Below are 57,671 nucleotides of genomic sequence, written 5' to 3'. Positions count from 1 at the left end.
CCATGCATTTCATCAAAGGGGATTACTTTAAAGCGCACACCCAAGTTCTCTGCCGCCCAACCGAGCAAACATTCGTAAACTTGACCCACATTCATCCGGGAGGGCACACCAAGAGGATTGAGCACGATGTCTAGCGGAGTGCCATCAGGTAGATAGGGCATATCTTCGATTGGCAAAATGCGAGAGATAATGCCTTTGTTGCCATGACGACCCGCCATCTTGTCGCCTACCTGAATCTTGCGTTTTTGAGCAACATAGACGCGAACCACCATGTTGGCACCCGGAGGCAGTTCATCTCCCTGCTCACGAGTGAATACTCGCACATCTACAACGCGACCTTTTTCACCGTTAGGAACCCTCAGGGAGTTATCACGCACATCTCTGGCTTTCTCACCAAAAATTGCCCGTAGCAGTTTTTCTTCGGGAGGCTGGTCAGATTCACCCTTGGGGGTCACTTTGCCCACTAGAATGTCGCTTTGCTGCACCCAAGCGCCAATACGAATGATTCCGGTTTCGTCTAACTGACGCAGAGCATCTTCACCCACGTTGGGAATTTCACGAGTGATCTCTTCAGGACCTAGCTTCGTTTGACGGGCTTCGATTTCATATTTCTCAATATGAATCGAGGTGTAGACATCATTGAAGACTAAGCGTTCGCTGATAAGAATTGCGTCTTCATAGTTGTAACCTTCCCATGGCATGTAAGCCACGAGGATATTCTGCCCTAACGCCAGTTCTCCTGATTCAGTGGCGGAACCGTCTGCCAAAATCTGTCCAGCAACAACGCGATCGCCGAGAAAAACAATGGGTCGCTGGTTAAGGCAAGTGTCCTGGTTAGACCGCTGATATTTTTGAACCTGGTAATCAATTTCCCGGCCTTGGGGATCGCGAACCCGAATGCGATCGGCTGAGACAAAAATAACCTCCCCATCAGTTCGGCTAACAATGACCATGCCAGAGTCTCTGGCTGCTTGAGCCTCTAAGCCTGTTCCCACTAATGGACGCTCAGGACGCAGCAAAGGTACTGCTTGCCGTTGCATGTTTGATCCCATCAGCGCTCGGTTCGCATCATCATGCTCCAAAAACGGAATCAGTGAAGTTGCGACCGAAATAATTTGCACTGGAGAAACAGCCACATAATCAATTTCGTCAGGAGTTGCTGTCGTAAATTCTTGGCGGTAACGAATCGGAACTTCGTCGCCCAAAATCAACCCAGTTTCATCCATCGGCACATCACCCGCCGCAACACGCAGGTCGTCTTCCTCGTCCGCTGTCATGTACGCCGCTGCTATATCTTGACAAACGCGTCCGTTCTCAACCTTACGGAAGGGTGTTTCGATAAACCCATAGGCATTAACTCGCGCATGGGTTGCCAAGGAGCCAATCAAGCCAGCATTGGGACCTTCAGGTGTCTCAATCGGACAAATGCGCCCATAGTGAGATGGGTGAATATCTCGAACCGCAAAACCGGCACGTTCACGGGTCAAACCACCAGGACCAAGAGCACTCAAACGACGTTTATGAGTTAACTCTGCAAGAGGGTTCGTTTGATCCATAAACTGCGAAAGTTGAGAGGATCCAAAAAACTCTTTAATTGCTGCCACTAATGGCTTTGGATTGACTAGAGATGCCGGAGTGAGTGAATCGGCATCGGAGACAGTCATGCGCTCACGAATGATCCGCTCTAAGCGGTTCAATCCAACACGCACCTGATTTTGTAGAAGTTCGCCAACGGATCGAACTCGTCGGTTGCCAAGGTGATCGATATCGTCGATAGTTCCGATATCAAATTCGAGGTTAATTAAATAGTCGATCGCCGAAAGAATATCCTGCGGTGTTAAGACTCGCATCACCTCAGGCACGTTCAAACGCAGCTTGCGATTCAGTTTGTAGCGTCCAACCTTGCCCAAGTCGTAGCGCTTGGGATCGAAAAAGCGAGAATCGAGCAATTGCTGACCACCTGAAACCGTCGGAGGCTCACCGGGGCGCAGCTTCCGATACAATTCCATCAAGGCTTCTTCTTCGCCGTACTGACCTTCCTTGTCGATCGTTTTTTGAAAGTACTCAGGATGGCGTAACGCATCAAAGATTTCGCCATCGCTAAGACCTAGAGCTTTCAGAAGTACCTGAGCAGAAAGTTTGCGGGTTTTATCAATACGAACCCACACTAGATCGTTTTTATCGGTTTCAAACTTTAGCCAAGCGCCTCGATTAGGAATTAGGCTAGCGTTATAGGTGCGTCGTCCGTTTTTGTCTGTTTCGGATTTGTAGTAGACCCCAGGACTACGCACAATTTGATTGACGATGACTCGTTCTGCACCATTGATAATGAAGGTGCCGCGATCCGTCATCAATGGCAAATCACCAATGAATACCTCTTGCTCTTTGATCTCTCCAGTTTCTTTGTTAATTAACCGGGTAGGAACATACATCTGGACGGCATAGGTGCTGTCCCGGCGCTTAGCTTCATCAACGTCGTACTTGGGTCGCTTTAGCTTATAGTCCTTGCCAACAAAGTGCAGCTCTAACTTACCGGTGTAGTCTGTAATTGGGGAAAAACTGTCTAACTCTTCAATCAAACCTTCTTCAAGAAACCAGCGGAAGCTCTCCCGCTGAATTTCAACCAAGTCCGGCAGGGTGAAAGCGGGTGTGTTGTATTCTGTCATGCGTTGTCTTTAGAAGGGGTGTGCCCAGCGCGAGTGATGGATTATAGATGATCGTTCATCAAAAAGTCAATAGCCAAACTAATGTTGACTACCTGTTTATAGATGGCTTTTTAGAGACGAAAAACTATGAAATAAAAAATACAAAAGTTGTGCAAATGTCTGAAGTACTCTGAAGATCTACAAAATTCATGTGATTGAACCGCTGACTTATAGAAACCAGCTGTTCAGTTGAATAGTTCTCTATCATCGAATGCACCTACAAATTAAATACAAATGCAAGAAAGTTAAGAGACTATGGAAGAATAACGGAGCATGACCGCCGAATGTAGAGACTGCTGCAAGATTTTCCCACTGTTTCTATATTAATATTTCTCTTCATTATGCCTCGATTTTGCAAAGAATGGGAATCACTTAGCAAAAATACGTGATGTCGTCAACCAAATAAAAAGAAAATTGGTTGAATTTCTAGTAAAGATCTTAAATTCAGTTTGTTAAAGCTGCTAGGGGTGGTAGACGGAACAGTTGGCGGGCATTGTTTGTTGTTTGGGTTGCAAGCTCATCAGTTGAAAGATTTCGCAAGATGGCAACTTGCTCGGCGACATGGCGAACATTAGCTGGCTCATTGCGTTTGCCCCGGTGAGGAATGGGCGCTAGAAAAGGACAGTCCGTTTCGACCAGCAAGCGATCGCTGGGCACCATCTGAGCAGACTCATGAATCTGAGTTGCTTTTTTGAACGTAACTGTACCGCTAAAGCTGATAAAGAATCCTAAGTCTAAAAACCATTGAGTTTCTTCTGGCGTTCCTCCCCAGCAATGCATCACACCCCGCACCGAACCGTGCCGTTCCCAAAAACTGCGAAAATAGCTAGCCATAGTTTCCGCCGCATCTCGACAGTGAATGATGACTGGCAAATCTAGTCGTTGAGCGATCGCCAACTGTTGGTCTAGCGCTTGTAGCTGCTGCTCCGAATTCTGCGCCTTGAAAAAATCTAAGCCCGTTTCACCAATTGCTACCACTCTGGGATCAGAGCTTGCTAACTGAAAAATCTCATCAGCAATTTGGTCAGTCCACTTGACTTCCACATCTAGCGGATGCAAACCAACCGCAAAAAAAACTTCAGGAAAGCGGTTCGCAATTGCCTGAATGCTCTTAAATTCTGACGGTTCTACACAAGAATGAACGAGATAAGCAACATTGGCTTCGCGCCAACGCTGGGCTACCTCGTCTAAATCTTGCTGAAATGTCTCGAAATTAATGTGAACATGAGTATCAACAAGTTGCATTTAGAGCACAGCTCAACGTGTCAAGACTAATTTCCATTTAAGTTAAGCTTAGAAAATCAACAAAATAACTCAAGCAGCTTTAACTGATGAGTTCGCTTTTGCTAAAGAAACTAGGCTTCAAGAAACCTCAGGTTGGGCTGCTTCTAAACTTTTGACTGCTCGCATCAAACGAGATTTTTTACGTGCTGCCGTGTTAGCGTGCAACGCACCTCTTTTCACTGCCTTGTCGATCTGACTGTAAGCAGAAGCTAAACTCGACTGAACTGTTTGCTCAGATTCGGGCGTTGGGCTGGCGGCATGACTGCTAACAGCAGTGAAGCATTTTTTCACAAACGTCTTTACAGCAGTCTTATAGCTTTTATTCCGAAGCCGATTGCGCTCAGTAATTCCTACGCGCTTGATGGCAGACTTGATGTTAGCCACAGTAAATCCTAAAAACTCTACTACCTATCGAAGCATTAGCGAAAAAATACGATAAATGCTTGAAAAATAACTATAACATCTCTAGTGTTCAACAGCCCAATCTCCTAAAAATCCAGGTTAAGCTAGAGTAACGAGGATGGGCGCATCTGCTTTCTGACCGAATGATGGAACTCTCAGAAATCTGTTCTCGTCAGGCAACTTTTTAAGATGGCATTCCGACATCCATGCTGCGAATTATCACTCAGCGATCCGAGGCACGATCTGAACTACGGCGTATCTGTGACCGCACTCACGACGACCAGGTAACTCACAAAGAGTCAACGGTGCGGGAAGTGCTTCAAGCAGTGAAACGCCAAGGCGATCGCGCGTTGTTGCATTACACCTTAGAATTTGATCGCCAGGATTTGAAACCTGATGATTTGAGGGTCAGCGGCTCAGAGCTAGATGCAGCTTACCAGCAAGTCTCTAAAGAATTGTTAGATGCTATTCAGCTAGCCTGTCGGCAGGTCGAAGCATTTCATCGCCAGCGGGTGCCAAAAAGCTGGGTGCATTTTGGCGAGAATGAAGTTGTGTTGGGTAAACGGTATACCCCTGTGGATCGGGCGGGTATCTATGTGCCGGGTGGACAGGCATCTTATCCCAGCACAGTGATTATGAATGCGATTCCGGCAAAGGTGGCAAAGGTGCCTCGGATTGTTATGGTCACTCCTCCAGGTACGGAGAATGGGATCAGCCCAGCCGTATTAGTGGCGGCCCAAGAAGCAGGAGTTGAAGAAATTTATCGTGTAGGTGGGGCGCAGGCGATCGCGGCACTTGCCTACGGTACTGAAACCATTCCCAAAGTCGATATCATTACTGGACCCGGCAACATTTACGTTACCTTGGCGAAAAAGCTGGTTTACGGCACTGTAGGGATCGACTCTCTTGCGGGTCCATCAGAAGTATTGATCATCGCCGATAAGAGCGCCAATCCAGTTTATGTGGCAGCGGATATGCTGGCGCAAGCAGAACACGACCAAATGGCTGCCTCTATTTTATTGACCGATGACTCAGTGCTGGCGCGAAAAGTGGTGGATGAAGTGGAACGGCAGTTGGTTGATCATCCTCGTCGCTTATTGACTGAAAAGGCGATCGCCCATTACGGCTTAGTTGTAGTGGTGGAATCATTGGATGTGGCGGCAGAACTGTCAAACGAGTTTGCCCCAGAACATTTAGAACTAGAAGTCGTTGATCCGTGGGGCTTGCTCGATAAAATTCGTCACGCTGGTGCGATTTTCTTAGGTTCTTCTACCCCAGAAGCGGTGGGAGACTATTTGGCTGGTCCCAATCACACCCTGCCGACTTCGGGTGCAGCGCGGTATGCTTCTGCTTTAACTGTGGAAACCTTCCTGAAACATTCCAGTCTGGTGCAGTATTCGCAAACCGCGCTAGAAAAAGTTGCCGGAGCGATCGATGCACTGGCAACAGCAGAAGGATTACATTCTCACGCTGAATCAGTGCGCTTGCGGATGCGTAACAACCAGGAATTGCCTTAAACGTAGCAGGCTAAGGGTTTGTCCCAAATTGAGCGGCAGCAGTGAAATTCCCTCAATCCGAGACTGTACCCAGCCTTCACCCCAATGCCACTCATGAAAGCCATCAATTCCCTGGCTCAACAGCATGCGTAGACTGTTGGATTCCACCTGTGTAACTTTGTGCTGGATAGCAACGGGACCAAGCCAGCTTGTGAAGGTTAATCCTTCAACCAACTCTTCGGGCAATCCTGTAGAAAGCCGCTGAGGAAAGAGCCATTTTTGCAAACTTGCCGTGTGGAGTAAGCCTTGCTGTAACGCTTGTTCAGTGGCGGGAACTTCGATGCGGAGGCTGCTGTGTTGAAAAGTGCCAAACATGATGAGTTTTAACGGAGGATACGTACCTTTAGTATGCCGGATACCTTTATATCTGGGGGTTGCATCTTGGCTCATTCGGTATGAAAAAGCCTGGGTTGACTTTTTGGAAAAACCTCAGAACGACCTGTAGTAAAGGATAGTCCTCTTTACTGATTTCAAAAGGTCGTCACTATGAAACCCCTTTCCGTTTTGATCGCTGCTGTTGCTGCTAGCTTCACAACCCTCGCTGTTGCTCTACCTTCGTTTGCCCGCCCCGCTACGCTAGTGGCTCAAGATGCTGGTAGCCGCATCAATGTTCGCTCTGCGCCAACGATCGCGTCTTCTCGTGCCCATTATGGGGTAGCCGGTGATCGCGTGGAAGTGGTGCGCTCAATGCGGGGAAGCGATCGCTCGATGTGGAACTATGTGCAATTTTCTTCGGGTGCCAAAGGCTGGGTGCGCGGCGATTTTGTTAGATATACAGAAGGGATGGCGGAGTATGGTGTGTTGGCAGGCAAGACAGGCGATCGCATCAACGTTCGGGCAAATCCATCGACTTCAGCCACCTCTCCTCATTACGGATTGCAAGGCGATGTGGTGCAACTGTTGGAAAACAAAAACACAAAAGACGGCTATGTTTGGCACTTTGTCCAGTTTCCCTCTGGCGCTCAAGGTTGGGTACGCAGCGACCTGATTAGCCGTATGGATGTTGGTTGTTAATTTGGCTTAGCTTTGTTTCGCAAAAAATATACTTTGAATTGTAAGGATGCAATCAAGTTTGACTGATGCATCCTTATTAACGTTTAAACCCGCGCTTTAAAGGTGGACTCTTATCTACCAAGTTATTCAACGCTACAGTACAAACAAAAAACAGTGGGTGTTGAGAACGTTTTTATTGTTATCAGCATGACTAAAAAGAGAAATTTTATTAACGCTTTGGCAAAACTTTAATCCTGGACTGGTTTATAAAGATTAAACTTTTGCTCCTGGTGACTGCCGGAAATTGTGGGAACTCTAACGAAAGATTGAAAAGATTAAGCACTTAACTTTGTTTATAGCCCTAAATGGTAGCGAAAAATATTAGCGACATAGGAGTGCATATGCCTCAAACAATCCTGAACAAGTTATTGCAGGATGAAATTGCCTTACTTGCAAAAACTCACGGAATAAGTGCAGATGTACTTGAGAAATTTGCAGACTTTACTATTGTAAATTTCAAAAAGAAAGATCCTAAGCCAAAACCTCTTACTGGCAAACAACTTAAAGAAGCTGTCTGTAAACACTTCGATGTAAAAGACATAAAAGAACTTAAAAAATCGAGTGGTTTTCAATTGGCTACATCCAGCATGGGCAAACTTGATTTAAGCAAGAACGCAGGTTGGGAAATGTTATATCGCAAGTTTATTGATGTTCTACCCAACGAAGCCAATGAAAAGGGACATGGCTGCATTAATGGAATCAACATCTTTAAATACGACATGCCTTGGCGAACTTTTGGATTAGATCCAAAAACTTCTAGCACTGAGGATATCAAGTCTGCCTATCACCAACTGAGTAAAATTTACCACCCAGATACTTCATCTACAGGGGATGCAGAAGTATTCGATCGCTTGACTGTTTTCTATAAAAGTCTTACCTACAAGTTTTAACCATGGCAAAAGTTTACATTACCAGCAAAGAACTGATTAAGACACTCAACATCACAGATCAAGACTTGATTAATATTGAGACACATTTCGATGCAGATGCAGATGATGAATGGGAACTGCTTGAAGGAAAAGACTATAAAGTTGTTATTGCCTCTACTGGACTTCGCGAGTATACGGAGTCTGGAGCTTACGCCATTGCGCGTTATCTAGAGGCAACTAAAAAGCCAGGATTTTGGGATCTTCTCAGCGAATGGATTTTCCATACTAAAGAAAAAATTCGTCAGAGCTTTATTAGACGCAAAGTTTTTGAAAATTCCTCATCTCTAGTTAAGCGTAGCGACCAATTTTGGATTTCACGATCTGATGTAGTAGCAATCTTTGGAACGCGCTCTGACTATCTTAAAAAGATGGCTGAACATACTCAGAAAACCAAGTTTCCACTTACTAAAGGTCAACATTTTGAAGATTTTTTAGATGGAAGTGGTGAACGCTTTTCGTTAGAAGGGATTTACAGGCTTTCGCAATCTTTTCATGAGTGCCAAACCAAGAAAAACCGTAAGGAAGAATGTAAAGACGTTGGTGAAGTTATTAAGTCTGAAGTTGATAATATCATCGGCCAAATTAAAAAGCGCGAAGAAAAGATTGCAACTGCTAAGAATAATGCTAAAAGACGAGATAAAAAGACTTGTCAGCTTACTGGACAAAAAAGTAACAAGGTCAATCAATTAAAATTGACAGCCCATCATCTATACTCCCAAAATGAATATCCACTTTTGGCAGATATGGAGGATAACTTAATCACAATAGTCTGCGAAGTTCATGATCAATTTCACCTTAATCATATGGGCGGATGCCAAAAGCCTTGCACGATTGAGGACTTTATTGATTTCGTTCAGAAGTATTATCCTGGTCAAACCGATACGCTAAGTTGGCTGCAATATCAGCAGCAAAAACTTGGTAAGCAAGAGCCTGTTAGCAAACGCAAGCCTCATGTGCTGTATCTTCCATTTAGCAAAGTCAGTTAGTAGATCCTAGAAAAGATGATCTTGCAATTACTTTTCTAATAATCTGTTCCGGCTCATACAAGATGCAAGTTTGCTTGAGTCAGGCGGCATTGGTGGGGCTGAGGGTATGAACACCCGCACTTCCTTTTACTCTGCTGATCCCCACTTCGGCAGGTTTGAGAATTTAGAAGTTTATAGTCATCACAAGAAGTTCAATAGCGTAACTTGGATAGATAGTCTATTGAGCAATCCAGTTTAGTGATGGTTATGCGCCTTGTCCCAGTCTTTCAAGTGATTTCAGCAGTTTTCATTGGCTTAATGCCATCCGTTGGGCTAGCGCAAACCATAGCGCTCAATCGAGCCAAGCAAGGAATGGTGGTGGCGGCTCATCCCCTCGCAAGCCAAGCCGGATTGGCGATGTTGCAGCAAGGCGGCAATGCCATGGATGCAGCCGTGGCGACGACCTTTGCTATTTCTGTAGTGGAACCTTACTCAGCGGGACTGGGTGGCGGCGGTTTTTTGTTGCTGCGGGTGGGCAAAACTGGCGAGATTAAAGCACTCGATTTTCGGGAACGGGCACCCTTGGCGGCTACTGCAAAAATGTATTTAGATGCATCTGGAAAGCCGCTCCCCAAAGCCAGCACGGAAGGCTATCTGGCAGTGGGAGTTCCGGGAACGGTGGCAGGATTGGCTGAAGTGCATCGCCAGTATGGCAAGCTGCCCTGGAAAACCGTGGTGCAACCGGCGATCGCCCTCGCAACCAAGGGCTTTGTGGTAACTCCCAAGCTATCAGCCGCGATCGCCCGTTATCCAGCCTTGCAAACCAATCCAGCAACTCGGCAAATTTTTCTGCCATCAGGAAAGCCGCCTGCAATTGGTGAGACGCTGATTCAAACCGATTTAGCTAAAACGTTAGGCGCGATCGCCCAAGGGCCGGGCAGTTTTTACACAGGCAGCATTGCCAGCGCGATCGCCCAAGACATGGCAGCCAATGGCGGCATCATCACCCAACAAGATTTACAGCAGTATCGCCCAATTTGGCGGACTCCCGTTTGCGGCAATTTTCAAACAGTGCGAGTCTGCTCCATGCCGCCGCCATCTTCCGGTGGAGTGCATCTGCTGCAAATGCTGAACTTGCTCAGTGGCACTCTTGAAAGCTCTAGCGGGAACGCTATTAGCGGCGCTAATCTCAAAGCTCTAGGCTGGCATCATCCCGATGTGCTGCACTGGATGATCGAAAGTATGCGAATTGCCTATGCCGATCGCGCTCAGTACCTTGGCGATCCAGATTTTGTGAAGGTGCCCACGGCTGCCCTGATTAGCCCTGCTTATGCCGCGCAACGCCGTCTAGAAATTGACCTGAGCAAGGCACGACTATCCAGCCAAGTGAAACCTGCCGATCCAGCGTTGCTACAGCGCCTGTCGGGCAAGGAATCGGCAGACACTAGCCACTTAAGCGTAGTGGATCAAGCGGGGAATGCCGTCAGTCTGACTTTTACCGTAAACCTGGGCTTTGGCGCACGGGTGGTTGCAGCAGGTACAGGCATTGTGTTGAACAACGAAATGGATGATTTTGCGATCGCGCCCAATATACCCAACGCATTCGGATTAGTGGGTGGCACAGCAAACGCGATCGCCCCGCGGAAAACGCCTCTTTCTAGCATGACTCCCACCATCGTCACGGAAAATGGGCAGATCCGCCTGGTTGCGGGGGCACCGGGCGGCAGCACGATCATCACAACTATTTTGCAGATTGTGCTAAACGTGCTGGTATACGACATGGATGCTCGCAGTGCAGTGTCGGCTCCGCGACTGCATCACCAATGGCTACCTGACAAGCTAATGGTAGAAAAAAATGGGTTCGACACACTGACGTTGACAGAGTTGCGCCGTCGTGGGCACACAATTGAGGAGCAAGCGGGCTGGGGCAATCCGACTATCATTCTCCGCAGTAGGGATGGTTGGTTAGAAGGAGCTGCCGATCCGCGTGGAGAAGGAATAGCGGCTGGCTTCTAAATTAATCCACAACCTTGAGCAATCCCGACCGTAAGCGATCGAACAGGCGATTAATCAGTAGTTTTTCTTTAGCGTTTAAATTACTCAGTGTCAGCAGTGAATGTTGATCCACACGGGTAATTTGACGGGTCGCTAAAATCCGTTCGACAATCTCTTCTAGGGGTGTGGCAGTTAAAGTGGGGGCGTTCATGGCAGAGACTCAACTAGGGGCTTCGACACTTTTAAGTATCCTGTTATTCCAAGCTATGACAGGTGATAAATGCCCCTTCTCAGGTGTGATTGTTCCTGATTCTCCTAGTGATTCAAATCACGCTCTGTTCCATGACCTGTATCTTGCAAACCTATGATGAACTGGCTAACCGGCAACTCCACAACCTGTGTCCGCATCCGGCGTAATTGGCTATCTGTGCGGGTTATTAGACAGGGGAAGCCAGCCAAGCACTATGAAAATTCAACTGAAGTAGTGGTGCAACTCGATCGCACTGGCAAGAAAAAAGTGGTTGCAGTTGGACGAGAGGCGCGTTCCTTTTCATCTTCACAGGTTACAGATACAGCGCCGCAGAATGCATTTGATCACCCTAGGTTAGTCATTGACGACTTGGAGATTGCCGTCGCCACGCTAGTTTATTTCTTGCAACAGGCATTTAATCGTCAGTTGTTCTTTGCGCCTTCTGTGATTGTGCATTCTCTGCGAGAGTTGGAGGGAGGATTAACCTCAATTGAGCGCCAGCTATTATTGAGTCTTGCCAGTCAAGCTGGAGCTAGAGAAGTGTTCTTGTTTGAAGGGCTGCAAGAACTGAGTGATGATGAGTTGCTAACCAGCCAACCCAGTGATTTTCAAAGCAAGTGGAAGACTTAACCCTGCACCTGACATCTGCTATCAATTTAACCTTTTCGTTCTTTTTGTGGATCACTGCTGAATATGACTGCTGAGACTTTGAAGTGGCAATTTTGGATTGATCGCGGCGGCACCTTCACCGACATTGTGGCGCGGCATCCCAATGGTTCACTTTCGGTACACAAGCTGCTATCTGACAATCCACGCTATCAGGATGCCGCTATTCAGGGCATTCGCGAGATTTTGGGCATATCTGCGAATGAGCCTATTCCAACAGAGCAGATTGAGGCGATCAAAATGGGAACGACGGTGGCGACGAATGCGCTGCTGGAACGCAAGGGCGATCGCGTCCTATTTATCACGACTAAAGGCTTTCGGGATGTGTTGCAGATCGGCTACCAACATCGCCCCAACATTTTCGCTTTGCAGATCTTTCTGCCCGAAATGCTGTATGAGCAGGTGATTGAAGTGGATGAACGCTACAGCGCCCAAGGTGAGGAACTCGTTGCCATTACTGCTGAGGCAGAGACGCAGTTGATCGCATCGCTGCAAGCTGCTTATGACGGCGGCATTCGTTCTTGCGCGATCGCGTTGTTGCACGGCTACCGCTATCCCCTGCATGAGCAGCAAGTCGCAGCAATCGCCAAGGCGATCGGCTTTACCCAAATCTCTGTTTCCCATCAGGTTAGCCCCCTGATGAAGCTGGTCAGTCGCGGCGACACCACCGTCGTTGATGCTTACTTGTCGCCCATTTTACGGCGCTACGTTGAGCAAGTGGCGGCAGAGTTAGGCAAGGGGCAGGAGGTAACAGGCAAAGGGCAAGAAGCAATCTCCCCTCGCCTCTTTTTCATGCAATCCAATGGCGGCTTAACCGATGCCCAATCATTTCAAGGGAAGGACAGCATTTTGTCGGGTCCGGCTGGCGGGGTGGTGGGCGCGGTGCAAACCTGCAAACAAGCAGGGCTGGAGAAAATCATCACCTTTGATATGGGCGGCACTTCAACGGACGTGGCGCACTATGCCGGGGAGTATGAACGCACCTTTGAAACGGAAGTGGCAGGAGTGCGGCTGAGGGCACCGATGATGTCAATCCACACGGTAGCAGCGGGGGGCGGTTCCATTCTGCTGTTTGATGGGGCGCGCTACCGCGTCAGTCCCGAGTCGGCGGGGGCAAATCCGGGTCCTGCCTGCTATCGCAAGGGCGGACCGCTGACAGTCACGGATTGTAATGTGATGCTGGGGCGGGTGCAGCCAGAGTTCTTTCCAAAGATATTTGGAGTGGAAGGAAACTTGCCGCTGGATGCGGAAGTGGTGCAGCGCAAATTTGCAGAATTGACAGCGGAAATTCACCAGGCAACGGACGACCCACGATCGCCCGAACAGGTGGCGGAAGGTTTTTTGGCGATCGCCGTGGAAAAAATGGCAAATGCCATCAAAAAAATCTCGGTGCAGCGTGGCTACGACATCACAGAGTACACATTGTGCTGTTTTGGCGGCGCAGGGGGACAACATGCCTGCGCGATCGCCCAAACTTTGGGCATCCAACAAATTTTCATTCATCCCTACGCCGGAGTTTTATCTGCCTACGGCATGGGCTTAGCAAACCAAAGCGTCATCCGCGAACAGTCTATTGAAACTCCTTTGACCGAAGCGGTGCCCGATCTAGAAGCCGCGATCGCCCATCTCACCGCTACGGCAACCACCGAACTAATCCGCCAAAATTCCACCCTTGCAGCAGCCCTTCACGCGTCAGCCAAAGCCCATCTGCGCTATGAAGGTACGGATTCTGCCTTGATTGTGAAATATGGCAGTATTGCTGAAATGACGACCCGATTTGAAGCGGCTCATCGTCAGCGCTACGGCTTCATTGCCCAGAAACCTTTAATCGTCGAAGCGCTCTCCGTCGAAATGGTGGGCAGTGTGGCAGGGTTAGATGAACAGATGTCCAAACCGTCCCGCACGGAACCTTTGCAGTCGATCTCCACTCGCCCTATGTACGTTTCCGGCGGTTGGCAACCTGTGCCTCTGTATCAGCGCGATCTCCTGTGTCCCGGCGATATCATTGCTGCACCTGCTCTCATCCTGGAAGCTACTGGCACCAACGTCATAGAACCGGGCTGGCAGGCAGCAGTGACGGAGCACGGAGGATTAATCTTGACCTGCATTCAGCCAATCAAAACTCCAATCTCCAATCTCCAATCTCCCATTTCAAAGCCCGATCCAGTTCTGCTGGAAATTTTCAATCATCTGTTTATGGCGATCGCTGAGCATATGGGCGTGACGCTGCAAAATACCAGCTACTCGGTCAACATCAAAGAGCGACTTGATTTCTCCTGCGCCGTCTTTGACCAGAACGGACAACTGATCGCCAATGCGCCCCACATTCCGGTGCATCTCGGTTCCATGGGCGAAAGTGTGCAAAGCCTGATGCGCGATTCGTTCCACGATCCCAAAGGGAATCGCGGCGATGCTTTGTCCTCCGGCGATGTCTACCTATTGAATAATCCCTACAATGGCGGCACCCATTTGCCAGATGTAACGGTGATCACTCCCGTTTTTTTAGAGGGGATCGGAATGAGTCCCCAATTCTTCGTTGCTTCCCGGGGACACCATGCCGATATTGGAGGTATTACGCCAGGTTCCATGCCTCCCAATAGCGTATCGATTACCCAGGAGGGGGTACTGATTGATCATTTCAAGCTGATCGATCAAGGCAATTTCCGGGAAGCTGAGTTGATGGAACTGTTGACTGCTGGCGAGCATCCCGTTCGCAATCCAGCGCAAAACTTGGCAGACTTAAAGGCGCAGGTTGCCGCCAATGCCAAAGGCGTGCAGGAGTTGCAGGCAATGGTGCAGCATTTTGGCTTGGAGACAGTGCAGGCATACATGCAGCATGTTCAGGACAACGCTGAAGTTGCGGTGCGGCGGGTGATTGATGCCTTGGGTCAAGATGCAACGGATCGCGCTTTCACAGTCACGATGGATAATGGGTGCAAAATCCAGGTAGCGATCGCGATCGACCCAGCCTCTCGCAGCGCCAAAATCGATTTCACAGGCACCTCGCCCCAACAGCCCAATAACTTCAACGCGCCGCTAGCAGTCTGCAAAGCTGCTGTCCTCTACGTCTTTCGCACCCTGGTTGAAGATGATATTCCCTTGAATGCTGGATGCCTGAAGCCCCTGGATATCATCGTCCCCGCAGGTTGCCTGCTCAATCCTCGCTACCCTGGTGCGGTGGTTGCAGGTAATGTGGAAACCTCCCAGGTGGTCACCAATGCACTGTATGGAGCGCTGGGCGTAATGGCGGCAGCCCAAGGCACAATGAATAATTTCACCTTTGGCAATCAGCGCTACCAATACTACGAAACCATTTGTGGCGGATTGGGCGCTGGCGCAACCTTTGATGGTGCGGATGCTGTGCAAACCCACATGACCAACTCCCGCCTCACCGATCCGGAGGTTCTGGAATGGCGCTTTCCGGTGCTGCTAGAAGAATTTTCCCTTCGTCTCCACAGTGGCGGCGAGGGAAAATATCACGGCGGTGATGGCGTAGTGCGACGGCTCAAATTTCGAGAACCGATGACGGCAGCAATTCTATCAGGACATCGAGCTGTGCCCCCCTTTGGCATGAATGGAGGGGAACCAGGAGCAGTTGGACGCAATTGGATTCAGCGCCACGATGGCACGATTGAAAATTTAGGCAGCACGGCAGCAGCCCAAATGCAGGCTAACGATGTATTTGTGATTGAGACTCCTGGTGGTGGTGGTTATGGGTCTAAAAAAGATCAACGTTCTTGAGGTATAACCGATGTTTACACACTGCTCGCGCCTACTCTACCCGTTGGGTAATGAAGGATGCTTGAGCTGAAACTTCGGTACCTTTCACCACTTCAGTTTGTTCAGAATCTACTGAGGAAGCCGAGGTTTCAATCGTGCTGGTAGCTAACTCTGGTTCAGCAATGGGTTTGCGGACTTCAATCAGTTTGATTGCTCGATCAACACTTTCCGGCAAGATGACCACCAGACTGTTTAACGGAGCATTATCTAGCGCCGTTTGAATGGCGGTAACCTCGTCTAGGACTATCTCATAGAGGCAATTGGGCTTTGCTTGCTGTAATCCTCGCGCAATCCAACGGGCAGCATCGCCACGGGGTCGCCCACGGGCATCATCGTCTTCTTTAATGATGATGCGATCGAACATACCAGCCGACAGAGTGCCTAGGGTGACGAAATCTTCATCACGGCGATCGCCCGGTCCTCCCACTACGCCAATGCGTTCGCCAGGCCAATTACGCACAAACCCTCCAAGCGCCTCGTAGCTGTGGGCATTGTGAGCATAATCCACCAAGGCATGGTAGGTGCCCAGATTGAATAAGTTCATGCGACCCGGTGTTTGTTCAGCAGAGGCACGGAAGGTGAGCAGCGCCGCTCGGATGTCTTTAATGTCTACGCCTTGAGCAAATGCCGCCAAACTAGCTGCCAGCGCATTGGCAATCATGAACGGTGCCCGCCCCGCCAAAGTCAAGGGCACATTTTCAGCCGGTTCAATCCGCAGCGTCCAATCACCCTTCAAAATCGACAAGTATCCATTTTCATGAACTGCTGCCAATCCACCTTTTTGAGTGTGAGCTTTAATTAGCTCATTGTCAGGATTCATAGAGAAGTAGGCAACCTGAGCGTTGACCCGGCGGGCCATCTCTGCGACGAGTGGATCATCTGCGTTGAGTACTGCGTAGCCGTTAGGCATCACGGTTTCAGCCACAACACTCTTCACCCGCGCCATCTGCTCAATGGTGTTAATATCGCCCAGTCCTAGGTGATCAGCAGCAACATTCAATACCACGCCCACGTCGCAAGTATTAAAACCTAGACCAGAGCGCAAAATGCCACCCCGCGCACTTTCCAAAATTGCCACCTCCACTGTGGGGTCTTGCAAAATCAGTTGGGCGCTTTGCGGTCCAGTATTGTCGCCGAGTTCTGCCACGTAATCGCCGATATAGGTGCCGTCTGTCGTGGTGTAACCAACCACTTGCCCCGTTTGCCGAAAAATATGGGCAATCAAGCGCGTGGTGGTCGTTTTGCCGTTAGTTCCGGTAAGGGCAATAATGGGCACGCGGCTAGGAGTACCCGGTGGAAAGAGCATGTTTAGCACAGGTGCTGCAACGTTGCGAGGAATGCCTTCACTCGGACAAACGTGCATCCGGAAACCAGGAGCTGCATTAATTTCGACGATCACACCATCGACCTCGCGCAGGGGACGGGTAATGTCTGGGGTAACTATATCAATGCCGGCAATGTCTAGACCGATGGTTTTAGCAGCCCGTTTGGCAATCCATAGATTTTCGGGATGGATGTCATCCGTGCGATCAACCGAACTACCGCCCGTACTCAGGTTTGCAGTTGCTCGCAGGTAGAATACCTCATCTTTTTCTAAGATAGTTTCCACGGTGTAGCCCTGTTTCTCTAACAGTTGCCAACTCGTGCGATCGAGTTCGATTTTGGTCAGCACGTTATCGTGACCTTCGCCACGCCGGGGATCGCTGTTGGTTTCTTCAATCAATTCTTCAATAGAATGAACCCCATCTCCCACTACGTGAGCCGGAATCCGCTCAGCCACAGCAACAACGTTGCCGTCTACGACCAAAACACGATGATCTCGCCCTGTATAAAAACGTTCTAGAATCACCGATCGCGAGACTTCTTTCGCTACGTCGTAGGCTGCGATCGCTGCTTCCCAAGAATTAATGTCAATGGTAATACCGCGCCCATGGTTGCCATCAAGCGGTTTAATCACAATCGGGTAGCCGCCCACATACTCAATGGCTTCTTCTAGCTCATCAAAAAAGTTGACAACTGTGCCACGCGGTACGGGGATCCCTGCATTTCGCAGAACGGTTTTGGTGCCCTCTTTATCACTGGCAAGCTCTACGCCCAAAATGCTGGTGTAGTTACTCAACGTTGCCTGCATCCGCTTTTGGTGTATGCCATAACCTAGCTGAATGAGATGGCGAGCACCCAGTTCAGACCAGGGAATTCCGCGTGCCTCGGCTTCCTTGATGATCGCCTCGGTGCTGGGTCCCAAAGAAACATCCGCAGCAAGCTGACGAAGATCATTCAAATCTTTTTCTAGTTCTTCTGGAGAGTATATCCCGTTGTCAATAATTCCCTGGCAAAGACGCACAGCCGCTCGCGCCGCATATCGTCCTGCCTGCTCATGGACGTACTCGATCACCACCTGATAGGTGCCTAAGTCATCCGTTTCTCGAGTTCGCCCAAAGCCAACGATCATGCCAGCCAGCTCTTGCAACTCTAGCGCCACATGTTCCACGATGTGCCCCATCATGGTGCCTTCCTGCACACGCTTTAAGAAACCACCCCGGCATCCAGGCGAACAAAAGTGTTCCACTAGGCTAGGAAGCGTCTGGGTCAACCCTTCATAGAAACCCGAAATCAGATTAGAAGGCTTATCCGCCAATTCTTCTAGAGCGAGACGCATCACCACCAGCTTTGGGCGACGAATGCTCCAGTAGTTAGGCCCGCGCAATGTCTGGATTTTGAGTATTTTCATAGCACTATCCGGAAAAGTTCAACTCTGGTGCTGTAAATGTTGGCAGAATTCATCCAATGATGAAGGTTGCGATCACAAGCAATTATTCAGTTTCTTTCGCAGTGGGGGTCTAAACTGTTCACGTTGAACCATTTAAACCCCAAAGGCTAAGTTTAATCAGTCATTTGAGGCTTGATATTAACGACTGCTCCTTTGTTCCACACTGCATTCCTCGTTACTGTGAACTAAGCTCTATCACGCTAATGCATCCGTTTCAAGTGTTATCAGAATGAGAATGAATTGGAATGCGCTTCTGCAAATTAAAGCAATCGCCGTGAACTAAAATATGGATTCGCAAATTTCCAATGCTGAGGGGATCGGTGGCTCCAATGTTGAATAAATTCGTGTGAGTTAGTTCTTTCGGATCAATTACTGTCACTGTACCCTTTCCCATCACTTGCAGCAGTCCATCTCCTTCAAACAAGGAGCAGGTATCTTCATCGATACCAATACCAAAAAGATCGGAGTGTCCGGCGATCGCACTCATGAGGCGTGCCATCCGGTTGCGGTTATGAAAATGCTGATCAACCAGTAGTTCTGGAATAATGCCTAGTCCTGTTGTAATATCGACCAGCGATCGATTGGGCGACTCACCGCTACCCCCGCCCGCAATCATGTAATGCCCCATTACCGCAGCGCCAGCACTTGTGCCAGCCAGCGTAATTTCGCCCCGCTGCGCTCGCTGACGAACTAACTCCATCAAGGGCGTATCTGCCAACAAACCACACAACCGAAGCTGATCGCCCCCCGTCATAAATACACCTGTACAGCTTTCGGCATAACTCTGCAAAATGGGGTCTTCGCACTGAGCGCGATCTTGAATATCTAAAATTTCAATGCCTTTTGCCCCCATCTCCGTAAAAATTTCACGGTATCGCTCACCAATAACGGCAGGTTCACGAGAAGCAGAAGGAATAATCGCAATTTGGGCATCCGTTGAGCCAGAGCGAACAAAAAAACTGTGCAAAATCTCCCGCCCATGAACTTTATCCTCGGCTCCACCGATAATCATGATGGCGGTTTTTGTAGATTGGGGCATTTCCTCTCCAAGGGACTGATACTGTAGCCGAGGTGCAGCATTAATTCCCGTCATAGGATGAAATAGGCGCTCTAACAGCTTTGTAACTGCCTTAGGGACACCACTTTTACTCATCTTGTGCTCCCTGATTCTGTTGAGGGAGTACCATAATCGAGGTAATGCTGATGCTCTCATCTACACACTAATCTTGCTAATTGATCGGGCAAGTCTGACCTACTTTTGATATATCTAAGAAGCTCCGGCGGCTTTTTGCAGAAGATCTTTATAAAAGATACGCACCATGACAGATCATTAAAGCTTAGTTTAAATCAATTCAAAATGTTTCTTTGTCTCCGTTGCTTTGCCCCCGTCAAAGCTTTACTTAAAGTCAGAGCGCTTGACCGACCGCCCCTCATCATAAGCTAAGTGTGGATTCGCAGCTATGCGCTTTGATATTGTGACCCTGTTTCCTGATTTTTTTGTTTCTCCTTTAGGTTCAGGACTGTTAGGAAAAGCTCTTGCTAAGCAGATTGCTGAGGTTCATCTAACAAATCCTCGTGACTTTACAACGGATAAACATCATCGCGTGGATGACGAGCCTTATGGCGGCGGAGTAGGCATGTTAATGAAGCCAGAACCGATTTTTGCGGCGGTGGAATCGCTTCCTATTTTGCCCCAGCGACAGGTGCTAATGATGACGCCTCAAGGGGAAACCATGCATCAACGCATGTTCCAGGGTTTTGCGGCAAATTGTGATCAGTTAGTCATCATTTGTGGACATTATGAGGGTGTTGATGAACGGGTATTAAATTTAGTGACGCGGGAAGTTTCTCTAGGGGACTTTGTGCTGACCTGTGGTGAAATTCCAGCGTTGACAATGCTGAATGGCGTTATCCGGCTGTTGCCAGGAACCGTGGGCAAGGAAGAGTCGCTAAAGCTGGAAAGTTTTGAGGATGGGTTATTGGATTATCCGCAATATACTCGCCCCCCTGTGTTTCGCGAGTGGGCAGTGCCAGAGGTACTGAGATCGGGCAATCATCAGGCGATCGCCCAGTGGCGCAAAGAACAACAGCAGCAACGAACCCGCGATCGCCGCCCTGACTTGTATGAAAAGTGGGAAAGGGAAAGGAGATCAACGATTGAGGATTAGCAATTAAGGAATCATCAATAATCATTAGGTTTAGAGCGCCGTCAAATTTCGTTGTCTAAAATTAAGACAGATTGCTTGAAGTAAAGGCCAGATTTTCAACCTCAGGTATTTTATGAAGTACCGAGCTATTGTGGAGTCCCCAGGTGCCCAGGATGTTTGACCTATGAAGAGCTGGACTGAACATACAGAAATAGCTCAAATTCAGGTCAAATTTAAATAGTTATTTGAACGAGTCAGCCCTCTAAATGGGCACATTAGCTAGGTATACGGGTACATATAGGAAGGTAGAAAGGGTGTTATGGTGCAGTTAGAGGGAGCCGATGGCGCAGAGTTAACCAACGAGGTTGTGACAGTTAGCCTATTGCAGGTAGCCCTACGGTCAGATGCGCGCAGACTTCAGGTGCTATTGAATGAATGGGGCGAAACCGCAGATACCGCAACTCCAGAAGGTTTATTTTCCCTGCTACAACAAGTCGCACAAGGGCTGTTGGATTACTCCCGATATTGGAGTCATGTATTAGCAAGCTCTAAAACAGTGAATGCCTACGAAGAAGCGGAAGAGGTTTTTAATGCTTGGTCTTTGCGAGAACGCAGTAAATTCAGCACAGAAACCTTGACCAATGTTGATGGAGTCATTACCAAGCGATCACCTGTTGCCCCCAGCGTTGATGACACTCCCGCTTATATCGTAGTGACGCTCATCTTGGGCACAGAAGGCGATCTTCCCCTATTTAGCGAAATTTATTCGGCTTCTGCCCTCCGAGATGTACTTGATAATATTCGGATGATGCAGCCGCTGTATCTGATTGTTTTTGAAATGCTATGGAGTCCTCAAGATCTTGACGACAGCCTCACCGAAGCCGAACGTGTTACCGAATATGGAGACATGTCAGAGATTGCTTAAACCGTAAGTAGCAAAGAAATAAAAGGATAAGAATTCATTAATTAAGCGTGCCAGCTTAAAATAAGAACATGAGTGATAAGGACGACAGCTACAAACTTATTAGCGATAACCGCTATGCCCGCTTTCAATTCGAGATTTTGGAAACCTACGAAGCTGGAATTCAGCTAGTTGGAACCGAAGTGAAATCAATTCGGGCAGGCAAGGTCAGTCTTAAGGATGGATTTGCCCTAATTCGTGATGGGGAAGCGTTTTTAATGAACGTCCACATTTCTCCCCACGACACAACCCGGCAAACTTATAACCATGATCCCCGCCGTAACCGTAAACTGCTGCTTCACCGAGATGAACTTCGGAGTCTGACTGGCAAGGTTGAACAGCAGGGTTTGACCTTAGTTCCCTTAAAGATGTATATGAAGCGTGGCTGGGTCAAGATCGTGATTGGGCTGGCACGCGGGAAGAAACTGCACGACAAGCGAGAAGACATCAAGCGGCGCGATGATCAGCGCGATATGCAAAGAGCAATGAAAACCCAGTAAAGAGCAATGCTGGGTGATTAGATGGGTGCAGGATTGGATAAGTGGATAGATAAATTGTTTGCTTTACTGCCGATAGCCTAATACCTCCTGTGCTCTGCCCTCTTATGACTGACAGTAACCATCTTCGATTGCACCAACTTCTGCAAGAGCGGATCGAGCATCCCGAGCGGGAGGAGGAGGTTGACAGACTGATTCATCAAATCTTTGATCAAGATTGTGCCATTTTGGTGCTAGATCTATCAGGTTTTTCGCGGCTGACGATTCGCCACGGCATTATTCACTTTTTGGCGATGGTGCATCGTATGACCGCGATCGCTGATCCAATTGTCACCCACCACAAAGGACAGGTGATTAAACAAGAGGCTGATAATTTGTTTGCAGTCTTTCCAGAGGTGACAATGGCAGTGAATGCAGCCATAGATATTTTGAAAGGTTTTGCCGCCGTGAATACTGGCTTACCGGATGATAAAGATCTTCATGCCAGCATCGGGATTGGCTATGGCACCACTCTCGTCATTGGCGACAGTGACCTTTACGGCAGTGAAATGAACCTGGCAAGCAAATTGGGTGAAGACATTGCTCGCCAAAATGAAATCTTGTTGACCGAAAATTCTTATAAGCAGCTATCTAATGCTTCTGCATTAACCTGGGAACCGCTAAGCTTTTCTATTTCTGGTCTAGAATTGGTCAGTTACGCCTTACGAAATTAGGCAGGATTTCCCCTATCCTTTGGTTCGGTTCTACTCACTGTGGTACAACTAACGCACTTGTTAGAGTGTTCTGTAGAAAGATAACGCAGCTTGATTGAGGTTTTGATTGTGAATAACCAAGAACGCTTGCCAGAATTTATTACTGACGATCTTGAGAAAGGAAATTCTTTATTGCAATATGTGCAGTCGATGCCTGCCGAAACGATTGCTCAGTTATCTCGACCTGCTTCTACAGAAGTGTTTCAGGTTGTAGAGCGAAATATTATCGGTCTGCTGGGTGGGCTTCCTAGCGACGGCTTCAACGTTCAGGTTTCCACAACCCGCGAAGATTTAGGACGTTTGCTAGCCTCAGCGGTAATGAGCGGCTATTTTCTTCGGAACGCTGAACAGCGAATGGCGTTTGAAAAGTCCTTTGCGATCGCATCAGATGCGGCAGCAGAATAAGCGGGCTTCTCTCAGCCAAACCGGAGTTAGTGAATTGACATCAACGGACTCGGTAAGCGATCGCTTGCCGAGTTCTGTCATTTCAGCTCTGCGCTCCACTTTGCTGAATTGGTACAGCGAGCAAGGGCGCGATTTGCCATGGCGACGCAGCCGTGATCCCTATGCCATATGGGTGTCAGAGATTATGTTGCAACAGACTCAGGTAAAAACAGTGATTCCCTATTACGATCGCTGGCTTACCCAGTTTCCCACCCTGCAAGCTCTGGCGTCTGCCGAGCAACAGCAGGTGTTGAAAGTCTGGCAGGGCTTAGGATACTACGCCCGTGCCCGTAACCTGCATCGCGCTGCCCAAGAAATTGTCAGCAAGCACAACGGTAATTTCCCCACGGATTTGAAAGCGGTAATCAGCTTGTCTGGGGTTGGACGCACCACAGCAGGTGGCATTTTGAGTGCCGCATTTGACCAGCCAACCTCCATCTTGGATGGTAATGTGAAGCGTGTACTAGCGCGACTGGTTGCCCTTGCGATTCCAACCAAAAGAGCGATCGCTCATCTCTGGCAATTGTCCGAAGTTCTGCTCGACCCAGCGCATCCCCGCGACTTTAATCAAGCATGGATGGATCTGGGCGCAACCGTTTGCTTACCGCGCAATCCTTTGTGCGATCGCTGTCCCTGGCAGACTTACTGCCGCGCTTACATTCAAGGCATTCAAACCGAACTACCTATGACCGAAACCCGTCCCCCGATTCCCCGCAAAATGATTGGTGTCGCCGTGATCTGGAACGATGCGGGACAGATCCTCATCGATCGCCGCAAGCCTGAAGGACTGCTGGGCGGCATGTGGGAGTTTCCCGGTGGAAAAGTGGAACCGGGCGAAACTATCCCAGCCTGTATCCAGCGTGAAATTCAAGAAGAATTGGGGATTGAGATTGAAGTCGGCGATCGCTTGATCGTGGTAGACCACACCTACAGCCATTTTCACGTTACCCTCAACGTGCATCACTGCAAGCATCTCAGCGGCGAACCTCAAGCGATCGAGTGCGACGAAATCCGCTGGGTCGAACTCACCGATCTAGACAGCTATCCATTTCCCAAAGCTAATCTGCAAATTATTGAAGCGCTTAAAAGAGGGAAGGAAAGCTGAGGGTTCAAGGGGAGAAGTAGAGGGATATAAAGGGTAAAACCCAAAACTCAAAACTTAGAACTCAAAACTCAAAACTCAAAATTTTCTCTTTGTCGTTTGCCCCTTGCTAGTTCTCGGCTTCTGCCCCCTGGATCACTCTCCTAGCAAACGTTTGCTGCTAGGATGAGAGGCTTAATTCATCTACGTCGATCGCATCTCCGTTCAATCTACTTTTCAGAAGCAGGGGGCATCTATGACGCTTGAAAAAAACGGCAATGGCACGACAAAATCGAAGCATATCGTGCTGACCTCTCATCCAACTCGGTTTGGACCAAAACCCATTCCGATTCATTGGGGAGCCACTGATCCGCTGGAGCGAGGCGCAATTGTGGGCACCCTGACCAGTTCTGCCAAACGGAATGTCATCGGTTCTCATTCTGGAGCCTATGGCATCTATCGGGCGCTGGCAGTGGCTAGTGGTCAGTTACAGGCAGATCACCGCGCCGACCTAACCAATACGGCTCCGGCTGCATTGATTGGACCTCACGCCGCCTGGTTTGATCCGCAAAAAATTGTTTCGCTTGATCCCTTTGGGGCAGTAGTAGGAGAACTATACGCCTCGCTATATGAGGCTGGATATGATATTCGCCCGACGATCGCTGTGACCCAAGCCCACATCAACATGCCCGAACTGGTAGAGGCGCTCGCCAAAGGGCGCTTGCAGGTAGACGGCAAAATTATGAAGCAGGGCGGCGATCTGGTGGTAACGAAGGCGGCGATCGAACCCGTGTGGTATTTACCCGGCATCGCTCAGCGGCTCGGCGTAACAGAATCTGATCTGCGGCGAGCATTGTTTGAACAAACGGGTGGCATGTTTCCAGAGTTAGTCACCCGCCCTGATTTACATGTGTTTTTGCCACCCATTGGCGGCGCAACGGTATATGTGGTGGGTGATCCTGCTGCGATTACCGATCCCAATAAGCCCCTGGCCGTGCGGGTTCACGATGAATGCAATGGCTCAGACGTATTTGGCTCGGATATTTGCACCTGTCGCCCTTATCTAGTTCACGGTATTGAAGCCTGTGTGCAGACTGCCCAAGAGGGTGGAGCCGGGGTGATTGTCTATTGGAGGAAGGAAGGACGGGCATTAGGCGAAGTCACCAAGTTTCTGGTGTATAACGCTCGAAAGCGGCAAGAGGGAGGCGATCGCGCCGATGCTTACTTTGCCCGTACCGAATGCGTAGCTGGCGTACAGGATATGCGCTTTCAAGAACTGATGCCCGATGTGTTGCACTGGCTAGGCATTACCCGCATTGATCGCTTCATTTCCATGAGCAATATGAAATACGATGCTGTGACTCAAGCGGGCATTGAAATCGTGGAGCGCGTACCGATTCCCCAAGACCTGATTCCTTTGGATGCTCAGGTGGAGATCGAAGCGAAGAAAGCCGCTGGCTACTATACCGATGGGGCAATTCTGTCAGCTTTGGGATTAGCAGGTGTAAAAGGACGGGATTTAGCTGAATAATGCTGAATGAATCTGCCGCCATGTTGACCGATCCGTTGGCTCAGGTCGCCTATCTACGATCGCCCCACACCATTCGAGAACGTTGCACTCAGCTCTTTGAGATGGCTTTGGGCGATCGCCTATCACACTTTCAGTGTGATCCAACCCGGTTAGAACCTACTGCCGACTATGTTCTACGCGTCATGCGACAGCACTATCCCGATTTGGATATTCCCTTTCATAGCCGCTGGCGACACTTTGAAGTAGGTAATCCAAGTCGATTGGCGCATCTAGAGCAATCGCTAATCGGGTTAACACCGATTGAAAAAGCTCGTGCCCAATTTGATCTGGCAATCGTCAGCGTCTTGCTGGATGCCGGAGCCGGAGCCGCATGGCATTACACCGAAACCAGCACCAGCCAAACTTTCGGCCGCTCTGAAGGGTTGGCGATCGCCAGCTTTTGGATGATGTGCCAGGGGATCTTCTCTAGCGATCGCGCTCATCCGCTTCAAGTAAATGCTGACGCTCTGCAAAAAATCACCGCAGAGTCTCTTGCTACTGGCTTTCAGGTGACGACTAAAAATCCACTTGTGGGACTATCCGGTCGGACCCAACTGTTGCAGCAACTCGGATACACCCTGCCCCGCTATCCCCACCTATTCGGCACCCAATCTCCTCGCCCCGGACTGTTAGTGGACTACCTGCTAACGCGATCGCGCAATGGCACTCTTGCTGCTGTACAAGTCTTGAGCGCAGTCTTGGAAGGGTTCAGTGACATCTGGTCAGGACGGCTCACCCTCGCCAATATCAACCTTGGCGACGTATGGACTCATTCTGCCCTAAACACCTCTTCACCCCAAGATCCTAGCTCCCAAACCCTATTTTCTTCGCTGATTCCCTTTCACAAACTTTCTCAATGGCTCACCTATTCCCTACTCGAACCGCTACAAGCGCTTGGCTTAGAAATTATTGGTCTGGATGAGCTAACTGGCTTGCCCGAATATCGCAATGGCGGTTTGTGCATCGACTTGGAACTCCTGCAAGTGAAAGATCCAGCCCTGTTGCAACAGCCGCAGCTTGTTAGTTCTGAGGCGATCGTGGAATGGCGCGCCCTCACCGTGATTTTGCTTGATCGCATTGCTGATACGATCCGCCAAAAGCTCGGCATGACAGCCATTGACCTTCCCCTGGTCAAGATTCTGCAAGGCGGCACTTGGACAGCCGGACGGCAAATCGCCGCAGAACTGCGACCCGGAGGCACTCCCCCCCTACAAATTGAAAGCGACGGCACGGTGTTTTAGGAGCGACAAGTGGCATTCGCATAACATCTCCGCAGGAATTGTGACGAATTCAACACTCAAAACTTTCCTGTTCATCCCTCCACCCTATACCTACTATTTCCGACTCACATGACTTCTAAAGTAACGGTAATTGACCATCCTTTAATTCAGCACAAACTGACGTTGATGCGGCGAGAGGAAACGAGTACGGCAAAATTTCGATCGCTGCTCACCGAAATTAGTATGTTGTTGGCGTATGAGGTGACGCGCGATTTGCCGCTGAAATATGAGATGATTCAAACCCCACTGGCAGAGATGAAAGCGCCAGTGCTGGCACCTGAAAAAAAGCTAGTAATTGTCTCGATTATGCGGGCAGGTCAAGGCATTTTGGATGGGATGTTGCAGTTGATGCCATCGGCACGGGTGGGGCATATTGGCTTATATCGTGATCCGCATACCTTGACTCCGGTGGAGTATTATTTCAAAGTGCCCCATGACATTGAAGAGCGGGACATGATGGTGGTAGATCCGATGGTTGCGACTGGAAATTCGGCGATCGCAGCGGTAGATCGGCTCAAAGAAACTAATCCTAAAACGCTAAAGCTAGTTTGTCTGTTAGCGGCCCCAGAAGGTATTGCCAATTTTCATGACCATCATCCCGATGTGTCCATCTACACGGCGGCTATCGATGAGCGTTTAGATGAGCATGGCTACATTATTCCAGGGTTAGGCGATGCCGGCGATCGCCTATTTGGCACAAAATGAATCTGCGGAAAAAAGGTGTTTGAGCGTGAATCCATTTCCATCCCGTCCCTCTTTGCACTCCGCTTATGGAAACTTACTTGCTGCTTAAATTACGATCTCAACTCATCACCCCAGAGGCGTTTCAACCTTTTGGACAAGTGATTTTTTCTGTTCAGGACGATCAGCCTTATGGCGATCGCGATGCCCAACTCCAGCTTCAGAATGGCATACCGCGTTTCTACATCATGCGTCAGCACAATCGGGGGCTTAAGTTTAACAGCATTACCAGGCATCAACGCTGCACTCAATGCCTGGGTTCGTTAGAAGGGAAAGAGTGGTTTATGGCAGTGGCACCACCTAGGGGCACGGTTGCTCCACAATGGGAGGATCTTACCGCTTTTCGCATTCCGGGCAATTGCTTTATTAAGCTGCATCTAGGCACTTGGCACGCGGGACCTTATTTTGAGCAATCAACTATCGATTTTTATAGTTTGGAGTTGAGCGACACCAATGAGGTAGATCACGAGAGCTGCAATCTATTGGAAACCTATGGAGTGGAGTTTGAGATTGTCCCCAATTCTATTCAGGGTGTGTTTGCTGAGTAAACCGCTGTAAGCTAAACGATCAGAGAGTTTTATACAGTAAACCCATGAAAGACAAACTGCTGGACTGGCTGAATCTGGCGTTGATGGCAGATTTATTTTTTGTGTTGTTCTGTTTTGTTTGGTTGGCGATCGCGGTTGTGGGTCGAACCAGTGGCGTTCCCCTCGGCTTGGATGTTTGGTATCAGCTGTGGCAACCTGTGGTGCAACCTGCACTCGGAATTTTGATGACCGGTGCGATCGTTAGCGGCATTTCAAGTTGGGTATCGAAAAAGTTGAATCGGGCTGAGTAAAGTCGGAGGAGTTTACAGCCGACTGAAGGTTGGGAACGCAACAGCGATCGCGCCAAAGAGTAGCGTATTCTGATGACTACCGTACTTTTGATTAGGCATCTATTACGCATGGCAAACCTTACTGTTTATGGAACGCCCGTCAGCACCTACGTTCGCACGGTCCGGCTATTGTTGGAAAGCATCGGCATAGACTATACCCTCAAGTCAGTCGATATCTTTAAGGGAGAAAGCCAATCAGCAGAGTACCTTGCCAAAAACCCCTTTGGTAAAATACCCACCCTGGATATTGATGGAGAATTACTATACGAAACGCCTGCCACTACCGAATATTTGAATACGGTTTTTGCTCATCACAAATTCAGCCCAACGGAGCCTATACTGCAAGCCCGAATGCGCCAGATTATGTCGATTATTGACAGCTATCTCTATCCTTCGGCGATTACCAGCATTGTGATTCAGCGCTTGATTGTACCCAGTCAGGGTGGCACCTCTGATGAAAACAAGGTAGCGAATGCGATCGCGCCCGCACAAACCGCAGCAGCGGCGATCGAATCGCTCACCATCGGGAGTCCATACCTGCTCGGCAGCACTCCGACCATTGCTGATTTCTACCTGATTCCTATCTTTACCTACCTTTCTAAAACGGCAGAGTTTAAAGCTATTACGGCTCAAACTCCTAAATTGTTGACCTGGTGGGCCGAGGTTAGCCAGCTTGAGATCGTTAAAAAAGTGTGTGGATAAAGTCCATCCAGTTGCCCTAACGCACTATTCCTCTGCTAGCACTTCTGCTACGGCAACTTTCAAATCAGAGTATTGGTACTGAAATCCACTAGTTTGGGTGCGTTTGGGTAACACTTGTTGCCCTTCCAGAACTACTACGGCTCCGTCGCCGAGCAGTGCCTCGATCGCAAACGCTGGCACGGGCAACCAGGATGGGCGATTCATTGCCTGCCCTAACGTGTTGCAAAATTCTGCCATGCGAACGGGGTTAGGAGCGGTGGCATTGAAGACACCCTCCATGCTGGGCTGAGTCAAGGCCTGCAAAATCAGATTGACTACGTCCTCGCGATGAATCCAGGAAAACCACTGTCTGCCTGTGCCAATCGGTCCACCTGCAAACAGTTTGAATGGGGTCAACATTTTGGCGATCGCGCCGCCCATACCTAATACAATCCCAAGGCGCAAAATGACTAGCCGCACGCCTGCATCCCTTACTTTTTGTGCTTCTGCTTCCCACACTTTGCAAACTTCTGCTAAAAAGTCGTTGCCTGCTGCATTTGTTTCATCAAAGGTTGTCGTCTCGCTAGTACCATAAAACCCAATTGCCGACGCGCTGACCAACACCTGCGGCTTAGGGGTAGCTTGGGCGATCGCCTCCACCAGTTTTTGCGTTCCCAATTGCCGACTTTCCACAATGCCTTGCTTATGGGTTGCCGTCCATCGTTCCGAAATCGGTTCTCCCGCCAGATTCACCACGCCATCGCAGCCCGACACCCCTTGCTGCCACTCACCTGATTGCAGCGGAGTGTACTCTACAACCTTCACTGCCGGAAAAGCTGACGCTGGAAACATCCGCGCCGCTCGATCCAGATTTCTCGCCAACACCAACACTTGATGCCCTTCCGCTTGCAGTCGCTCAACCAGACGGCTACCCACAAACCCCGTTGCCCCTGTCACTGCCACTCTCATGAAAACCTCTAAATCAATAGTTTAGTTGTTCGCTGTTGTTGGCTCATGTCATGTGCCTCCAACTCTCCCTTTGCCTCTCTCTCGTCCCTCAGTATAATCCTTCAAGGTTTTGTGCTTAATTTCAAAGAAAGTAAACTGCAAAGCAAGAAAGCACGGGCAATGACTAGGGCGATCAATGACCACCGCACACATCTAAAATAGGCGATCTTTCCGCCTATCTACTTGATTAGAGGTGTTGTACAGACATCTGCCTATTCACCCGTTTTGAAATGTTATACGAAAACTTTCGGCCTAATTAGTTGTACTGGTGAGCACGGCGTTTCGGCATTAGTCATAATTCAACGTAATGAAATATGCAGTTGTCTTCGTCCTTTTTGGCCTCATTTGCGCTTTTTATGCTGCAACGTTACCAGTACTTGCAGTCAGGATAATTGCTGCTTCATTCGCCATCGCATTTTCAGGTGTTGGCTTAGCTTACGCTTTCATCGGTCATCGTGCTTTCTTGAAAAATCCAAATGGAGAATTGAGTTTGTTGAGTTACGTTCTATATTGGCCGTATCACTTACTGAACTGGTTTAGCCTTCTTGGGTTTCGTCGCTTCGGAAAAGAAAACGCCTTCGATAAGATTGATGAGAATGTGTATTTGGGTTGTCGGTTGGGTGCCAGTGACAAACGCGATATTGAGAAGTTGGGTATCAAAAGCGTGCTGGATTTAACGTGTGAATTCAGCGAGACACCGGCACTTCGTCGGCTTTCGTATCGCTGCATTCCAATTCTCGATACGCGCGCTCCTTCTTTGGAATCGCTGAAATCTGGAGCCGAGTGGATACAAGAAGAATCTGCCAAAGGCCCGGTTTATGTTCATTGCGCGTTGGGGCATGGACGTAGCGCACGTTCGTTGCAGCGTATCTACTTTTATCAGGTAAAGCGCATACAGCGCAGGAGGCGATCGATAAAGTCAAAGTACTTCGTCCCAGAATTAGTTTGCATCCAGAGCAAGTTGCGCTGCTCAAACAAATGAGTGCTTAATGCTGACCAACGCCAGCAGAACAAGGCACTGCACCCGACCGCCTACAGCTTCGCTCGTCGTGCTCTTCGTTACGCTTTCGGCGGCGGGTGAACTTAATCGTTAGGTGCCATCAGCAGTGGTTTCGCGACACGAGTGACGAAGAGCCAAAACATTCTTGCCCCCAGTGGTAGATTCTGCGCCAAGGTAGCCAACCATCGCAGTTGGAGGAGGCAAATGAGCTCAGTTAGTCCAGGGTACGCTGTCTTGTACCGATGGCACCTACACGAGGGATGACAGCGAATAGAAGGGTCAAGGCATGGAGCCAGAGGAATTGGGCAATTGTGACGCAACCCGGTTTAGATAAAATCTAAACCGGATAACCAGGAAGAGATCAATTCAGCACCCAGTTGACCAGAGTACGAACGCCATAACCTGTTGCACCTACACCGTTATAGCCATTTTCCTTGTCTGCCCAAACGGGACCTGCTACATCTAAATGGGCCCAAGCAGTTTCTTTGATAAACTGCTTCAAAAACAATGCCGCAGTGATGGCTCCCCCCATGCGTGGACCTGTATTTTTCATATCGGCAACCACAGACTTTAGACCATCAAAGTATTTTTCTTCCATCGGCATCCGCCAAATTTTCTCTCCCGCGCCTTCAGACGCTTGAGCTATCTCAGCAGCCAGTGCATCATGGGGACTCCATAATCCAGCAATATCGTCACCCAAAGCGACCACGCAGGCTCCGGTAAGGGTGGCAAGATCGACGATCGCGTCTACTCCCAGCTTTTCGGCAAACACCAGCGCATCTGCCAGAGTCAGGCGACCTTCCGCATCGGTGTTATTGATCTCAATCGTCTTACCGTTGGAAGCTGTGAGAATATCACCGGGATGGATGGCATGACCGCTGATCATATTTTCTGTGGCAGCGCTGATGAAGTGAACTTCCACATCGGGTTTGAGCTGAGCGATCGCTTTGGCGGCCCCTAATGTGGCACCCGCTCCGCCCATGTCAGTTTTCATCATCTCAATCCCGCTGCCTGCCCCTTTAATGTTCAGTCCACCGGAGTCAAACGTTACCCCCTTACCAATAATTGCCACTTTGCGCCGGGGAGTGCCTTCTGGCTTATAGATCAGGTGAATAAACTTGGGTGGCAAATCGGATGCCTGAGCCACGCCTAAAAACGCACCCATGCCTAATGCTTCACACTCAGCTTGCTCTAAGATATGCACTTCCAGTCCGTATTCGTGGGCGATCGCCTTGGCGGTGTCTGCCAAGGTGACTGGCGTGACGAAGTTTGCCGGAGCCGCTACCAATTCTCGTGCCAAAAATACCCCAGAGACAATCTGACGGGCGCGGGCGATCGCGGATTCTTGCCCCGCTAAACCCAACAGATCGATTCGTTCGACTTTGGTAATTTTGTCATCAGGCTCTGACTTAAATCGCGTGTCTTGATAAAGAGCAAGTTCAGCTCCTTCGGCGATCGCCTGGGCAGTCGCCTCAGCATTGGCATCGCATATCGGAAAGCTAATCCCCAAAATTTTGCATTTCTCTTTTCGAGCCAGTTTTGCTGCCGTCGCCGCCGCCCGTCGCAACCCCTCTAGTTTTAGACTATCTGGCTTGCCCAAACCGACCAAAATAATCTTACGAATGCTGCTGCCACCGCCAATCCGTGTTGATGCACTGCTGCCCTCTTTGCCCTTAAAATCCACTTCGGCAATGAGTTCTTTCATAGTGCCAGATAGCTTGTCATCCAAGGCCGCCAGGTCACCCGCCAATTCTACCTGGTCTTCAAACAACCCCACTGCTAAGGCATCGCCCGACCATTCCACACAGGAAGTATTGATTGCTCGCAGATCCATTCAAACTGTCCTCTAAATTCCGATTAACTCAACTTATTTCCAGTATCGATCATAAAGATGGGGGACGCAGAATTGAAGCGTCCTAATCTTTCGGTCACTTTTTTATAGAAGTGCTAAAGTCGCTAAAGAATTGCTCGGTTAAAATTTTCCCCATTTCTGGTATAGCCCCCATGCAGAAGCGCGGAAGGAAACAAGTGTATCGGTTGGTTGGTGCAGGTTTGAGTGTTTTGATAATTGGAAGCGCTTTTGTGAAAGCGCTCTCTACTCGCCAAACCGAAGCCACGCAGTTTATGAGATCTGGTGCGGAACTGCAAGCGGCAGCCGTTCAGGTCCAGGATATCAATGTGCTGAAAGCCTTGTCGCCAGCCAAACGGACGGAAAAGCTGACCGCGATCGTTCAAGCCAAAAAGCCAATTGAAAGCAGCCGCGCTCGTTATTTGCTGGCAACTGACCTGTTGCAGCAAGGACAGGCAAAAAAGGCACTAGACCAACTGAAGGGGTTGGATGCTGACTATCCGGTGCTGGCACCCTACGTGTTGGTCAAGCAATCTCAAGCTTTAGAGCAAACTGGAGATGCGACAAAATCTCAAGCAACCTGGCAAGAGCTGCTCAAGCGCTATCCCAAAGATCCTGCGGCGGCTGAAGCGCTGTTTGCCTTAGGCAAGACAAATCCCCGGTATTGGGATCAGGCGATCGCTCAATTTCCTGCCCATCCTCGCACGGTAGAAATCTCTCAGCAGCGTCTCCAGAAAAATCCGAATCAACTAGATTCGCTGCGGGTGATTGCCCGACATGGGCTGTATTTAGAAAAATATTCATCTTATTTGGATCATCTGGTCGAGAAATACAGCAACCAGCTAAAACCTGAAGATTGGGGCGCGATCGCCTTTGGCTATTGGGAAAAGCAACAATACGGCAAAGCGGGAACTGCCTACGCGAAAGCCTCGCTCACGGCACGCAATGCCTATCGCACAGCGAGAGGGTTGCAACTTGGCGAAACTGGCGGAGCTACTGATGCCTACATCCGCACGGTGAATACCTTTCCCACGGCTCCTGAGGCAGGACTGGCCCTGCTCCGACTGTCGAAGATTGTGCAGCCGGAACAGGCGATCGCTTACTTAGATCAGGCGATCGCTCGTTTTCCAGATCGGGCTGGCGAAGCATTGCTACAAAAGTCTAAAGTTCTAGATGAACTGAACAGCAAAGAATCTGCTGCTCAAACGCGGCAATATCTCCTCAATCAATATGGAAAATCGGATGCAGCCGCAGAATTGCGCTGGCAGCTTGCCGCCGAACAGGCAAAAGCTGGAGATACCCAAACCGCCTGGAAATGGGCAGCTCCCATCGTTACCCAAAATCCTGATAGCGAGTTTGCCCCAGAAGCAGCTTTTTGGGTAGGCAAATGGGCGACCCAATTGGGCAAATCCAAAGAAGCGAAAGAAACCTTTGAGTTCGTGCTAGCAAAATATCCTCAGTCCTACTACGCTTGGCGATCGGCTGATATGTTGGGCTGGAACGTGGGCGACTTCTCTTCGGTTCGCGATCTAAAGCCTGCGGTTGCCCGTCCCACCGCTCGTCCACCCTTGCCGATTGGTTCGGATACCTTACGGGAGCTTTACCAACTGGGGCAAGATCAAGATGCCTGGAAACTATGGCAAGTGGAATTTCAAAATGCCGCAACGCCCACCGTGGCAGAACAATTTACTGATGGCGTGATGCGGCTTGGCATTGGCGATCACCTGGATGGCATTTTTATGGTGTCCCACTTGAGCCAACGCGAAACTGCTGAAGAACTCCAGCAATACAAGGCTTTAAAGCAACAAATGGGTTATTGGTATGCACTATATCCATTTCCTTACCTGCAACCAATTGAAGCGTGGTCGCAAGACCGCCAGCTAAATCCGCTACTAGTCACTGCCCTGATTCGCCAAGAATCTCGCTTCATGTCCAATATCACCTCTTCAGCAGGTGCCAAGGGATTGATGCAGGTAATGCCCGAAACAGGAGCCTGGATTGCCAAACAAATTAAGCTCAAGGAATATCAACTGGCAGAACCGGACGACAACATTAAGCTCGGCACCTGGTATTTGGATTACACCCACGATGAGTATGCCAATAACTCAATGCTGGCAGTCGCAAGTTACAACGCAGGTCCCGGTGCTGTGGGCGGTTGGATTGCTAAAAAAGGATTGGGCGACCCCGATCAGTTTGTGGAATCTATTCCTTACGACGAAACTCGCGGCTATGTGAAGTCGGTTTTTGAAAATTACTGGAACTACTTGCGACTGTACAATCCTGAAATCGCTCAAAAGCTTGCCCAAAATCCGTCTTAGAGTTAAATGAGCAATGCTGTGAGCCTGTTAGCAGAGCGATCGCAAAAACTAAAAATTTGCTAGTTGTTGGAAATCCCTAGATCCTATAGCTCAACTATTGGGACAGCATCAACTCGCAGATTTCTTCCTTCTAAGTAACTGGCTAGAAAATTTCAGTTCGATTGGTCACGAGCCGATTATTCAGACTGAGTTGATCCCTGTTCTAGGGTTTAACTGCCAATTCTAAGCGCCTCTGATGTTTAGGGACTCTTTTCAAGAGAGATCTACTGCCTTTGGCATGGTGAAACTAGGGGTTTAAGAGGTAGCATAAGATTAGCGATGTTTACCAAAAACATCGATGTTGAGTTCTGAATTATTCATGGACAGTAGTCCATTCCCACACAGTATTATCCTCCTCTAGCCTGGTGAGTCTTAATCTCCCAGCGCGGGGGAGATTGAGGAGAACACCATGCTTACTCAGGAAGGGCGTACTTCCCTGTCGGAAACTTCCGATTGGAATCGGCTAAAGTTTGAGCTAAACCAATTACCTGCAATTGACGTAGGCGATTTCATTGTTGACCTGCCCCAAGAACGCCGCGCGATCGCCTTTCGTTTGCTCAATAAAGACCAGGCGACCGATGTTTTTGAATATTTGCCGCCTGAAGTGCGGGAAGAACTCGTTGGAGCCTTGCATGACATCCAGGTGTGCCAAATTATTGAAGCAATGCGCCCGGACGATCGCGCCGAATTGTTTGACGAACTGCCTGCTGGAGTGGTGCGGCGGCTGATTCAAAACCTTAGCCCTATAGAGCGGCAAGCAACAGCAACAATCTTGGGCTATGCCGAAGGCACCACAGGTCGGCTGATGACAACCGAGTATGTGCGTTTGCAGCAAGGGCTAAGCGTCGCAGAAGCTCTCAGCAAAATTCGGTTAGATGACCGTGACAAAGAAACGATTTACTATGCCTATGTCACCGACAAAAACCGTAAGTTAGTACAGGTGGTATCGTTGCGGCAACTGCTGTTTTCTTTACCGGACGCATTGATTGGCGATATTGCCAGCGATCGCGTGATTAAAGTTCACACCGAAACGCCCCAAGAAGAAGCAGCGCAACTGATGAAGCGCTATGACCTATTGGCGGCTCCTGTAGTAGACCGAGAAGAGCGGTTAGTAGGCATCATCACCATTGATGACATGGTGGATGTATTGGAAGAAGAAGCTACGGAAGACATGCAGAAGCTCGCGGGCGGGGGTGGCGATGAGTCTTCTTTAGCCTCTCCTTCTATCACGATTCGCAAACGCCTCCCGTGGCTGATGATTAACATTGTGCTGTATGTCTTTGCTGCCAGTGCGATCGCGCCCTTTCAACAAGTGATTTCAGTGGTTCCGGTGTTGTCAGTCGTCATGCCGATTTTGGCAAACAGTAGCGGCAATGTGGGCTTTCAAACCCTGTCTGTGACGGTTCGAGGGCTTGGGGTTGGAGAAATTACTCCCAGCGATACTCTCGCTATTCTGCGGAAAGAACTCTTAGCCGGATTAGGAACTGCCCTTGCTCTGGGAGCGATGATGATGATGATATCTCTCATCTGGACACGAAATCATGAGCAGTGGGTTTCCGTCGTAGCGGGATTGGTCATGGCAATAAACACTCTGGTTGCAGTGGCTTTAGGTGCCCTTTTGCCTATGGGCATGAAACGCATCAAGCTTGATCCGGCATTAGTCAGCGGTCCGTTAGTCACCACCACACTCGACACGATTGGCTTTATTCTCTTTTTATCTCTCATCACTTTCAGCATCAATATACTCAAATTGCCCGTGACTTGACGGATTTTCGTAGCCCGTCAAGTCACGGGCACAACTGTCCCTATTTTGTTTCAAACCTGCAGTCAACAGCATCCATCGATGACTGGTGATCTTGAGTCACTTGCGTAGCATAGGGTACAGCGAAATTGGCGATCGCGCCTTTCGCACTTTTCATCGCCAATTTCAGTAACAGCCACAAAAATCTGAAAAGCTCAATTAAAGCTGCCCAGCAGAATCAGGAGCCACAATTTCGCCCTCCACTTCCACAAGGCTTGAATCATCTTTAGTCAGATCGGTCAATTCATTAAACTGCACTCCCATGTGTTCACAAGCCTGTTTTACAGCTTGCTTGAAGCGGTTTAAATCATTCCCATACCCACATAACTCCGCAGCAGTTTCGCTTCCTTGCTTTGCATTTGCACGGGCGCAATCAACCAACTCAGTGCCTTCAAGTGGCGTTTTTGCAGACATATTTATCTCCCAAGTGCACGAATCATTCGACCAGTTTTACTCAATTTGAGCGACTAAACCAATCACTCTATAGGTAGAAAATTCGGCTTTCTGCAAGGCATGGGGACTCTGGAAAACTTAGAAATCGCTACACTGGGGAAGCGTGTCAGGGGGCAGGAATTTAGGTTTCAGGGGTCAAAGAAAACAACTCCAAACTCCGCACACCGTACTCTCAACTTCGTACCCCACATTTTTTGAAACATGGCGCAGTTCGACATTCAGGCACCATTTGAACCAGCCGGTGATCAGCCTAAAGCGATCGCCCAAATTCTTGAATCTATTAATGATGGCAACCGCTACACCACTTTGCTGGGTGCAACTGGCACCGGCAAAACCCACACAATGGCGCGGGTGATTGACACGCTGGGTAGACCAACCCTGGTTTTGGCACACAACAAAACCCTGGCAGCGCAGTTATGCAATGAGTTGCGCGAATTTTTCCCCGATAACGCCGTCGAGTATTTCATCAGCTATTACGATTATTACCAGCCTGAAGCCTATATTCCCGTTAGCGATACCTACATTGCCAAAACCTCATCGATTAACGAAGAAATCGACATGTTGCGGCACTCGGCAACGCGATCGCTGTTTGAGCGACGAGATGTGATCGTGGTTGCATCGATTAGCTGTATTTATGGCTTGGGTATTCCCTCAGAATATTTGAAGGCAGCAATTCCCCTGCGAGTTGGCGAAGAAATCAACTTGCGCGGCGCAATTCGTGACTTAATCTCTGTGCAATATACCCGCAATGATTTGGAGTTGGGACGCGGTCGGTTTCGGATCAAGGGCGACGTGCTGGAGATTGGTCCCGCTTACGAAGATCGAATCATTCGGGTCGAGTTTTTTGGCGACGAGATCGAAGCAATCCGCTATATCGATCCCGTGACGGGCACCACCTTGCAAAGCATGAAAGGGGTAAATATTTACCCCGCTCGTCACTTTGTCACCCCAGAAGATCGGCTGAAAGAAGCTTGTGATGACATTGAAAAAGAACTGCGCGATCGCCTGCTGTTTTTGGAAACCCACGGCAAACTGTTAGAGGCACAGCGGCTTGAACAGCGCACCCGCTACGACCTGGAAATTTTGCGAGAAGTGGGCTTTTGCAACGGCGTAGAAAACTATTCGCGCCACCTCGCCGGACGAGAAGCCGGAGCCGCTCCCGAATGTTTGCTCGACTATTTTCCCAAGGATTGGCTGTTAGTGATTGATGAATCCCACGTCACCATTCCTCAACTACGCGCCATGTATAACGGTGACCAATCCCGCAAAGGGGTGCTGATTGAACACGGGTTTCGCTTGCCTAGTGCCGCCGATAACCGCCCCCTCAAAGCTGAAGAATTTTGGGATAAGGTGAGCCAATGCGTGTTTGTCTCTGCCACACCGGGCGAGTGGGAACTAGAAATCTCTGAAGACCACGTTGTCGATCAAATCATTCGTCCAACCGGAGTACTCGATCCAGAAATCTTTGTGCGACCGACTCAAGGGCAGGTGGATGATCTGTTTGGCGAAATCCAGGAGCGGGTGCCCAAAAACGAGCGGGTTTTAGTGACGACCTTGACCAAGCGAATGGCGGAAGATCTCACGGAATATTTTCAAGAACGGGGCATTCGAGTGCGCTATTTGCATTCAGAAATTAACTCAATTGAGCGGATTGAAATTTTGCAAGGGCTGAGGGAAGGGGATTTTGATGTGCTGATCGGGGTGAACTTGCTCAGAGAAGGGCTTGATTTGCCGGAGGTTTCCCTAGTTGCCATTTTGGATGCCGATAAGGAAGGCTATCTGCGGGCAGAGCGATCGCTGATTCAAACCATCGGACGAGCGGCGCGTCATGTGGATGGCAAGGCAATCTTGTATGGCGACAACATGACCAAGAGCATGGAAAAAGCTATCTCTGAAACGGAACGCCGCCGTGCTGTTCAAGCCCAGTACAACGAAGATCACGGCATTACGCCTTATTCCATCATCAAACGCCAAAATAATTCCATCCTCAAGTTTTTGGATGTGTCTCGTCGCCTCAAGGCAAATGAACTGGAAGAGGTTTACACCCACGCCAGCGAGATTCCGATGGAGAATATCCCGGATATCATCGTCCAAATGGAAGCCCAGATGAAGGAATCGGCAAAAAAGCTGGAGTTTGAAAAAGCCGCCGAATTCCGCGACAAAATCAAACACTTGCGAGATAAATTGCTGGGGCGCAAGTAAGGGCGAGCGCATTCAGCAACTTACTCGACCCACTCAAACAGCGTCCGATCCAACAGCGTGAAGGTGATGGGTCATCATCTATTTTGTTGATTTTTTGCAAGTTCAGGCGATCGCCCCAGCAATCCTGTCATCAACTTGAGTGCAATTACCTTGATCGGCTGTACAGATTGTAGAACCCACAGTCCCGCTCGACGAAGGATTACTAATGGAAATAGATTGTTGGAAAACAGGCGATCGAGGACATCGGTGAAACCCAAAATCGTTAGATTTTCTAAAAACCGCCAGCGATCGTACTGACGCAGCACTGGCAACAGCCCTAGATCTTGCCCCTTTTGAGCGGCTACCTGTAACACCTGTGCCAGAGCCGCCGCATCGCGAATGCCCAGGTTTACGCCTTGCCCACCAACGGGATGGCAACAATGAGCAGCATCCCCAATCAGCGCTAAGCGGTGTAGCGTGTAGGAGCGGCTGTGCATCAAATGAACCGGAAACAAGTAACGTTGCCCCATGAGTGTAAGTTCACCCATCTGATCGCCATAGCGTTGTTTAAGTCGTGCTAAAAAATCTTGATCATTAAGCGCTAAGATTTCTTTTGCTTCTTCCTTGGGAGCCGTCCAAACAATGCGACAGAGATTGTTTGGCAAAGGCAAAATCGCGAAAGGTCCACCTTCCCAAAACCGCTCATAGGCAATGTTGTGATGAGGTTTTTCAGGTTGAATGAAGGCTACCACACAGGATTGCCAATATTGCCAGCCCTCAGCACGGATGCCTGCATGCTGACGAATGGGCGATCGTGCCCCATCTGCCGCCACTAAAAGCTGAGCCGAAAGACACCTGTTTTCGCCCTTCTGCACCAATTCCAGTTCTACCTGGTCGGTGTTGTAATGAGCTTGCACGACCTCAGCCGGGCACAGATAGGTCACGTTAGAACAGTGGTGTAAAAAATCTCGTAACGCTTCAAGCACCACAGCATGATCGGCAACATAACCCAATACGGTCGTTTTCAAATCTTCTGGCAGAAACTGCACAATAGTGGGGTGATCAGCATCCGAAAGACGGATCTGCTGAATGGGGTTTACCTGATGCTGCATCTGCGCCCATGCACCAATTCCCTCGAAAATGTGGCTAGACATCAAGTTGATGTGATAAGCCTGCCCTCGGCTCACGGCTGCTGAATCTGTCTTTGCTTCAATCACCGCTATCCGCAAACCCGATTCTTTTAGCGCACAGGCAAAAGTTAGCCCTACAATGCCGCCACCCACGATCGCCACATCATAATCCAGCTTCTTAGATTGCTCACTAGCCGTTTGATGAACTGTTTGCCCAGAATAATTTTGCTTTAAAGCAGGGAAAGTCGAATAAGAATCAAACACCATATCTAAACAAACGTATCGTTATTTGAAGATCTGTTTACACCCATTGTCACCTCTAATTCTCAGTGGATGCAAGCGATCTCCGCCAAAATTCAATCTATCAAACTGGTGAATTTCTCTAGAAGCCTGTGATCGATCAAGTTCTATCTATAGAACGATTCAACCACTTGAATAAATAAAGTAAAACTAGAGTGCCAAATTTAACGGAGATTACATTTTATGCAATTGAATCTATTAACAAAACAGTTGTCCTCGGCAGCACGTTGGATTACTACCACTGTTCTATGTGTATCCGCGATCGCCTTTATTTGGCAGGGTGCCTTTTCTTCAAATATGACTGCGATGGCCAATCCTAATACAAGTTTGATTGCAGCAATGGATGCGGGCGACAAGGTTCAGGAGAAAGCTAGCAAAGACGCTGGGCGCGCTAAGGGCTTTATTGAAGATACCAAAGATAAAGTTAAGCAAACCGCTAAGAACAACGCTGCAAAGGTTGATCGAGCAACTGACGCTAATGACAATGTTTTTGAGCGCAAGGCCAAAAAAGATGCGAGTTTCATCGAGAAAAGAGCCGAGGAAGATGCAGATCGGACTCAGAAAGCAGTAGACAACACTAAGAATGCTGTTGAGCGTACTGTTGATAGCATTAAGGATGCTTTCAACTAACGATTGATTGAGTCAACATAGCAAAATAAAAGCGATCGCTCTTGCAAAAGAGCGATCGCTTTTTAGTTATTTATTTTCAGGAGAGAAAGAATATTAAACTCCTAACTTCTTATCCCTTCTTAGTAGTCGAAGTCGCCGCCGCCCATGCCGCCGCCACCGCCAGCAGGTGCGCCATCTTTAGGTTCGGGCTTGTCAACCACGATGCATTCAGTGGTCAACACCATGCCAGCAATGGAAGCCGCGTTTTGCAGAGCAGAACGGGTTACCTTAGCAGGGTCAACAATTCCCGCCTCCAGCATGTCCACAAACTCATTGGTTGCTGCATTAAAGCCAACGTTGAAAGACTTCTCTTTCACACGTTCTGCAATCACCGCACCATTTTGACCCGCATTTTCAGCAATTCGCTTCAGAGGCGCTGCCAATGCACGAGAGACAATCAGCGCACCCGTCAGTTCTTCACCAACGAGAGTGTCGTTTGCCCAGGTTTCCAACTCAGGACTCAGGTGTGCCAGAGTGGTGCCGCCACCAGGAACGATACCTTCTTCCACAGCCGCTTTGGTTGCGTTGATAGCATCTTCTAACCGCAGTTTGCGGTCTTTCATTTCGGTTTCGGTTGCTGCGCCAACCTTGATCACCGCAACGCCACCCGCCAATTTAGCCAAGCGCTCTTGCAGCTTTTCTTTGTCGTAAGAAGAATCAGTTTCTTCCATTTGACGACGGATTTGCTCAACACGAGCCTTGACTGCACCATCATTGCCTTCTGCCACGATGGTAGTGTTGTCTTTGGTGATGGTGATGCGGCGAGCTTTACCTAAGCTATCTAGCTTCACAGCATCCAACTTCAGACCTGCATCTTCGGTAATCACTTGACCACCAGTTAGCACGGCGATGTCTTCCAACATTGATTTGCGGCGATCGCCAAAGCCAGGAGCTTTAACCGCAGCCACATTCAGCACACCGCGCAAACGGTTGACTACCAAGGTTGCAAGCGCTTCTTTCTCGATATCTTCGGCGATGATCACCAAGGGACGACCTGAACGCGCCACTTGCTCTAGCACAGGCACCAAGTCTTGCACCAAAGCAATCTTCTTGTCGGTCAACAGGATGAAAGGCTCTTCCATCACTGCTTCCATCCGTTCCATGTCGGTGGCGAAGTAAGGAGAAATATAGCCTTTGTCAAAGCGCATCCCTTCGGTAACTTCCAGTTCAGTTACCATAGATTTGCCTTCTTCCAAGGAAATCACGCCTTCTTTGCCCACTTTATCCATGGCGTTCGCAATCATGGCACCGACTTCTTCGTCGTTTCCGGCGGAGATGGCACCGACCTGTGCGATCGACTTAGAATCTTCAACTGGACGAGCGTGTTCAGCAATCTTGTCTACCAAGAAACCAGTTGCTTTATCGATCCCGCGTTTGAGGGCGATCGCGTTGGCACCTGCTGCCACGTTCCGCAGACCTTCTTTTACCATCGCGTGAGCCAAAACTGTTGCGGTTGTAGTGCCATCACCGGCTGCATCATTGGTTTTGGAAGCAGCTTGACGAATCAACGCCACGCCTGTGTTCTCAACGTGATCTTCTAACTCAATTTCCTTGGCGATGGTGACACCATCGTTAACAATTTGGGGTGCGCCAAACTTCTTCTCTAGAACGACGTTGCGACCTTTGGGACCCAAAGTAACTGCCACAGCCTCAGCCAAAATATCCATACCGCGCTCTAGAGCACGACGAGCGTTTTCGTTGTAAATAATGCGCTTAGCCATAAGTCTTTGTTGCCTTTTCTTTGGATAGTAGAAATTTTGTAGAAGGAAACAGCGGTAGAGAATAGGAGGGAAAAATTGATCCCAGTCCCAATTCCTACTTTCTAATTCCTAGTCGACGATCGCCAAAATGTCTTTCTCAGACAGCAAGACGTACTCTTCGGTACCCAACTTGATGTCAGTGCCGGCATATTTCGAGTAAAGAACCTTGTCACCGATTTTCACTTCGGGTTCTTGGCGCGAACCATCTTCACTGCGCTTACCAGGACCCACAGCCGCAATTTCGCCCACTTGTGGCTTCTCTTTCGCGGTATCTGGCAATAAGATGCCGCCAGCAGTTTTCTCTTCAGAAGGGCTGACCTTTACAAAAACGCGATCGCTCAAAGGTTTAACAGTAGAGACGCTCAACGATACAGATGCCATATGCAATGCTCCAAACTAGCGGGTTAATCAAAGAAAATTTTTCAGAAAATGTGGCTCGGTTGAATGAAATATTTCATTCTAAAAGGGCTACAGCCGAAACAAGCCACAAACAGCGCTAGATTCAGCCAATAGAGTGTTGACTGAAAACTAAACGCTACATCTGTTAACAGTCTAACGGGTTTAAGCCAAAATTAGCACTCTCGCCTCTTGAGTGCTAATTTAGCCAAACTTCAGTATCAATGCAATATTTTTATCGGTACGGAAATCCGTACCGATATGGCATTAATTGTTCTGAAGACGCATTTTTTCTATCTCGGTTCTGAAATCAGCGCATTAGCTGAGAGCATGAATGTGCTAGAGGGCACCTTATAATCACGTGGCACCTAAGTGACGCATTGGAAGCTAAAACAGCTAGTGATGTAGTCTAAATGCCAAGTACTGGTTGTCCATCAATAATGACCGAGACTCGAAATTTATTTGAAGCGGTACTCGCTAGGGTTTTACGGTCTTGTATACGGAGTTTACGGAGTAAACTCTAGCGATGCGTAAAGTCTTCTGTATATTTGCTGTTTAACTGTCTTGCGAGGTAAGGCACTTTATAGATACAACCTCGATTGTTCCACATTGATGGCAAAGACATGACAGACGTTCAAGAAATAGAAGTCATTTTCTTTTTTCAAAAAGGGCTATATCTCAACAAACAGAACAACTATAGTTCTGCGATCGCTAGCTATGATGCGGTTCTAATGCGACAGTCCGATTACCCTGATGCTTGGTATAACCGGGGAAATGCCCTTTATCGGTTGGGGCAGTATCACGCCGCTATTATGAGCTACGACAAGGCACTCGAATATGAACCCGGTTTTTCGGAAGCCTGGAATAACCGCGGCAGCGCCTTGGATGACTTACATCAGTATGAAGCCGCGATCGCTAGCTATGATAAAGCGTTGAAATATCGCCCCAACTATAGCTGGGCTTGGTACAACCGGGGCATTGCGCTGCGTAATTTAGAACGCTACGACGAAGCTATCAACAGCTATGACCGAGCAATTGAATTTAAGCCTGATTACTATTGGGCGTGGTATAATCGGGCACTAGCGTTAAAGCAGCTAGGAAAATTAAAAAGCGTTGTGGCATGCTATGACAAAGCAATCGAGTTCAAGCCTGACTTTGAGGAAGCTTGGACGCATCGTGGCAATGCCCTTTATCATCTAGGTTATTTAGAAGCTGCGATCGCCAGCTACGATAAAGCATTAACCTTAAAGCCAGACAGTCCTAATACGTTTTACAATCAAGCTTGCTGCTATGCACTTCAAAAAGAATACGATTTAGCATTTGATAGCTTACAGCGGGCAGTCGAACTCAGCCCTCAAGAATATCGAGAAATTGCTAAAACCAATTCAGATTTTGATGGATTGCGAGGAGATGAGCGGTTTGCAACCTTGATTAATGAGTAATTTCAAGAAATAAGCTTTAAAGGTGAGGAGACTTTTAGCATAGGTTTGAATGAGCATCTTTAGTAAAGCTTTCATGGCTAGTCGGCGCTGCTGGTACATTGAGTTGAGTTGAACAACTGAAAGTCTTATGAATCACAGCGAAGACTCCCAAATTTTATATAGTCATGGGCATGTCCTCCGCGAATTAGGACACCATACTAGAGCGGTGGATAAATATGATGCGGTTCTAACGAAGCAGCCGAGTGATCATAGGGCTTGGAACTGCCGCGGCTATGCTTTGGAAGCAGCGGGGCAATACGAAGAAGCCATGGTTAGCTTTGATCGAGCGATCTCACTTCAGCCTAAGTACGCTCCCGCCTGGCAGGGAAGAGGCATCGTCTTGGCAAAATTAATTCAGTATGAAGATGCCATTATCAGCTTTAACCGAGCGTTGAAGTTTCAACCAGAAGACTATCGAGCATGGCAAAATCATGGCAAGGCATTGATGGGACTATGTCGCTATAAGGATGCGATCGCCAGTTTTGAGCAAGTATTGACTCTCAAATCTGACAGCTATAAAGCTTGGTATAACAAAGCAGTTGCCCTAAGTTGCCTAAATCGCTACACTGAGGCCCTGACTAGCCTCAATAACGCGTTAATTATTAAGCCTAGCTGCCATTACGCTTGGAACTATCGTGGCATGGTGCTTTCTAAGTTAGAGCAGTTTCAAGAATCCCTTGCTAGTTTTGATAAATCCTTGCAGTCTAAGCCCAATAACGCTAACGCCTGGTACGGTAAAGCTTGCTGCTATGCTCTGCAAAACAACTCAGATCGAGCGATCGATCATCTCAAGCAAGCGATCAGCTACAGTCCTTATCTATGCCAACTGATGGCAAAAACTGACTCCAACTTTAATCGCATCCGTAGCGATCGTCGATTCCAAGCGCTGTTGCAAGACAGAATTTAAAACACTGTAGATTTAAGGTGAGGAACCTTCTGAGTAAAGGTTCCTCACCTTTATCGACTAAAATAGATTACCCCGCTGCAAACGAATGAGGTATCAGATTAAAAGTGACTTCTAATCTTATAAAGTTTTTTGTAAAGTAGAAAATATACTGACTGCATCATAGAATTCGTGCGTTTGTGGCTTACTGATATATAAGATTTATATAAAGTGAAGCGGTTATCATAGGTCTACCTAAAATAGTGTCAGGTATTCCTCAAGTCGCTTGGCAGGAGGCACCCCTTTTTCCATTAAAGGGATTCCGGCAATAAATGAGTTGCCAGAAATTCTACAGATTACCAGCGAGTTCATTCAGGAATAGGTAAGTAGCACGGCATGAAAGAAACCAGTGTAGGAAATCACAGACGACTGCTGCTAATTGATGATGACCCTAATTTAATTTTGTTAGTTAAAGACTACCTAGAGTTTCGGGGCTATGAAGTCATTACCGCAGAAAATGGTCGTGAAGCTCTAGAAGTTTTAGAGCAAGATATCCCAGACATGATTATTTGCGACGTCATGATGCCCGAAATGGATGGCTATTCTCTTGTGCGTCATGTGCGTGAAGATGCTCGCACTAGCTGGATTCCAGTTCTTTTCCTTTCAGCGAAAGGTCAAAGCCAAGACCGAGTGAAAGGGCTAAATACTGGGGCAGATGTGTATATGGTTAAGCCGTTTGAGCCAGAAGAGCTGGTTGCCCAGGTTGAATCTTCGCTGAAACAAGCAACGCGAATGTCTGAACGTCCGGGTAAAGGTAATGAATCAACACCCAAAATTCAGGTGCCTTTCGATGTAGAACTTACACCAACTGAGCTAAAGGTTGTTCAATTTGTGGCAAGAGGGATGGCAAACCGCGAAATTGCTGATCAACTTAAAGTCAGCCAACGAACAATTGAAAGTCACGTTAGCAATATGCTAGGTAAGACTGGATTACACAACCGTACAGAGCTAGCTCGTTGGGCGATCGAAAACAACATGGCATAATTAATTGTTAAGCAATAAATACTAGGCAAACACTTGATGCAGGAATACTATTATTTCTGCCCAGGCAGCGTCAGTTGCAACCGGATCAAAGCGATCGCCATCATCGCGCATAAAAGTATGGTTTGCTTCATAGAGAGAAGTTGTGTGTGAGACTCTCGTGCTTATAAGTTCCTGCATAATTCTTGTACGTCCTGCTTCAGGAATGTGAGGATCTAAGGTGCCAAACAGGATGAATAGCTCACCCTTCAACTCTGCCACACGCTCCAAAGTATCTGCTGTACCTTTGCCTAACTTGCCGTTATGAATGCCAGTAGGATAGCAGCACACCGAGGCTTTCACTGCATCGTTAAAAGCTGCTCGGAATGCTAAATGTCCACCAATGCAAAAGCCCATTGTGCCAATCTTGTCGGGCATGACCGTTTCTTCTTTTTTTAGGAAATCTAAAACTGCCTTTGTGTCAGCATCATAATCTGTGATCGCGGTTCGGCTGGCATTATCGTTTCCCCGCAGTCGCCCCAAGTCATCCGGTGAGATCGCCGATCCGATGGGTTCTAAGCGATGAAAAATTTCTGGTGCTGCCACCACATAGCCGTATCCTGCAAGGCGATCAGCGAGGCGAGTAATTGGGCTGCCTAGTTGATAAATATCGGAATAAAAGAGAATACCTGGATACTGTCCAATCGGCTTAGGTGATGACACATAGACCCTCATCAAACTGTTACCCACCGTCAAGCCAACATTACGCTTGATAATTTGCACAGATTTCAACTTTCATCGCTACTACGCTTTTATAACGTATTGTGCAGCTTAAAACTTTTAAGTCAGCTTGAAGACAAAAGGTTGATCTCCAGTATTCAGGTGATGCGATAAATCTGTGGAGCTATTTGTGGCGCTTTAAAATCAGAAAGAACGCCGACGACTTTCCGTGTTTCGTCTCGGCGTTCTTGCTGGTTCGCTCCTCACACTCCCTAAATATATAGCACCGACACACATCTGTCATCCTCTGGAAACATCAGAAAAAGTTATGCGGCTCCAGTGTTATTCCTTAAGGTAGTGCCATTCTAATCAAGGCTTTGGCATGCCTAAGTTAAATTAAGGTAAATCCCTACAGCTTGCATTGGTATCCCTTAAGTTTTAGTCTTGAAACATCAATGCGAGATTTCGCTTATTTACAGATTGCGTTTGTACAGGAGAACTCATGACCAATCGCCCAATTATCCTAGGCATCGTCGGCGACAGTGCGGCTGGCAAAACAACTCTGACACGAGGGATTGCCCAGGTATTGGGAGTTGAAAATGTCACAACGATTTGTACAGACGATTATCATCGATACGATCGCGCCCAGCGCGCAGAGATGGGAATTACAGCACTACATCCTGACTGTAACTATTTAGACATCATGCAGCAACACCTAGCACTGCTGCGAACGGGACAACCGATTCTGAAACCGATCTATAGCCACAAGACTGGAACATTTACAGCACCCGAATACATCAAACCAAATAAATTCGTCATTGTTGAAGGGTTACTTGGCTACTCAACCCGCGGTGCGCGTGACTGCTATGACGTGAAGGTTTATCTTGCGCCACCTGAATCCCTAAGAACTGAATGGAAGGTCAAGCGGGATACTCAAAAACGGGGCTACACAGCAGAACAAGTTATGGCAGAAATGCAGAAGCGAGAGCCAGATTCTGAGCAATTTATTCGTCATCAGCGGCAGTGGGCAGATATGGTCGTGACGTTTTATCCGCCAAGTGATGCGCCCAATGATAGAAATGGGCACTTAAACGTGCGGCTTGTTCTTAGACCAAATATCCCCCATCCTGATTTAACCAAGGTGGTCAGTAATGATGCTGATTATTCCAATACTGCTATTCGCCTGGGGCTAGATCGAGATATGGGTAAGCCAGTAGATGTGCTGGAAGTAGATGGGCACGCTACCGAGGAGCAGGTGATTCAACTAGAACATTTTATTTGTAGTGAAACACCGAATTTACTTTCGTTCTGCAATCGCGATATAAATCCAGGGCTGGGCAAAGTAACGGGCACAACTGGAGAAGCGCTACAGAGCTATCCGCTGGCGATTACCCAACTTTTAGTTGCGTATCATATGCTAAGAGCCACTTAACGCAAACTGGCGCATTTTGAATGGGCGCTATGGCATCTAGCAACAAAATAATAATTAAAGCTTGTAAATAAGACTGAAGGAAAATCACGATTCCTTCAGTCTTGATCATTTATGCTAACAGTGAAATCAACGGAGAGGCAGGGATTTGAACCCTGGGTTCCTTTCGGAACTCTCGATTTCAAGTCGAGTGCATTCGACCACTCTGCCACCTCTCCAAAAAGCGACCCTATTAGTTTAACCTGTTCAGAGTCAATGGGCTTCTATATCCTCAAGCGTTTATTTAGTTTGCTGCCTGTCTTATTTGGAATTACGCTGCTAGTGTTTGGATTTTTGCATTTGATTCCGGGCGATCCTGCTGTGGTTTTACTGGGAGAGCGTGCTACACCCGAACAACTTGCTGCTGTTAAAACGCAGCTTGGTTTAGATAAACCGCTATTGGTGCAATATCTGGCTTTTTTGAACAGCTTATTCCATTTTGATCTGGGCACTAGCATTATTAGCGGCATACCGATCGCAGATGAGCTAAAAGTTCGCTGCCCGGCCACGTTTGAGCTGGCGATCGCGGCAATGATGGTTGCTCTAATCATCGGCATTCCATCAGGCATCATCGCTGCCGTCCGCCGCAATAGCTGGGTTGATCATCTCACTATGACCGGATCACTACTCGGTGTTTCCCTACCGGTTTACTGGTTGGGGTTGCTGTTGATCTATCTTTTTGCCGTAAATTTGCAATGGCTGCCACCCAGCGGTCGAATTAGCGTCGATGCTGGCTTTACCTTTCAGCCGATTACGGGATTTTATATTTTAGATGCGGTGTTGCAAGGCAACAGCACTGCCTTAATGGATGGGTTAGCGCACCTGGTGCTACCAGCGATTACCTTGGGCACAATTCCCCTCGCAATTTTGGCAAGAATCACCCGCAGTTCCCTGTTAGAAACCCTGTCTCAAGACTATATTCGTACGGCTAAAGCCAAGGGCGTGCCAAAATTTTGGGTTGTCTGTCGCCATGCCCTAAAAAATGCGCTGTTGCCTGTGACCACGATCGCGGGATTGCAATTTGGTACGTTACTCGGCGGCGCAATTCTGACGGAAACCATTTTTGCATGGCCTGGAATTGGGTCTTGGATTTATCAAGGTATTTTGGAGCGTGATTATCCTGTGGTTCAGGGTGGGGTAATATTTGTGGCGATCGCTTTTGTTTTGGTTAATGCCTTAATCGACATTTCCTATGGTTTTATTGATCCAAGAATTCAGCTTCGGTAACCGCTCGTGGCTTTATCAAACCAATGTTGACAACCCGTGCCCAGCAGCAATTTTGGCAATCTACTTCTGGAAAGATTGGCGCAGTGTTGGCGATCGCGCTGGGAATGCTGGCATTGCTTGCGCCGATTCTGCATCCTTATGATCCGACGACTGATCGCGATTACCTTGCTCGGCTAGCATCACCTAGCAACCAGCATTGGTTTGGCACCGATGCTTTGGGGCGAGATGTGCTCACCCTAATCTGGTATGGCATCCGCACATCTCTATTTATCAGTGTGGTTTCCGTCAGCTTGGGCTTTTTGATAGGTGTGGGACTGGGGCTATTAGCCGGATATTTGCGCGGACGAGTCGATGGCGTGATTAGCTGGTTAACGGATATTTTGCTGGCATTCCCCTCAATTTTACTGGCGATCGCGATTGTCACCGTTACCGGACCCAGTTTGCAAAGCGCCATGGTTGCGATCGCGATCGTCCAAATTCCTATATATATCCGCCTCGCGCGATCGATGGTGCTATCGCTCCGAGAGCAAGAATTTGTTCAAGCTGCCCGCGCCCTTGGTGCCACTCCTTTTCAAATTCTTTTCCAACATATTCTGCCAGCCAGTCTTGCCCCTCTGATTGTGCAAGCCAGCCTTTCGATCGGAACCGCTACCTTAGAAGCCGCTGGATTAGGCTTTTTAGGACTGGGTGCCCAACCTCCAACGCCTGAATTAGGCAGCATGTTAGCAGACGCATTTAAAGGCGGTTACTCTCTCACCTCCCCTTGGACAACTATCTTTCCAGGTCTATTCATCACTCTAATGGTGCTAGCATTTAACCTCTTGGGAGACGGGCTAAGAGATGGTCTAGATCCAAAAGGCTAGTAGAGTGCGCCGTAGTTCAGTCAACCTTGCTAGAAAGTTTTAAGTCTTATTTGCGCCGCATTCTCGTAGGGAATGTTTTAAGCCTTGGCTTCCGGTGAGTCAGCTTAACTGAAATCAGCCTAACCAAAATTTGAGGGCTATTTGGGAAGCAGCTCCATAGGTGGAATCCCTTTAAAGATTTTCCTGATCAGTTAGCCGCATGTCCGTATCAGGTATCAGAACCTCTGAAACGGATTTTTTGCTTATGCGCCTGCTTACCAACACTTTACTGTGCAGCTCACTGCTAACCCTAGTTGCAGTCACAACCTATACCGATGATGCTCAATCGATTAGCCAATATTCTAAAGCTGATAGCTCTCACCCAACGGTAGAAGCCCTTTTGCAAAATGGATCTCCTAAACATCGTGGGAGTGGTCGCTGCGAGTTGGCTCAATATGATGTCTAGATTCAACCAGTATTTCCAGATCGCGAAGACTTTAGCCATCAAACCTTAAAAAGAAAAAAGCAGGTGATAGAAGAAAACGACACTTTAGAATACGACTTCTAATCTATCGTTTATCGACTACCACCCACTGAGTCATCAGCGAAAACTGTAAACTGCCTAGCTGCTACGCAAAATTCAACGCTAGTTGCAGTTGGGGCTTAGACCGGGTTTCTGGTACAGGAGCGGGGTTGGCTGTTACTGAAGGGCAATATCTGGCAAAGGTACAGCGATCGCACTGTTTACCAGGCGTAGGTTCCCAACCGCGATCGTGGCGCAACCGCACCGCCAAATCCCCAACCATCGTTTGCACCTGCTTTCGATGTTCCCCCGTGGCTTTGAACCGAATCTTTTCACCTGTACGTAAAAACAACAGGCTCAAATACTGCAAACTTTGACGATAGGTTTGCTCCAAAGCAAGGTAGTAAAGCCCGATCTGGATATCGATTTCTGACGCATCGGGCAGCTTTACCTCGCGGCTCGACTTATAGTCAATCAACTCCAACCCCCCATCTTGTAGAAAATCAATTCGGTCATAGCGACCCGATATGACAAATTCCAGATTTTCTACTTGCAAATATCCCTGAATTTTGCCCTCCACTGCCAAAGGTTGACGGATGGAAACCTCGGTAGCAATAAAGTTCCGATAGTACTGCTCTAGAATTTTTAATCCTTCAACCACTTGGCTATTACTTAGCCCACCGGAATGCTCTTGCCAGCACTGCTGCACCCATTGCATCGTAGGTAAGGGAAAGCGATAGTGCCAATCGCGATGGCATTGTGCTAAAGCTTGGTGCAATGCGTTTCCTAAAGCGGCTGACCCAAAAAACTCAGGTGTTGTCAGCTTGTGCTCATAGCGAAGAAAATAAGCATAAGGACACCGATGATAAGTCTGGAGCTTGGTTGCTGAGATCTGATAAGTCATAGGGATCGGATTTCAAAAAAGCCAGAGCGGTGTTCTGCTTTTGGGTCTGCGTGCTAGCTAGGCAAGATTGACCCAAGAAGAATAAAAGTCTAGTTTTGTCCAATGGGGCGCTTGAACAAAGCATCTAGATAAATGCGCGAAGCTTGCCGATGGTTTAATTTTTCGGGAGCGGCTTCACTCTGGTTTTGCAATAAAAATAGCGACAGTGCTGCGGTAATGACTCGATCTTGATCCCAGTCGGGGCGCATTTCCAAATAGCTCTGAAGGGACTCATGCAAAATTTCGGGTACTTCAACAAGCAGACTAACCGTGGTATCCATAAATTTCTACTCTCGCGCAGGTAAAGAGGATAAACAAGACAACGAACTACGAAGACAGCAAAGCCAGCCAAACTCTTTAGCAGATCTGAATAATCCACAAAATTGAATTACAACCCTGTGGATTTCGCTTTTGGAGATCAGGCTTGTGTATGTCTCAGTCGCCCCATTCTCAATGGAATTGCCTAGGTTGTCAATGTTGAGAAATATTGCGAGTTGATTTCAAATCAAAAAAGCTTTACGAAAGAATGGGCATTTCAGCCACTTTCTTGTTACTTAAGTTAACAAAAACTCCACCTAAGCAAAACTGTTGAGCAAGAAAGCAGGGTGGCTTCGCTAACGCGGGAAAGTCCGATTCCTTCGTAGCACCTGTGGAAAACAAACCAAAATATGTGGAAAACCTGTGGAGAGGATGTGGAAAAAAAGGAGATTTACTGTGGAAAGGATGTGGAATAAACAGGAAAAGTATGGCGAATGCTAAGTTATGTAATGTTTTCTACAACACTAAGATTTAATTAATTGAATAAATTCAGTTAACTAAATCTGATGAAATGAGGCTGTTCAGTTAGAGTAGAAATGGCTCTGTAACAAACTGTTGCAATGAATTCTCCTGGCTCTCCTCAAGTAGCAAAACCGCAAGACTTGAAGAAAAAGACACCGCGATCGCTTCAAGCTCTGCCCGCCAAAGTTTTTCACTGGCTCAACATCGTTAGTTTGACAGTGATGCTCATGAGTGGCTTACAGATTTACAACGCTAACCCTGTGTTTGGTGGACGGGAAGGCTGGCACATTCCCCAATTTTTTCTGCTGGGTGGTTGGCTGGCGGGTGGACGACATTGGCACTTTGCGGCGATGTGGGTGTTTTCATTAAACCTGCTGTGGTATGGCGTGTATGTGCTGATCACTCAACGCTGGCAGCATCGGTTTGTTGGCGGAAACGATGTGAAAGCGCTACAAGTGGGCAAAAATCCTAAGCGCAAGATTTATGCATGGCATCGGATTGTTTACACATCCATTATTCCAATTTTGCTGCTGGCGCTGTTCACAGGGCTTGGCATGTATAAACCGGCGCAGTTTCCTTGGATTGTGGAGTGCTTTGGCGATTGGTTTGCCTTACGTGTCGTGCATTTTGCCTCGGTGCCCCTGGTGATTGTGTTTGCGATCGCTCACTCGCTTCTATCACTCAAAGCCGGCGGGGAACGACTGGTGAATTCGATGTTGTGGGATGAGATGCTTTGAACAAGTGGCGAGTAGGGAAGAGGAAATAAAGAAAGGGTATGGCAGAAGAGGTAAATTCGGAAAGTTCGATTAACCGACGGAATTTGTTGCGGTTGTCGGGCTATTCGCTGGGTGGAATGTTGGTGGGTGGTTCAGTGTTGACGTTAGCGGAGAGCTTGGCAGGAAAGGCAACTGAGCCATTGAACCAAAAGATGGAAGAGTTGCTGCTAAAACCCCAAACTCCGGTGCCAGAGTTTTCGGTGAGTCAAGTCGAGCCAAATGCGCTGATTGTTAACACCTACGATTTCACACCTGCCATCAACTTGAATGATTTTCGGCTAGTAGTGGATGGTGAGGTCAATAATCCGCTGAGCCTGGATCTGACAGCAATTCAAAAAATGCCGAGAAAGTCGATGGTGATTCGGCACGTGTGTGTAGAAGGCTGGGCGGCGATCGTGCAGTGGGCAGGGGTTCCGTTACGAGAATTGATCCAGCTAGCACAGCCGAAACCTGGCGTAAAATATGCCTATTTTATTTCTGCTGATCGCTACTACGAAAGTTGGGATTTAGCGTCCTGTTTACATCCTCAAACAATGCTGGCCTATGAGAAAAATGGCGCACCTTTGCCAATAGACCATGGTGCACCGTTACGGCTTGCGTCTCCAATTAAGCTGGGCTACAAATTGAGTAAATGGGTCATTCAAGTCACATTGGTGAGCAACTTGTTACCCCGGCGGGGTTTTTGGGAAGATCAAAGCTACGAATGGTTTGCAGGGCTTTAGGGTTGCAGTGTCAGTCGCCACTCGGCAACCTTTGGAGTCCATGCCGGAATTGAGGTTTCACCCACTACATAAGGTCCCCAATAGCGACGAGAACCATCTTGGGCAAAGGCGACCAAAATATCACCTTTTTTGAGTTTAATCTGGCGATTGGGTAGCGATAAGAGTAAACCTTTTTCGCTACCTTCACCTGGATCAAAATCCCAATGGGCAGGCGATTCATAACCTGATTGACTTTGATTGGTAGAGTTTTTAGTGCCTGGTTTCTTCAGCAAAACGGCAACTCGCACTGGATGATCGGTAGGATTGCCCACTCGCAGTAATCCCTGCACAGCCGCGATCGCGATGGAATCTGTTTTTGCGGCTGTAATGGTTTTTTGAGCAGTCGCTGCCGCAGGCTTCATCTGAGCCAGCGAGGTTGAGACTACTGGTGGCGGGTTAACTCCATTGGGTGCACTTGATGCTTCTGGCAAAGAATTAACTAGTGCTGACGGCTCAAATAGCCACTGAACCATACCCCAGCCACCAAACACTGTCAACAGAACTACTCCTGCTAAAGTCGCGATCGTAGACACTCGCCCAACCTTGATATCCCTGATAATTTCTCGCATTGCCCGTCTGCCAACCATGCCAATACTCTAGTAATAACAACTTTTCGATCGCTCACACATAGAACTTTTCATCCTCAAAAAACTTAGGATATTTAGGGATGAGAATCGTTAGAAACCAGAAAGGTTCCAAGTTCAAGCCCTGAGTTTCACAGTTTTCTCAGATTGCTTTGTTTTTTTGGTTTCTACCTAGTGTCTCTTCCTGTTTACTAAACCCCGCTCTTCTAAATAAATCGTCTAAATCGTCGCCTCCTATGCAAAATACTCGAATTAGTACATTGTTTGACAATATTGTGGATGGATTGGCTCGCTTCTTTCTCAATCCTTGGCGGCGATTTTCCATACTGCTGATTAGTTTGCTATTGGGAAACTTCTTGGGAACCGCCGTTTCCACTATTTCAGGACAAAAAGCAGACTTAGATATTGTGGCATCAGCACTCTTAGTCGCAGCCACAGAAGTCATTAGCCGTCTTGCTTACAGCACCCCTATTGCAACCGCGAGATCGCTCCCGGTACAAGTTCTCAACGCAGTCAAACTTGGGCTCATCTACAGTTTATTTGTGGAAGCCTTCAAATTGGGTTCCTAGAGAGTAAATATTAGGTGTCAGGTGCTAGAATCCTTCATCTACGACCTCTTGATTCGCCGTTTTCTATACTCCCCATGACTCCTACCGACTTGTTGTCAGCGCCGATTCGAACCACAGATGTTGCTGCCAAGCTGACCGTATTGCGATCGCTCTTTGCCGACCATGCCTTAGATGCCTATCTGATTCCTTCAGCGGATGAGCATTTAAATGAATATTTGCCAGAGGTTAAACAGCGGCGCAAGTGGGCAAGCGGTTTTACAGGATCATCAGGCGATTTTCTAGTGGGGCAAACTCAAGCATGGGTGTTTGTCGATTCTCGCTACTACGAGCAAGCGGATTTGGAAGTGAATGCTGCTGTGATTCAGGTGTCTAAGTTGGGATTAGATGACCACAAAACTCTGGAAGAGGTAGTGGAAGAGTTGGGGCGAACGACTCAAGCAGAACATCCCTTTCGATTGGGCTACGATCCATTTACGCTGTCAATCAGTCAATTTCGCGAGTTTCACAAAAAGGTGGAACCTTACGGCGTGGTACTGGTGGCGATCGCCACCAATCTGGTTGACCAGGTGAGATCGCAAAGTCCTTGGATCAATGAAATTTTGCCTGCTTACGCCGACTCGCCGCTGTTTCATTTGCCGGATGAACAAACGGGTGAGGCGATCGCGCAAAAGCTGGCGCGCACCCGTGAAAAGCTAGCCAAAGCGAGCGCGCAGATATTACCCATCACCAAACTGGATCAAATTGCGTGGCTGTTTAACTTACGCGGCTGGGATGTGTCCTACAATCCGGTTTTCATTGCCTACG

52 protein-coding genes and 1 tRNA gene (2 of these 53 cut by a window edge) are annotated in these 57,671 nt (G+C 48.3%); 35 read left to right on the top strand and 18 right to left on the bottom strand.

Annotated features, from left to right (window positions below; translation table 11 throughout):
* From rpoB to rpsT, 3 genes are all read right to left on the bottom strand, one after another.
* Window positions 1-2,666: the 5' portion of a DNA-directed RNA polymerase subunit beta gene (gene rpoB / locus JOY44_RS15565; protein WP_171574566.1), read on the bottom strand. It extends 628 nt beyond the left edge of the window; the window shows 2,666 of its 3,294 coding nt (coding positions 1-2,666); it begins with the start codon at window positions 2,664-2,666; its stop codon lies beyond the left edge, outside the window.
* A 483-nt stretch (window positions 2,667-3,149) separates the two neighbouring features.
* On the bottom strand, window positions 3,150-3,950 hold the full coding sequence (locus JOY44_RS15560) for a TatD family hydrolase (protein ID WP_171574565.1): 801 nt from the start codon (window positions 3,948-3,950) through the stop codon (window positions 3,150-3,152).
* A gap of 117 nt (window positions 3,951-4,067) precedes the next feature.
* Window positions 4,068-4,373 (bottom strand): 30S ribosomal protein S20, encoded by a 306-nt coding sequence (gene rpsT, locus JOY44_RS15555; protein ID WP_171574564.1) that lies wholly within the window; start codon window positions 4,371-4,373, stop codon window positions 4,068-4,070.
* 224 nt (window positions 4,374-4,597) lie between these two features.
* Here rpsT and hisD point away from each other — a divergent pair, with 224 nt between their 5' ends.
* A complete protein-coding gene (gene hisD, locus JOY44_RS15550) occupies window positions 4,598-5,908 on the top strand; it encodes a histidinol dehydrogenase (RefSeq protein ID WP_171574563.1) in 1,311 nt (436 codons plus the stop codon).
* Here hisD and JOY44_RS15545 read toward each other — a convergent pair.
* Window positions 5,867-6,262 (bottom strand): hypothetical protein, encoded by a 396-nt coding sequence (locus tag JOY44_RS15545; protein WP_171576028.1) that lies wholly within the window; start codon window positions 6,260-6,262, stop codon window positions 5,867-5,869. The two genes, hisD and JOY44_RS15545, sit on opposite strands and share 42 nt — an antisense overlap.
* A gap of 171 nt (window positions 6,263-6,433) precedes the next feature.
* Between JOY44_RS15545 and JOY44_RS15540 the strand changes: the two genes are divergently transcribed.
* The 4 genes from JOY44_RS15540 (at window position 6,434) to ggt (ending at window position 10,910) form a co-directional block, all read left to right on the top strand.
* Complete coding sequence (locus tag JOY44_RS15540; protein ID WP_197985470.1) at window positions 6,434-6,961, top strand: SH3 domain-containing protein; 528 nt, start codon at window positions 6,434-6,436, stop codon at window positions 6,959-6,961.
* A gap of 380 nt (window positions 6,962-7,341) precedes the next feature.
* On the top strand, window positions 7,342-7,890 hold the full coding sequence (locus JOY44_RS15535; protein ID WP_171576026.1) for a DnaJ domain-containing protein: 549 nt from the start codon (window positions 7,342-7,344) through the stop codon (window positions 7,888-7,890).
* A 2-nt stretch (window positions 7,891-7,892) separates the two neighbouring features.
* Window positions 7,893-8,915, top strand: coding sequence for a hypothetical protein (locus JOY44_RS15530; protein WP_171574562.1), 1,023 nt, complete (start codon window positions 7,893-7,895; stop codon window positions 8,913-8,915).
* Window positions 8,916-9,161: 246 nt separating this feature from the next.
* Entirely contained in the window at window positions 9,162-10,910 is a 1,749-nt protein-coding gene (gene ggt / locus JOY44_RS15525; RefSeq protein ID WP_171576025.1) for a gamma-glutamyltransferase, read from the top strand.
* A 1-nt stretch (window position 10,911) separates the two neighbouring features.
* Here ggt and JOY44_RS15520 read toward each other — a convergent pair whose 3' ends face one another.
* A complete protein-coding gene (locus JOY44_RS15520) occupies window positions 10,912-11,100 on the bottom strand; it encodes a hypothetical protein (RefSeq protein WP_171574561.1) in 189 nt (62 codons plus the stop codon).
* A 153-nt stretch (window positions 11,101-11,253) separates the two neighbouring features.
* Here JOY44_RS15520 and JOY44_RS15515 point away from each other — a divergent pair, with 153 nt between their 5' ends.
* Both JOY44_RS15515 and JOY44_RS15510 read left to right on the top strand, forming a co-directional pair.
* Complete coding sequence (locus JOY44_RS15515) at window positions 11,254-11,769, top strand: rod shape-determining protein (protein ID WP_171574560.1); 516 nt, start codon at window positions 11,254-11,256, stop codon at window positions 11,767-11,769.
* A 63-nt stretch (window positions 11,770-11,832) separates the two neighbouring features.
* Entirely contained in the window at window positions 11,833-15,546 is a 3,714-nt protein-coding gene (locus tag JOY44_RS15510; RefSeq protein ID WP_171574559.1) for a hydantoinase B/oxoprolinase family protein, read from the top strand.
* Between the two features lie 31 nt (window positions 15,547-15,577).
* Here JOY44_RS15510 and cphA read toward each other — a convergent pair whose 3' ends face one another.
* Both cphA and JOY44_RS15500 read right to left on the bottom strand, forming a co-directional pair.
* The gene (gene cphA / locus JOY44_RS15505; protein WP_171574558.1) at window positions 15,578-18,316 is read right to left on the bottom strand and encodes a cyanophycin synthetase; all 2,739 of its coding nucleotides are present in this window, start codon (window positions 18,314-18,316) and stop codon (window positions 15,578-15,580) included.
* Window positions 18,317-18,569: 253 nt separating this feature from the next.
* Complete coding sequence (locus JOY44_RS15500; RefSeq protein WP_171574557.1) at window positions 18,570-19,508, bottom strand: cyanophycinase; 939 nt, start codon at window positions 19,506-19,508, stop codon at window positions 18,570-18,572.
* Between the two features lie 307 nt (window positions 19,509-19,815).
* Here JOY44_RS15500 and trmD point away from each other — a divergent pair, with 307 nt between their 5' ends.
* From trmD to JOY44_RS15440, 12 genes are all read left to right on the top strand, one after another.
* Window positions 19,816-20,523, top strand: coding sequence for a tRNA (guanosine(37)-N1)-methyltransferase TrmD (gene trmD / locus JOY44_RS15495; RefSeq protein ID WP_171574556.1), 708 nt, complete (start codon window positions 19,816-19,818; stop codon window positions 20,521-20,523).
* Between the two features lie 298 nt (window positions 20,524-20,821).
* Entirely contained in the window at window positions 20,822-21,427 is a 606-nt protein-coding gene (locus JOY44_RS15490) for a DUF1517 domain-containing protein (RefSeq protein ID WP_171574555.1), read from the top strand.
* Between the two features lie 68 nt (window positions 21,428-21,495).
* On the top strand, window positions 21,496-21,963 hold the full coding sequence (smpB, locus tag JOY44_RS15485; RefSeq protein ID WP_171574554.1) for an SsrA-binding protein SmpB: 468 nt from the start codon (window positions 21,496-21,498) through the stop codon (window positions 21,961-21,963).
* 104 nt (window positions 21,964-22,067) lie between these two features.
* Entirely contained in the window at window positions 22,068-22,673 is a 606-nt protein-coding gene (locus tag JOY44_RS15480; protein WP_171574553.1) for an adenylate/guanylate cyclase domain-containing protein, read from the top strand.
* A gap of 108 nt (window positions 22,674-22,781) precedes the next feature.
* Window positions 22,782-23,117 carry a DUF760 domain-containing protein gene (locus tag JOY44_RS15475; protein ID WP_171574552.1) on the top strand — a complete coding sequence of 112 codons (336 nt, stop codon included), beginning with the start codon at window positions 22,782-22,784 and terminating at the stop codon, window positions 23,115-23,117.
* Window positions 23,074-24,261 carry an A/G-specific adenine glycosylase gene (mutY, locus tag JOY44_RS15470; protein WP_197985446.1) on the top strand — a complete coding sequence of 396 codons (1,188 nt, stop codon included), beginning with the start codon at window positions 23,074-23,076 and terminating at the stop codon, window positions 24,259-24,261. The genes JOY44_RS15475 and mutY overlap by 44 nt, the downstream gene beginning before the upstream one ends.
* A 232-nt stretch (window positions 24,262-24,493) precedes the next feature.
* The gene (locus tag JOY44_RS15465; RefSeq protein ID WP_171574551.1) at window positions 24,494-25,768 is read left to right on the top strand and encodes a GTP cyclohydrolase II; all 1,275 of its coding nucleotides are present in this window, start codon (window positions 24,494-24,496) and stop codon (window positions 25,766-25,768) included.
* Window positions 25,768-27,048: a URC4/urg3 family protein gene (locus JOY44_RS15460; protein ID WP_171574550.1), complete on the top strand. Its 1,281-nt coding sequence runs from the start codon at window positions 25,768-25,770 to the stop codon at window positions 27,046-27,048. The genes JOY44_RS15465 and JOY44_RS15460 overlap by 1 nt, the downstream gene beginning before the upstream one ends.
* 108 nt (window positions 27,049-27,156) lie before the next feature.
* Complete coding sequence (gene upp / locus JOY44_RS15455) at window positions 27,157-27,792, top strand: uracil phosphoribosyltransferase (RefSeq protein ID WP_171574549.1); 636 nt, start codon at window positions 27,157-27,159, stop codon at window positions 27,790-27,792.
* Window positions 27,793-27,857: 65 nt separating this feature from the next.
* Window positions 27,858-28,376 (top strand): ureidoglycolate lyase, encoded by a 519-nt coding sequence (locus JOY44_RS15450; RefSeq protein WP_171574548.1) that lies wholly within the window; start codon window positions 27,858-27,860, stop codon window positions 28,374-28,376.
* A 44-nt stretch (window positions 28,377-28,420) separates the two neighbouring features.
* The gene (locus tag JOY44_RS15445; RefSeq protein WP_171574547.1) at window positions 28,421-28,666 is read left to right on the top strand and encodes a hypothetical protein; all 246 of its coding nucleotides are present in this window, start codon (window positions 28,421-28,423) and stop codon (window positions 28,664-28,666) included.
* Between the two features lie 108 nt (window positions 28,667-28,774).
* Window positions 28,775-29,407, top strand: a complete 633-nt coding sequence (locus tag JOY44_RS15440) for a glutathione S-transferase family protein (protein WP_171574546.1) — start codon at window positions 28,775-28,777, stop codon at window positions 29,405-29,407.
* A gap of 24 nt (window positions 29,408-29,431) precedes the next feature.
* Here JOY44_RS15440 and JOY44_RS15435 read toward each other — a convergent pair whose 3' ends face one another.
* Window positions 29,432-30,355 (bottom strand): TIGR01777 family oxidoreductase, encoded by a 924-nt coding sequence (locus JOY44_RS15435; RefSeq protein WP_171574545.1) that lies wholly within the window; start codon window positions 30,353-30,355, stop codon window positions 29,432-29,434.
* Window positions 30,356-30,701: 346 nt separating this feature from the next.
* Here JOY44_RS15435 and JOY44_RS15430 point away from each other — a divergent pair, with 346 nt between their 5' ends.
* Entirely contained in the window at window positions 30,702-31,376 is a 675-nt protein-coding gene (locus JOY44_RS15430) for a dual specificity protein phosphatase family protein (RefSeq protein ID WP_171574544.1), read from the top strand.
* Between the two features lie 379 nt (window positions 31,377-31,755).
* Here JOY44_RS15430 and JOY44_RS15425 read toward each other — a convergent pair whose 3' ends face one another.
* The gene (locus JOY44_RS15425) at window positions 31,756-33,228 is read right to left on the bottom strand and encodes a leucyl aminopeptidase (protein ID WP_171574543.1); all 1,473 of its coding nucleotides are present in this window, start codon (window positions 33,226-33,228) and stop codon (window positions 31,756-31,758) included.
* 170 nt (window positions 33,229-33,398) lie between these two features.
* Between JOY44_RS15425 and JOY44_RS15420 the strand changes: the two genes are divergently transcribed.
* Both JOY44_RS15420 and mgtE read left to right on the top strand, forming a co-directional pair.
* Window positions 33,399-35,561, top strand: coding sequence for a transglycosylase SLT domain-containing protein (locus JOY44_RS15420; protein ID WP_171574542.1), 2,163 nt, complete (start codon window positions 33,399-33,401; stop codon window positions 35,559-35,561).
* Window positions 35,562-36,009: 448 nt separating this feature from the next.
* On the top strand, window positions 36,010-37,365 hold the full coding sequence (gene mgtE / locus JOY44_RS15415) for a magnesium transporter (RefSeq protein ID WP_171574541.1): 1,356 nt from the start codon (window positions 36,010-36,012) through the stop codon (window positions 37,363-37,365).
* 195 nt (window positions 37,366-37,560) lie between these two features.
* Here the strand turns inward: mgtE and JOY44_RS15410 are convergent, their stop codons facing one another.
* The gene (locus JOY44_RS15410) at window positions 37,561-37,815 is read right to left on the bottom strand and encodes a hypothetical protein (RefSeq protein ID WP_171574540.1); all 255 of its coding nucleotides are present in this window, start codon (window positions 37,813-37,815) and stop codon (window positions 37,561-37,563) included.
* Window positions 37,816-38,055: 240 nt separating this feature from the next.
* Between JOY44_RS15410 and uvrB the strand changes: the two genes are divergently transcribed.
* Window positions 38,056-40,056: an excinuclease ABC subunit UvrB gene (gene uvrB, locus JOY44_RS15405; RefSeq protein WP_171574539.1), complete on the top strand. Its 2,001-nt coding sequence runs from the start codon at window positions 38,056-38,058 to the stop codon at window positions 40,054-40,056.
* A 74-nt stretch (window positions 40,057-40,130) separates the two neighbouring features.
* On the opposite strand, the gene JOY44_RS15400 is transcribed toward uvrB, so the two are convergent.
* Window positions 40,131-41,432, bottom strand: a complete 1,302-nt coding sequence (locus tag JOY44_RS15400) for an FAD-dependent hydroxylase (RefSeq protein ID WP_171574538.1) — start codon at window positions 41,430-41,432, stop codon at window positions 40,131-40,133.
* Between the two features lie 216 nt (window positions 41,433-41,648).
* Between JOY44_RS15400 and JOY44_RS15395 the strand changes: the two genes are divergently transcribed.
* Complete coding sequence (locus JOY44_RS15395; RefSeq protein WP_171574537.1) at window positions 41,649-42,095, top strand: hypothetical protein; 447 nt, start codon at window positions 41,649-41,651, stop codon at window positions 42,093-42,095.
* Between the two features lie 119 nt (window positions 42,096-42,214).
* Here the strand turns inward: JOY44_RS15395 and groL are convergent, their stop codons facing one another.
* Window positions 42,215-43,855: a chaperonin GroEL gene (gene groL, locus JOY44_RS15390; RefSeq protein WP_171574536.1), complete on the bottom strand. Its 1,641-nt coding sequence runs from the start codon at window positions 43,853-43,855 to the stop codon at window positions 42,215-42,217.
* Between the two features lie 108 nt (window positions 43,856-43,963).
* Window positions 43,964-44,275: a co-chaperone GroES gene (gene groES, locus JOY44_RS15385; protein WP_171574535.1), complete on the bottom strand. Its 312-nt coding sequence runs from the start codon at window positions 44,273-44,275 to the stop codon at window positions 43,964-43,966.
* A 638-nt stretch (window positions 44,276-44,913) separates the two neighbouring features.
* Here groES and JOY44_RS15380 point away from each other — a divergent pair.
* The 3 genes from JOY44_RS15380 (at window position 44,914) to JOY44_RS15370 (ending at window position 47,698) form a co-directional block, all read left to right on the top strand.
* The gene (locus JOY44_RS15380) at window positions 44,914-45,732 is read left to right on the top strand and encodes a tetratricopeptide repeat protein (RefSeq protein ID WP_171574534.1); all 819 of its coding nucleotides are present in this window, start codon (window positions 44,914-44,916) and stop codon (window positions 45,730-45,732) included.
* A gap of 127 nt (window positions 45,733-45,859) precedes the next feature.
* A complete protein-coding gene (locus tag JOY44_RS15375; protein ID WP_171574533.1) occupies window positions 45,860-46,678 on the top strand; it encodes a tetratricopeptide repeat protein in 819 nt (272 codons plus the stop codon).
* A gap of 372 nt (window positions 46,679-47,050) precedes the next feature.
* Entirely contained in the window at window positions 47,051-47,698 is a 648-nt protein-coding gene (locus JOY44_RS15370; RefSeq protein ID WP_171574532.1) for a response regulator transcription factor, read from the top strand.
* A gap of 21 nt (window positions 47,699-47,719) precedes the next feature.
* On the opposite strand, the gene JOY44_RS15365 is transcribed toward JOY44_RS15370, so the two are convergent.
* On the bottom strand, window positions 47,720-48,457 hold the full coding sequence (locus JOY44_RS15365; RefSeq protein ID WP_171576023.1) for a dienelactone hydrolase family protein: 738 nt from the start codon (window positions 48,455-48,457) through the stop codon (window positions 47,720-47,722).
* A gap of 439 nt (window positions 48,458-48,896) precedes the next feature.
* Between JOY44_RS15365 and JOY44_RS15360 the strand changes: the two genes are divergently transcribed.
* Complete coding sequence (locus JOY44_RS15360; RefSeq protein ID WP_171574531.1) at window positions 48,897-49,826, top strand: phosphoribulokinase; 930 nt, start codon at window positions 48,897-48,899, stop codon at window positions 49,824-49,826.
* 130 nt (window positions 49,827-49,956) lie between these two features.
* On the opposite strand, the gene JOY44_RS15355 is transcribed toward JOY44_RS15360, so the two are convergent.
* Window positions 49,957-50,041 (bottom strand) — tRNA-Ser (locus JOY44_RS15355).
* 37 nt (window positions 50,042-50,078) lie between these two features.
* Between JOY44_RS15355 and JOY44_RS15350 the strand changes: the two genes are divergently transcribed.
* The 3 genes from JOY44_RS15350 (at window position 50,079) to JOY44_RS15340 (ending at window position 52,397) form a co-directional block, all read left to right on the top strand.
* A complete protein-coding gene (locus tag JOY44_RS15350) occupies window positions 50,079-51,089 on the top strand; it encodes an ABC transporter permease (protein ID WP_171574530.1) in 1,011 nt (336 codons plus the stop codon).
* A 23-nt stretch (window positions 51,090-51,112) separates the two neighbouring features.
* Complete coding sequence (locus tag JOY44_RS15345) at window positions 51,113-51,952, top strand: ABC transporter permease (RefSeq protein WP_171574529.1); 840 nt, start codon at window positions 51,113-51,115, stop codon at window positions 51,950-51,952.
* A gap of 244 nt (window positions 51,953-52,196) precedes the next feature.
* Window positions 52,197-52,397, top strand: a complete 201-nt coding sequence (locus JOY44_RS15340) for a hypothetical protein (protein WP_203032034.1) — start codon at window positions 52,197-52,199, stop codon at window positions 52,395-52,397.
* Between the two features lie 163 nt (window positions 52,398-52,560).
* Here JOY44_RS15340 and JOY44_RS15335 read toward each other — a convergent pair whose 3' ends face one another.
* On the bottom strand, window positions 52,561-53,358 hold the full coding sequence (locus tag JOY44_RS15335) for a RecB family exonuclease (protein ID WP_171574526.1): 798 nt from the start codon (window positions 53,356-53,358) through the stop codon (window positions 52,561-52,563).
* Between the two features lie 89 nt (window positions 53,359-53,447).
* Entirely contained in the window at window positions 53,448-53,678 is a 231-nt protein-coding gene (locus JOY44_RS15330; protein WP_171574524.1) for a DUF2811 domain-containing protein, read from the bottom strand.
* Window positions 53,679-54,275: 597 nt separating this feature from the next.
* Between JOY44_RS15330 and JOY44_RS15325 the strand changes: the two genes are divergently transcribed.
* Together JOY44_RS15325 and JOY44_RS15320 are read left to right on the top strand one after the other, a co-directional pair.
* Window positions 54,276-54,914: a cytochrome b/b6 domain-containing protein gene (locus JOY44_RS15325; RefSeq protein ID WP_171574522.1), complete on the top strand. Its 639-nt coding sequence runs from the start codon at window positions 54,276-54,278 to the stop codon at window positions 54,912-54,914.
* A gap of 38 nt (window positions 54,915-54,952) precedes the next feature.
* A complete protein-coding gene (locus JOY44_RS15320) occupies window positions 54,953-55,675 on the top strand; it encodes a molybdopterin-dependent oxidoreductase (RefSeq protein ID WP_171574521.1) in 723 nt (240 codons plus the stop codon).
* Here JOY44_RS15320 and JOY44_RS15315 read toward each other — a convergent pair.
* Window positions 55,672-56,301, bottom strand: coding sequence for a hypothetical protein (locus tag JOY44_RS15315; RefSeq protein ID WP_197985442.1), 630 nt, complete (start codon window positions 56,299-56,301; stop codon window positions 55,672-55,674). The two genes, JOY44_RS15320 and JOY44_RS15315, sit on opposite strands and share 4 nt — an antisense overlap.
* A gap of 233 nt (window positions 56,302-56,534) precedes the next feature.
* On the opposite strand from JOY44_RS15315, the gene JOY44_RS15310 reads away from it, so the two are divergent.
* Window positions 56,535-56,867: a DUF565 domain-containing protein gene (locus JOY44_RS15310; protein ID WP_171574520.1), complete on the top strand. Its 333-nt coding sequence runs from the start codon at window positions 56,535-56,537 to the stop codon at window positions 56,865-56,867.
* A gap of 74 nt (window positions 56,868-56,941) precedes the next feature.
* Window positions 56,942-57,671, top strand: the start of a protein-coding gene (locus tag JOY44_RS15305; RefSeq protein ID WP_171574518.1) for an aminopeptidase P family protein. 1,157 nt of this gene lie beyond the right edge of the window; the window shows 730 of its 1,887 coding nt (coding positions 1-730); the start codon lies at window positions 56,942-56,944; the stop codon falls past the right edge of the window.

The sequence above is a fragment of the Leptolyngbya sp. Cla-17 genome, from assembly GCF_016807185.1.
Classification (GTDB): Bacteria; Cyanobacteriota; Cyanobacteriia; order Leptolyngbyales; family Leptolyngbyaceae; genus ULC077BIN1.
The sequence above is the reverse complement of the archived record's forward strand: the minus strand, read 5'-3'. Positions and strand labels throughout refer to the sequence as shown.

What these genes read in the sequence shown, in the direction of transcription:
- JOY44_RS15535 (WP_171576026.1), top strand. Translation starts at nt 7,342, where the DNA reads ATGCCTCAAACAATCCTGAACAAGTTATTGCAGGATGAAATTGCCTTA.
- uvrB (WP_171574539.1), top strand. Translation starts at nt 38,056, where the DNA reads ATGGCGCAGTTCGACATTCAGGCACCATTTGAACCAGCCGGTGATCAG.
- smpB (WP_171574554.1), top strand. Translation starts at nt 21,496, where the DNA reads ATGAGTGATAAGGACGACAGCTACAAACTTATTAGCGATAACCGCTAT.
- JOY44_RS15450 (WP_171574548.1), top strand. Translation starts at nt 27,858, where the DNA reads ATGGAAACTTACTTGCTGCTTAAATTACGATCTCAACTCATCACCCCA.
- groES (WP_171574535.1), bottom strand. Translation starts at nt 44,275, where the DNA reads ATGGCATCTGTATCGTTGAGCGTCTCTACTGTTAAACCTTTGAGCGAT.
- JOY44_RS15460 (WP_171574550.1), top strand. Translation starts at nt 25,768, where the DNA reads ATGCTGAATGAATCTGCCGCCATGTTGACCGATCCGTTGGCTCAGGTC.
- mgtE (WP_171574541.1), top strand. Translation starts at nt 36,010, where the DNA reads ATGCTTACTCAGGAAGGGCGTACTTCCCTGTCGGAAACTTCCGATTGG.
- JOY44_RS15395 (WP_171574537.1), top strand. Translation starts at nt 41,649, where the DNA reads ATGCAATTGAATCTATTAACAAAACAGTTGTCCTCGGCAGCACGTTGG.
- JOY44_RS15310 (WP_171574520.1), top strand. Translation starts at nt 56,535, where the DNA reads ATGCAAAATACTCGAATTAGTACATTGTTTGACAATATTGTGGATGGA.
- trmD (WP_171574556.1), top strand. Translation starts at nt 19,816, where the DNA reads ATGCGCTTTGATATTGTGACCCTGTTTCCTGATTTTTTTGTTTCTCCT.
- JOY44_RS15320 (WP_171574521.1), top strand. Translation starts at nt 54,953, where the DNA reads ATGGCAGAAGAGGTAAATTCGGAAAGTTCGATTAACCGACGGAATTTG.
- JOY44_RS15500 (WP_171574557.1), bottom strand. Translation starts at nt 19,508, where the DNA reads ATGAGTAAAAGTGGTGTCCCTAAGGCAGTTACAAAGCTGTTAGAGCGC.
- JOY44_RS15445 (WP_171574547.1), top strand. Translation starts at nt 28,421, where the DNA reads ATGAAAGACAAACTGCTGGACTGGCTGAATCTGGCGTTGATGGCAGAT.
- JOY44_RS15540 (WP_197985470.1), top strand. Translation starts at nt 6,434, where the DNA reads ATGAAACCCCTTTCCGTTTTGATCGCTGCTGTTGCTGCTAGCTTCACA.
- JOY44_RS15360 (WP_171574531.1), top strand. Translation starts at nt 48,897, where the DNA reads ATGACCAATCGCCCAATTATCCTAGGCATCGTCGGCGACAGTGCGGCT.
- JOY44_RS15335 (WP_171574526.1), bottom strand. Translation starts at nt 53,358, where the DNA reads ATGACTTATCAGATCTCAGCAACCAAGCTCCAGACTTATCATCGGTGT.
- JOY44_RS15545 (WP_171576028.1), bottom strand. Translation starts at nt 6,262, where the DNA reads ATGTTTGGCACTTTTCAACACAGCAGCCTCCGCATCGAAGTTCCCGCC.
- JOY44_RS15440 (WP_171574546.1), top strand. Translation starts at nt 28,775, where the DNA reads ATGGCAAACCTTACTGTTTATGGAACGCCCGTCAGCACCTACGTTCGC.
- JOY44_RS15515 (WP_171574560.1), top strand. Translation starts at nt 11,254, where the DNA reads ATGATGAACTGGCTAACCGGCAACTCCACAACCTGTGTCCGCATCCGG.
- JOY44_RS15425 (WP_171574543.1), bottom strand. Translation starts at nt 33,228, where the DNA reads ATGGATCTGCGAGCAATCAATACTTCCTGTGTGGAATGGTCGGGCGAT.
- JOY44_RS15530 (WP_171574562.1), top strand. Translation starts at nt 7,893, where the DNA reads ATGGCAAAAGTTTACATTACCAGCAAAGAACTGATTAAGACACTCAAC.
- JOY44_RS15380 (WP_171574534.1), top strand. Translation starts at nt 44,914, where the DNA reads ATGACAGACGTTCAAGAAATAGAAGTCATTTTCTTTTTTCAAAAAGGG.
- JOY44_RS15410 (WP_171574540.1), bottom strand. Translation starts at nt 37,815, where the DNA reads ATGTCTGCAAAAACGCCACTTGAAGGCACTGAGTTGGTTGATTGCGCC.
- JOY44_RS15490 (WP_171574555.1), top strand. Translation starts at nt 20,822, where the DNA reads ATGGTGCAGTTAGAGGGAGCCGATGGCGCAGAGTTAACCAACGAGGTT.
- JOY44_RS15325 (WP_171574522.1), top strand. Translation starts at nt 54,276, where the DNA reads ATGAATTCTCCTGGCTCTCCTCAAGTAGCAAAACCGCAAGACTTGAAG.
- JOY44_RS15435 (WP_171574545.1), bottom strand. Translation starts at nt 30,355, where the DNA reads ATGAGAGTGGCAGTGACAGGGGCAACGGGGTTTGTGGGTAGCCGTCTG.
- JOY44_RS15510 (WP_171574559.1), top strand. Translation starts at nt 11,833, where the DNA reads ATGACTGCTGAGACTTTGAAGTGGCAATTTTGGATTGATCGCGGCGGC.
- hisD (WP_171574563.1), top strand. Translation starts at nt 4,598, where the DNA reads ATGCTGCGAATTATCACTCAGCGATCCGAGGCACGATCTGAACTACGG.
- JOY44_RS15480 (WP_171574553.1), top strand. Translation starts at nt 22,068, where the DNA reads ATGACTGACAGTAACCATCTTCGATTGCACCAACTTCTGCAAGAGCGG.
- JOY44_RS15330 (WP_171574524.1), bottom strand. Translation starts at nt 53,678, where the DNA reads ATGGATACCACGGTTAGTCTGCTTGTTGAAGTACCCGAAATTTTGCAT.
- JOY44_RS15560 (WP_171574565.1), bottom strand. Translation starts at nt 3,950, where the DNA reads ATGCAACTTGTTGATACTCATGTTCACATTAATTTCGAGACATTTCAG.
- JOY44_RS15350 (WP_171574530.1), top strand. Translation starts at nt 50,079, where the DNA reads ATGGGCTTCTATATCCTCAAGCGTTTATTTAGTTTGCTGCCTGTCTTA.
- JOY44_RS15430 (WP_171574544.1), top strand. Translation starts at nt 30,702, where the DNA reads ATGAAATATGCAGTTGTCTTCGTCCTTTTTGGCCTCATTTGCGCTTTT.
- JOY44_RS15520 (WP_171574561.1), bottom strand. Translation starts at nt 11,100, where the DNA reads ATGAACGCCCCCACTTTAACTGCCACACCCCTAGAAGAGATTGTCGAA.
- upp (WP_171574549.1), top strand. Translation starts at nt 27,157, where the DNA reads ATGACTTCTAAAGTAACGGTAATTGACCATCCTTTAATTCAGCACAAA.
- JOY44_RS15420 (WP_171574542.1), top strand. Translation starts at nt 33,399, where the DNA reads ATGCAGAAGCGCGGAAGGAAACAAGTGTATCGGTTGGTTGGTGCAGGT.
- JOY44_RS15370 (WP_171574532.1), top strand. Translation starts at nt 47,051, where the DNA reads ATGAAAGAAACCAGTGTAGGAAATCACAGACGACTGCTGCTAATTGAT.
- groL (WP_171574536.1), bottom strand. Translation starts at nt 43,855, where the DNA reads ATGGCTAAGCGCATTATTTACAACGAAAACGCTCGTCGTGCTCTAGAG.
- ggt (WP_171576025.1), top strand. Translation starts at nt 9,162, where the DNA reads ATGCGCCTTGTCCCAGTCTTTCAAGTGATTTCAGCAGTTTTCATTGGC.
- JOY44_RS15465 (WP_171574551.1), top strand. Translation starts at nt 24,494, where the DNA reads ATGACGCTTGAAAAAAACGGCAATGGCACGACAAAATCGAAGCATATC.
- JOY44_RS15400 (WP_171574538.1), bottom strand. Translation starts at nt 41,432, where the DNA reads ATGGTGTTTGATTCTTATTCGACTTTCCCTGCTTTAAAGCAAAATTAT.
- JOY44_RS15340 (WP_203032034.1), top strand. Translation starts at nt 52,197, where the DNA reads ATGCGCCTGCTTACCAACACTTTACTGTGCAGCTCACTGCTAACCCTA.
- JOY44_RS15315 (WP_197985442.1), bottom strand. Translation starts at nt 56,301, where the DNA reads ATGGTTGGCAGACGGGCAATGCGAGAAATTATCAGGGATATCAAGGTT.
- JOY44_RS15345 (WP_171574529.1), top strand. Translation starts at nt 51,113, where the DNA reads ATGTTGACAACCCGTGCCCAGCAGCAATTTTGGCAATCTACTTCTGGA.
- JOY44_RS15375 (WP_171574533.1), top strand. Translation starts at nt 45,860, where the DNA reads ATGAATCACAGCGAAGACTCCCAAATTTTATATAGTCATGGGCATGTC.
- cphA (WP_171574558.1), bottom strand. Translation starts at nt 18,316, where the DNA reads ATGAAAATACTCAAAATCCAGACATTGCGCGGGCCTAACTACTGGAGC.